The organism is Pseudoalteromonas sp. TB41 (genome assembly GCF_000497975.1).
Classification (GTDB): domain Bacteria; phylum Pseudomonadota; class Gammaproteobacteria; order Enterobacterales; family Alteromonadaceae; genus Pseudoalteromonas; species Pseudoalteromonas tetraodonis.
In genome coordinates, this window is record NZ_AUTH01000014.1 from 1 (window position 1) to 57,671 (window position 57,671).

General features: G+C 39.4%; 52 protein-coding genes, 1 tRNA gene and 1 pseudogene (1 of these 54 running past the window's edge). 17 read left to right on the top strand and 37 right to left on the bottom strand.

Features of this window, described 5'->3' with window-relative positions; genetic code table 11:
- Window positions 1-77 precede the first annotated feature (77 nt).
- From L641_RS0102475 to yfaE, 3 genes and pseudogenes are all read left to right on the top strand, one after another.
- Window positions 78-1,258, top strand: a protein-coding gene (locus tag L641_RS0102475; protein WP_086007400.1) for an IS3 family transposase whose coding sequence is annotated in 2 segments (ribosomal slippage) — window positions 78-336 and window positions 336-1,258 — 1,182 coding nt in all. Because the reading frame shifts where the segments join, the coding sequence is not laid out codon by codon here.
- Between the two features lie 327 nt (window positions 1,259-1,585).
- Window positions 1,586-2,020: pseudogene (locus L641_RS0102480) on the top strand (ribonucleotide-diphosphate reductase subunit beta); the annotation flags it as partial.
- Window positions 2,020-2,292 (top strand): class I ribonucleotide reductase maintenance protein YfaE, encoded by a 273-nt coding sequence (gene yfaE, locus L641_RS0102485; RefSeq protein WP_008112475.1) that lies wholly within the window; start codon window positions 2,020-2,022, stop codon window positions 2,290-2,292. The pseudogene L641_RS0102480 and the gene yfaE, both read left to right, overlap by 1 nt.
- A 97-nt stretch (window positions 2,293-2,389) precedes the next feature.
- Here yfaE and L641_RS0102490 read toward each other — a convergent pair whose 3' ends face one another.
- From L641_RS0102490 to L641_RS0102500, 3 genes are all read right to left on the bottom strand, one after another.
- Window positions 2,390-2,986: a DUF1287 domain-containing protein gene (locus L641_RS0102490; RefSeq protein ID WP_016899923.1), complete on the bottom strand. Its 597-nt coding sequence runs from the start codon at window positions 2,984-2,986 to the stop codon at window positions 2,390-2,392.
- 27 nt (window positions 2,987-3,013) lie between these two features.
- Window positions 3,014-3,487, bottom strand: a complete 474-nt coding sequence (locus L641_RS0102495; RefSeq protein ID WP_016899922.1) for a hypothetical protein — start codon at window positions 3,485-3,487, stop codon at window positions 3,014-3,016.
- Window positions 3,488-3,622: 135 nt separating this feature from the next.
- Window positions 3,623-4,048, bottom strand: coding sequence for a tetratricopeptide repeat protein (locus L641_RS0102500; protein WP_008112472.1), 426 nt, complete (start codon window positions 4,046-4,048; stop codon window positions 3,623-3,625).
- 208 nt (window positions 4,049-4,256) lie between these two features.
- Here L641_RS0102500 and L641_RS0102505 point away from each other — a divergent pair, with 208 nt between their 5' ends.
- Together L641_RS0102505 and L641_RS0102510 are read left to right on the top strand one after the other, a co-directional pair.
- Window positions 4,257-4,646 (top strand): YkgJ family cysteine cluster protein, encoded by a 390-nt coding sequence (locus tag L641_RS0102505; RefSeq protein ID WP_008465669.1) that lies wholly within the window; start codon window positions 4,257-4,259, stop codon window positions 4,644-4,646.
- A 173-nt stretch (window positions 4,647-4,819) separates the two neighbouring features.
- Window positions 4,820-7,210 carry a TonB-dependent receptor gene (locus L641_RS0102510; RefSeq protein WP_016899921.1) on the top strand — a complete coding sequence of 797 codons (2,391 nt, stop codon included), beginning with the start codon at window positions 4,820-4,822 and terminating at the stop codon, window positions 7,208-7,210.
- A 78-nt stretch (window positions 7,211-7,288) separates the two neighbouring features.
- Here L641_RS0102510 and L641_RS0102515 read toward each other — a convergent pair whose 3' ends face one another.
- From L641_RS0102515 to L641_RS0102540, 6 genes are all read right to left on the bottom strand, one after another.
- A complete protein-coding gene (locus L641_RS0102515; RefSeq protein WP_008112467.1) occupies window positions 7,289-7,906 on the bottom strand; it encodes an FKBP-type peptidyl-prolyl cis-trans isomerase in 618 nt (205 codons plus the stop codon).
- A gap of 69 nt (window positions 7,907-7,975) precedes the next feature.
- On the bottom strand, window positions 7,976-8,299 hold the full coding sequence (locus L641_RS0102520) for a hypothetical protein (RefSeq protein ID WP_013464868.1): 324 nt from the start codon (window positions 8,297-8,299) through the stop codon (window positions 7,976-7,978).
- 114 nt (window positions 8,300-8,413) lie between these two features.
- Window positions 8,414-8,504 (bottom strand) — tRNA-Ser (locus L641_RS0102525).
- Between the two features lie 98 nt (window positions 8,505-8,602).
- Entirely contained in the window at window positions 8,603-8,980 is a 378-nt protein-coding gene (locus L641_RS0102530; protein WP_024601029.1) for a hypothetical protein, read from the bottom strand.
- Between the two features lie 203 nt (window positions 8,981-9,183).
- Window positions 9,184-9,732 carry an NAD(P)H nitroreductase gene (locus L641_RS0102535; RefSeq protein WP_013464866.1) on the bottom strand — a complete coding sequence of 183 codons (549 nt, stop codon included), beginning with the start codon at window positions 9,730-9,732 and terminating at the stop codon, window positions 9,184-9,186.
- A gap of 395 nt (window positions 9,733-10,127) precedes the next feature.
- Complete coding sequence (locus L641_RS0102540) at window positions 10,128-12,089, bottom strand: NADPH-dependent 2,4-dienoyl-CoA reductase (protein WP_024601030.1); 1,962 nt, start codon at window positions 12,087-12,089, stop codon at window positions 10,128-10,130.
- Window positions 12,090-12,411: 322 nt separating this feature from the next.
- Between L641_RS0102540 and sppA the strand changes: the two genes are divergently transcribed.
- Together sppA and ansA are read left to right on the top strand one after the other, a co-directional pair.
- On the top strand, window positions 12,412-14,277 hold the full coding sequence (sppA, locus tag L641_RS0102545; RefSeq protein ID WP_008112457.1) for a signal peptide peptidase SppA: 1,866 nt from the start codon (window positions 12,412-12,414) through the stop codon (window positions 14,275-14,277).
- 70 nt (window positions 14,278-14,347) lie between these two features.
- A complete protein-coding gene (gene ansA, locus L641_RS0102550) occupies window positions 14,348-15,358 on the top strand; it encodes an asparaginase (protein WP_024601031.1) in 1,011 nt (336 codons plus the stop codon).
- Window positions 15,359-15,424: 66 nt separating this feature from the next.
- Here the strand turns inward: ansA and gndA are convergent, their stop codons facing one another.
- A complete protein-coding gene (gene gndA, locus L641_RS0102555) occupies window positions 15,425-16,798 on the bottom strand; it encodes an NADP-dependent phosphogluconate dehydrogenase (RefSeq protein ID WP_013464864.1) in 1,374 nt (457 codons plus the stop codon).
- A gap of 350 nt (window positions 16,799-17,148) precedes the next feature.
- Here gndA and pyk point away from each other — a divergent pair, with 350 nt between their 5' ends.
- Entirely contained in the window at window positions 17,149-18,585 is a 1,437-nt protein-coding gene (pyk, locus tag L641_RS0102560; RefSeq protein ID WP_024601032.1) for a pyruvate kinase, read from the top strand.
- 61 nt (window positions 18,586-18,646) lie between these two features.
- On the opposite strand, the gene L641_RS0102565 is transcribed toward pyk, so the two are convergent.
- From L641_RS0102565 to thrS, 10 genes are all read right to left on the bottom strand, one after another.
- Window positions 18,647-19,471, bottom strand: coding sequence for a LytTR family DNA-binding domain-containing protein (locus L641_RS0102565; RefSeq protein WP_024601033.1), 825 nt, complete (start codon window positions 19,469-19,471; stop codon window positions 18,647-18,649).
- Complete coding sequence (locus L641_RS0102570; protein WP_008110465.1) at window positions 19,468-20,541, bottom strand: histidine kinase; 1,074 nt, start codon at window positions 20,539-20,541, stop codon at window positions 19,468-19,470. The genes L641_RS0102565 and L641_RS0102570 overlap by 4 nt, the downstream gene beginning before the upstream one ends.
- Before the next feature lie 258 nt (window positions 20,542-20,799).
- The gene (locus L641_RS0102580; protein ID WP_008110467.1) at window positions 20,800-22,356 is read right to left on the bottom strand and encodes a SulP family inorganic anion transporter; all 1,557 of its coding nucleotides are present in this window, start codon (window positions 22,354-22,356) and stop codon (window positions 20,800-20,802) included.
- A gap of 114 nt (window positions 22,357-22,470) precedes the next feature.
- Window positions 22,471-22,929, bottom strand: coding sequence for an Lrp/AsnC family transcriptional regulator (locus L641_RS0102585; RefSeq protein WP_008110469.1), 459 nt, complete (start codon window positions 22,927-22,929; stop codon window positions 22,471-22,473).
- An 84-nt stretch (window positions 22,930-23,013) separates the two neighbouring features.
- Complete coding sequence (locus L641_RS0102590) at window positions 23,014-23,655, bottom strand: MBL fold metallo-hydrolase (protein WP_024601034.1); 642 nt, start codon at window positions 23,653-23,655, stop codon at window positions 23,014-23,016.
- Between the two features lies 1 nt (window position 23,656).
- On the bottom strand, window positions 23,657-25,474 hold the full coding sequence (locus L641_RS0102595; RefSeq protein ID WP_024601035.1) for a M14 family metallopeptidase: 1,818 nt from the start codon (window positions 25,472-25,474) through the stop codon (window positions 23,657-23,659).
- A gap of 286 nt (window positions 25,475-25,760) precedes the next feature.
- Window positions 25,761-26,123, bottom strand: coding sequence for a 50S ribosomal protein L20 (gene rplT / locus L641_RS0102600; protein WP_008110477.1), 363 nt, complete (start codon window positions 26,121-26,123; stop codon window positions 25,761-25,763).
- 15 nt (window positions 26,124-26,138) lie between these two features.
- Window positions 26,139-26,339, bottom strand: a complete 201-nt coding sequence (rpmI, locus tag L641_RS0102605) for a 50S ribosomal protein L35 (protein WP_004587840.1) — start codon at window positions 26,337-26,339, stop codon at window positions 26,139-26,141.
- Between the two features lie 212 nt (window positions 26,340-26,551).
- Window positions 26,552-27,112 carry a translation initiation factor IF-3 gene (gene infC, locus L641_RS0102610; protein ID WP_008110479.1) on the bottom strand — a complete coding sequence of 187 codons (561 nt, stop codon included), beginning with the start codon at window positions 27,110-27,112 and terminating at the stop codon, window positions 26,552-26,554.
- A gap of 59 nt (window positions 27,113-27,171) precedes the next feature.
- Window positions 27,172-29,082 (bottom strand): threonine--tRNA ligase, encoded by a 1,911-nt coding sequence (gene thrS, locus L641_RS0102615; RefSeq protein WP_024601037.1) that lies wholly within the window; start codon window positions 29,080-29,082, stop codon window positions 27,172-27,174.
- Between the two features lie 565 nt (window positions 29,083-29,647).
- Between thrS and L641_RS0102620 the strand changes: the two genes are divergently transcribed.
- Together L641_RS0102620 and L641_RS0102625 are read left to right on the top strand one after the other, a co-directional pair.
- Window positions 29,648-30,094: a DUF3010 family protein gene (locus L641_RS0102620; protein WP_008110482.1), complete on the top strand. Its 447-nt coding sequence runs from the start codon at window positions 29,648-29,650 to the stop codon at window positions 30,092-30,094.
- 331 nt (window positions 30,095-30,425) lie between these two features.
- Complete coding sequence (locus tag L641_RS0102625; protein ID WP_024601038.1) at window positions 30,426-32,159, top strand: AMP-binding protein; 1,734 nt, start codon at window positions 30,426-30,428, stop codon at window positions 32,157-32,159.
- A 45-nt stretch (window positions 32,160-32,204) separates the two neighbouring features.
- Here the strand turns inward: L641_RS0102625 and L641_RS0102630 are convergent, their stop codons facing one another.
- From L641_RS0102630 to L641_RS0102660, 7 genes are all read right to left on the bottom strand, one after another.
- Window positions 32,205-33,311, bottom strand: coding sequence for a diguanylate cyclase (locus L641_RS0102630; protein ID WP_024601039.1), 1,107 nt, complete (start codon window positions 33,309-33,311; stop codon window positions 32,205-32,207).
- 180 nt (window positions 33,312-33,491) lie between these two features.
- Entirely contained in the window at window positions 33,492-34,844 is a 1,353-nt protein-coding gene (gdhA, locus tag L641_RS0102635; RefSeq protein WP_024601040.1) for an NADP-specific glutamate dehydrogenase, read from the bottom strand.
- Between the two features lie 387 nt (window positions 34,845-35,231).
- Window positions 35,232-35,705, bottom strand: a complete 474-nt coding sequence (locus tag L641_RS0102640) for a DUF1456 family protein (RefSeq protein ID WP_024601041.1) — start codon at window positions 35,703-35,705, stop codon at window positions 35,232-35,234.
- Between the two features lie 98 nt (window positions 35,706-35,803).
- Window positions 35,804-37,048 (bottom strand): lipoprotein-releasing ABC transporter permease subunit, encoded by a 1,245-nt coding sequence (locus tag L641_RS0102645; RefSeq protein ID WP_024601042.1) that lies wholly within the window; start codon window positions 37,046-37,048, stop codon window positions 35,804-35,806.
- A complete protein-coding gene (gene lolD, locus L641_RS0102650; protein WP_013464853.1) occupies window positions 37,038-37,736 on the bottom strand; it encodes a lipoprotein-releasing ABC transporter ATP-binding protein LolD in 699 nt (232 codons plus the stop codon). Before lolD ends, L641_RS0102645 begins: the two co-directional genes overlap by 11 nt.
- Window positions 37,729-38,946, bottom strand: a complete 1,218-nt coding sequence (locus L641_RS0102655; protein WP_024601043.1) for a lipoprotein-releasing ABC transporter permease subunit — start codon at window positions 38,944-38,946, stop codon at window positions 37,729-37,731. The genes lolD and L641_RS0102655 overlap by 8 nt, the downstream gene beginning before the upstream one ends.
- Before the next feature lie 136 nt (window positions 38,947-39,082).
- The gene (locus tag L641_RS0102660) at window positions 39,083-39,955 is read right to left on the bottom strand and encodes a LysR family transcriptional regulator (RefSeq protein WP_024601044.1); all 873 of its coding nucleotides are present in this window, start codon (window positions 39,953-39,955) and stop codon (window positions 39,083-39,085) included.
- Window positions 39,956-40,085: 130 nt separating this feature from the next.
- Between L641_RS0102660 and L641_RS0102665 the strand changes: the two genes are divergently transcribed.
- Both L641_RS0102665 and fghA read left to right on the top strand, forming a co-directional pair.
- Window positions 40,086-41,207 carry an S-(hydroxymethyl)glutathione dehydrogenase/class III alcohol dehydrogenase gene (locus L641_RS0102665; RefSeq protein WP_008110499.1) on the top strand — a complete coding sequence of 374 codons (1,122 nt, stop codon included), beginning with the start codon at window positions 40,086-40,088 and terminating at the stop codon, window positions 41,205-41,207.
- 66 nt (window positions 41,208-41,273) lie between these two features.
- A complete protein-coding gene (gene fghA / locus L641_RS0102670; RefSeq protein WP_024601045.1) occupies window positions 41,274-42,116 on the top strand; it encodes an S-formylglutathione hydrolase in 843 nt (280 codons plus the stop codon).
- A gap of 309 nt (window positions 42,117-42,425) precedes the next feature.
- Here the strand turns inward: fghA and L641_RS0102675 are convergent, their stop codons facing one another.
- Window positions 42,426-42,668 carry a hypothetical protein gene (locus L641_RS0102675; RefSeq protein ID WP_249362436.1) on the bottom strand — a complete coding sequence of 81 codons (243 nt, stop codon included), beginning with the start codon at window positions 42,666-42,668 and terminating at the stop codon, window positions 42,426-42,428.
- 271 nt (window positions 42,669-42,939) lie between these two features.
- Between L641_RS0102675 and L641_RS0102680 the strand changes: the two genes are divergently transcribed.
- Together L641_RS0102680 and L641_RS0102685 are read left to right on the top strand one after the other, a co-directional pair.
- On the top strand, window positions 42,940-43,356 hold the full coding sequence (locus L641_RS0102680) for an MgtC/SapB family protein (protein ID WP_013464847.1): 417 nt from the start codon (window positions 42,940-42,942) through the stop codon (window positions 43,354-43,356).
- A 126-nt stretch (window positions 43,357-43,482) separates the two neighbouring features.
- Window positions 43,483-44,667, top strand: coding sequence for an acyltransferase family protein (locus tag L641_RS0102685; protein WP_024601047.1), 1,185 nt, complete (start codon window positions 43,483-43,485; stop codon window positions 44,665-44,667).
- Window positions 44,668-44,815: 148 nt separating this feature from the next.
- Here L641_RS0102685 and L641_RS0102690 read toward each other — a convergent pair whose 3' ends face one another.
- Window positions 44,816-46,630, bottom strand: coding sequence for a DNRLRE domain-containing protein (locus tag L641_RS0102690; protein WP_024601048.1), 1,815 nt, complete (start codon window positions 46,628-46,630; stop codon window positions 44,816-44,818).
- Window positions 46,631-46,984: 354 nt separating this feature from the next.
- Complete coding sequence (locus L641_RS0102695) at window positions 46,985-48,892, bottom strand: beta-ketoacyl synthase (protein WP_024601049.1); 1,908 nt, start codon at window positions 48,890-48,892, stop codon at window positions 46,985-46,987.
- Window positions 48,893-49,020: 128 nt separating this feature from the next.
- Between L641_RS0102695 and L641_RS0102700 the strand changes: the two genes are divergently transcribed.
- Window positions 49,021-50,031: a helix-turn-helix domain-containing protein gene (locus L641_RS0102700; protein ID WP_008110511.1), complete on the top strand. Its 1,011-nt coding sequence runs from the start codon at window positions 49,021-49,023 to the stop codon at window positions 50,029-50,031.
- Here the strand turns inward: L641_RS0102700 and L641_RS23530 are convergent.
- The gene (locus L641_RS23530) at window positions 50,020-51,066 is read right to left on the bottom strand and encodes a GGDEF domain-containing protein (protein ID WP_024601050.1); all 1,047 of its coding nucleotides are present in this window, start codon (window positions 51,064-51,066) and stop codon (window positions 50,020-50,022) included. The two genes, L641_RS0102700 and L641_RS23530, sit on opposite strands and share 12 nt — an antisense overlap.
- Window positions 51,067-51,298: 232 nt before the next feature.
- On the opposite strand from L641_RS23530, the gene L641_RS0102710 reads away from it, so the two are divergent.
- Window positions 51,299-52,528, top strand: a complete 1,230-nt coding sequence (locus L641_RS0102710; RefSeq protein ID WP_024601051.1) for an EAL domain-containing protein — start codon at window positions 51,299-51,301, stop codon at window positions 52,526-52,528.
- Between the two features lie 12 nt (window positions 52,529-52,540).
- On the opposite strand, the gene L641_RS0102715 is transcribed toward L641_RS0102710, so the two are convergent.
- Genes L641_RS0102715 through L641_RS0102725 form a run of 3 tightly spaced genes read right to left on the bottom strand, consistent with a single transcriptional unit; the run spans window position 52,541 to window position 55,609 of the window.
- Window positions 52,541-53,053: an MgtC/SapB family protein gene (locus L641_RS0102715; RefSeq protein WP_013464839.1), complete on the bottom strand. Its 513-nt coding sequence runs from the start codon at window positions 53,051-53,053 to the stop codon at window positions 52,541-52,543.
- 16 nt (window positions 53,054-53,069) lie between these two features.
- The gene (locus L641_RS0102720) at window positions 53,070-54,215 is read right to left on the bottom strand and encodes a GNAT family N-acetyltransferase/peptidase C39 family protein (protein WP_024601052.1); all 1,146 of its coding nucleotides are present in this window, start codon (window positions 54,213-54,215) and stop codon (window positions 53,070-53,072) included.
- On the bottom strand, window positions 54,215-55,609 hold the full coding sequence (locus tag L641_RS0102725; RefSeq protein WP_024601053.1) for a RimK family protein: 1,395 nt from the start codon (window positions 55,607-55,609) through the stop codon (window positions 54,215-54,217). The genes L641_RS0102720 and L641_RS0102725 overlap by 1 nt, the downstream gene beginning before the upstream one ends.
- Before the next feature lie 315 nt (window positions 55,610-55,924).
- Here L641_RS0102725 and L641_RS0102730 point away from each other — a divergent pair, with 315 nt between their 5' ends.
- Entirely contained in the window at window positions 55,925-56,260 is a 336-nt protein-coding gene (locus L641_RS0102730; protein WP_013464836.1) for a zinc ribbon domain-containing protein YjdM, read from the top strand.
- A 148-nt stretch (window positions 56,261-56,408) separates the two neighbouring features.
- On the opposite strand, the gene L641_RS23535 is transcribed toward L641_RS0102730, so the two are convergent.
- The 3 genes from L641_RS23535 to L641_RS0102745 form a co-directional block, all read right to left on the bottom strand.
- Complete coding sequence (locus tag L641_RS23535; protein ID WP_231485830.1) at window positions 56,409-56,750, bottom strand: hypothetical protein; 342 nt, start codon at window positions 56,748-56,750, stop codon at window positions 56,409-56,411.
- A gap of 154 nt (window positions 56,751-56,904) precedes the next feature.
- Window positions 56,905-57,453 (bottom strand): hypothetical protein, encoded by a 549-nt coding sequence (locus L641_RS0102740; RefSeq protein WP_024601054.1) that lies wholly within the window; start codon window positions 57,451-57,453, stop codon window positions 56,905-56,907.
- 104 nt (window positions 57,454-57,557) lie between these two features.
- A protein-coding gene (locus tag L641_RS0102745; protein ID WP_024601055.1) for a hypothetical protein crosses the window boundary here: on the bottom strand, window positions 57,558-57,671 show its end. It continues 363 nt past the right edge of the window; only the last 114 of its 477 coding nucleotides appear in the window; its start codon lies beyond the right edge, outside the window; the stop codon is at window positions 57,558-57,560.

Sequence of the window (57,671 nt, forward strand, 5' to 3'; positions counted from 1 at the left end):
TGTAGTGGTACAGTGATTTTGGCCACCCATTAAGAAAGAAATGTTATGCTAATAAGCATACAAATTTGGGTGAAAAAATGACGAAATTAAAACGCGCAACGTATTCTGCGGCAATCAAATTAGAAACAGCTCAGCTTGTAGTTGACCAAAGTTATACTCAAGAAGAAGCAGCCAAAGCGATGGGGGTGGGTAAATCAACCGTCAGTAAGTGGGTTACTCAATTAAAGCAAGAGCGGAGTGGCCAGACACCATCTGCTTCACCAATGACGCCCGAACAAATTGAAATCCGCGAACTTAAAAAGCAAATCCAACGCATTAAATTAGAAAAGGATATATTAAAAAAGGCTACCGCTCTCTTGATGTCCGACTCCCTGAACAATTCTCGTTAATTGAGAAACTAAATCAACGAGAGCGTTACCCAATTAGCGTGCTGTGTAACGTATTCAATGTGCATCGTAGCAGCTATAAATATTGGGCTATACGGGATACAACGCCGACGCCAGAGCAAATAAGGCTAGAAGCTGAAGTTAAAGCCATACATGCAATGAGCGGCGGCTCAGCTGGGGCGCGGACAATCGCGGCAATAGCAACGAACAATGATTTTGAATTGAGTCGTTATCGTGCTGCTAAGCTAATGGTTAAATTAAAGCTTGAAAGCTGCCAAGTACCTCAACATTCATATAAACGCGGTGGTAATGAGCACCTTGAAATTCCAAATCTGCTTGATAGACAATTTGATGTTGTTGAGCCAGATACCGTGTGGTGCGGTGATGTGACGTATATTTGGACAGGCAATCGCTGGGCCTATTTAGCGGTCGTTGTTGATTTGTTTGCACGTAAAGTCGTTGGTTGGGCAATGTCGTTGTCGCCAGATACTAACTTAACGCTAAAAGCGCTTGAACTCGCGTATGAAAGCAGAGGTAAGCCAAGTGGACTGATGTTTCATTCAGACCAAGGTAGTCATTATACAAGTTTAAAATATCGTCAACGTTTATGGCGCTATAAAATTACACAAAGTATGAGCAGGCGCGGAAATTGTTGGGATAATGCGCCAATGGAGCGATTTTTTAGAAGCTTTAAAACGGAGTGGATGCCAAAGGTTGGATACGAAAACTTTAAAGATGCTAAATATAGTGTGAGTGATTATATCAACGGGTATTACAACAACGTTAGGCCACATCATTATAATGCCGGTTTAGCGCCAAATGAATCTGAGGTTAGATACCAAGATTCTAAAGCTGTGGCCAAATTTTATTGACCACTACACTCTTCCAATATCCATCTGCTCTTTAGTAAATGACAATAAAGAGAAAGAAACCTTGCCGTCTACCAGATAAACAAGAGGAAAATCTCTTTCAAATTCCTTTGTTCTGACATAACGTATATAATGACTACGTGAACCTAAGTTGTTTTTCATTTTTATTCTTCTAAGATTATTTGTGTTGTTATGTGTGTTGACGGAATTTACCGAAACACACTAACATTATTTATTAGTATTCACATTAAATTTTACATTAAACTTGATTATATTTTTAATCTAAGCCTTATTTGTATATTTTTATGTGGGTTTATCTTGACGGAATAAAAGCTTATTGCCCGTGATGAAGCGCTTCACCTTTCAGGCACTCAGCATATTTTAAATATTATGCAAGATGGCAAAGACGACCCTGAAATGGCAATTGTTGCTGCACAGTGCCGTGAAGAAGCAATCAAGATGTTTGTTGACGCTGCAGAGCAAGAAAAAGAATGGGCCGAGTACCTGTTTAAAGATGGTTCAATGATTGGCTTAAATAAACATATTTTATGTCAGTATGTTGAATACATTACCAATGCACGCATGACTGCTATTGGTTTACCAGCACAGTTTGATAATAACAGTAACCCTATTCCATGGATCAACTCATGGCTTGTTTCTGATAACGTGCAAGTTGCTCCACAAGAAGCGGAAATTAGCTCATACCTTGTAGGTCAAATTGATTCACAGGTTGATGCAGCTGAATTTGGTGACTTTGATTTATAATGACTGATAGAACCACTGCAAGTGTCACGCTTGCAGATAACAGCCAGTGCTTAGATTTTACCGCTGGCTGCCCTTCTCTTTTACACTGCTTAGAATCGAATAAAATTGATGTTGCTTACCAGTGCCGTGAGGGATATTGTGGTGCGTGTCGTGCTACGCTTGTCTCTGGTGAAGTCAATTACAATGAAGAACCGTTAGCCTTTGTGCGTGATGGTGAAATACTATTGTGTTGCTGCAAGCCCAATGGTGATATCAGTATTAATTTAAAGTAACTAGCAAACCACACAGTATAATGCCTAACAGCTCGCTTTATTCACTTACCTGTTTCTGCAATTATTACTCGAGTAATCGCGATTATAGCCGTGTTATTTACTCTGAATAAGTAGCAGGTACAAATCGGTAATGACCCGTAATTGTATAAGCAAAAAGCATATCGCTCATTTCAGGTCCGCGACCAATATTGTGCACAATAAGCGGTTGACCACTGTCCTGCGCTATTTCATTAACGACCATACCTATGTGCGGTAAATTGCCTGGCAGCATCCAAGTGACTATGTCACCGGTTTTATAATCAGCTGCATTATGCGATTTAGATAACACTTGAGCATGGCGCTCAAAGTAAACCTGTAAGTTAGGTACACGTCGATGATCAATGTTTTTATCTGGCTTGGTTAATCCCCAAATACGCTTAGAAGGATATGCGCGAAAATTGGCCTGCATGTCTTCATGTACTAACTTTTGTAAATCAATACCAAGCTGTCGATACGACCTAATTATAACATCAGTACATACACCAATATTAGCGGGTACATCGCCACCAGGGTATTCAAGCCTATGATAGGCGCTATCGTAAGTTACTTGTTGCGTTGTTCTGTGGATCAATGCGTTGACAATATCATGATTAAAATCGGCTGCCTTTACATCAAGGGCAGATAAAGCTAGTAAATAGAGCACAAAGCGCAACATATAAATTCCTTTTATAATATTTATTAACTAAAGCTGTTGAGTAATATAGTCAGGAATATTAAATTTATTTCCATTGCTGGTAAAGTGCGCATCAAGTGCATAGGCCATTTTTTCAAGCGGAGCATCATCATAACCACAGGTTTGGATTTCATTGATGTAGCGCATAATAAAAGCGTGAGCACCGAGCTCGTGCCATTGAACGACATGAGCCAGCTCATGAAAATGCACTCTTAAATTACGCGCAACATGAGGTAATATGTAATAAGTGTTTTTGTAGGTGATCCCTGCTACATCCATGTCAATAAAATCGCTTAAACCAATTTCACGTAAACCAGTAAAGTCAGGCTTGGGAATGTGTTCAACAACCACATAAAATGCAGTTTTCAAAAAATCATGTGGGTAAAAGCCATCAAATTCGCTAACAAATGTATCACAGCATATTCTTTGATGAACATACTCACTATTCGTTTTATCAATCCATTGTTCTATTTGCGCTAGCATGTTTTCTCCAAAAAATTTGCTTAGTGACTTAATTTAAGCATAAACATTTAATGACGCAGAATTTGCTATTATCAATAAAAAAGCGCCAATGGTATTATTACTGACGCTGATTATTAATAATGGCTATAAAATTGCCTAGCCTTCTTCTTCAACCAATGATTCTAATAACTCATGGATCTCTGATTTTAATTCTTTGTCTTCAATTTTATTCGCACTGATTTTAGCATCTTGCAGATTTTTAATTGCCGCTTCTTTATCACCCAGCTCAAGCTGTAAAGTAGCCATAGAAAAGGCAACAGACGACATATGATCTTTGTTATTAATTTCTATCGACTTCTGTAACGCTTTTTCGTAAGTCTCGATAGCTTCTTCTAGCTCTTCGGTGAAATCAGCCAATGTTTCCCACTGTACAGGGTGATCCTTCGCTGTATTTTCGTTTTCAATACAAATAGCTTTTAGCTCAGCATATAAAGATTCAAACTGTTTAGTATCATTTTTATTAGCCGCTGCCATCAGCTTTTCCGCCAAATCGTGAACCGCTTTGTATACTTTAGTATTCATAATTACTCGCTACCTTATTAACGCGCCTTTTTTGACTTATTAAAGGCATCGTATTCGAAATATATTCCCTAATAGTACATTATTATTAAGCGCTGCGTTGTTACAAAAGTATTATAAGCGATAAAAACAGAGGTTTAATTTAAAAACCTGGATATTACAGTGCTACACTTAACGCTTAATTTAAGTCGCAATAGTAAATACCTACCCTATGCAAAATTGCAATCAATGCGGTAAATGCTGCACTAAATATGGTGCGGCAGATTTAGATACAAATCAGGATGAAATTGAAATGTGGGCGTTATTCAACCCAGAAATATTTCAATATGTTAAAAACGATCAGTTATGGTTTGATCCCAAAACAGGCGAGCAATTAACGCAATGCCCATTTTTAGTACTTAGCAGTAAAAAATATCCACAAGAAAAAGATAAATATACATGCAGTATTTACCATGACCGTCCTCAAGATTGCCGACACTACCCAAGTTTAATTTCAGAAATGATAAACGATGACTGTGAAATGCTTGAACCAATCGATAAACAAAATCCTTTCAAAGCACAAAAAAAATTAGACATACTAATGATAGACAGCCGCTCTTAAGCGAATAAATATAACAAATGCACTGATCTGTAATAATGAGCTGGTAATGTAAATTTAACGCGATTATTTTGCCATTCAACGCAAAATTAAAAGTTATAGTATAACATTGTTGATGATGCCATTTTGTAGTGTTATATTATATCACAACATAACAACCACGATTCGAAGTAATTATGACAAAGTTAACACTCATATCCTCAGCGCTACTGTCTGTTTTGTGTTCTCACTCTGCCCTAGCAGCAACGATTAACGGCACAGTAACAGATTCAAAAAAACAACCTATTGCTAATGCAACTATCCATGTTCATGGAAAGTCACAAAGCGTGAAAAGCAATGAACAAGGTCAGTTTAGCATCGACATAGATGCTAAAAGCCAATTACATATTAGTAAAGATAACTACATCGATTCACGTATATCGCTTGAGAATGTAGACGATACAATTACTGTTACATTAAAGCCGTCTTCGGTTGAAACTGTGGTTGTGTATGCCTCGGCACTGCATAAAAATAGCTTAGAAATGATTTCACCTGTAAGCGTACTATCAGGGGATGAACTAAAAAATAAAGCGAAACCGACCCTAGGTGAAACACTTAAAGGAATACCAGGAGTAAACGCTAGCTACTTCGGCCCTGTCTCTTCAAGTCCGATTATTCGTGGCCTAGGTGGTCCTCGTGTTAAAATTACTCAAAACGGTTTAGATAGCAGTGATGCATCACGTATCGGTCCAGATCACGCGACATCAAGTGATAGCTTAGCCGCTGAACAAATTGAAGTACTACGAGGCCCAAGCACCCTACTATATGGCTCTGGTGCTATTGGCGGTGTAGTAAATGTGGTTGATAACCGTATTCCAACCAATAATATTGACGCACTCTCGGGAGCGGCACAATACACACACGATACCGTTTCAAATGCGAACACCTATGCGGCAAAATTAGAAACAGGCAGCAATAACTTTAATTTTCATTTTGATGGCACCAAACGCAGTGGTGATGACTATCAAACGCCTCGCTTTAACCTACCAGATGAACATGAAGAAGGTGAAGTACACATTGAGGGCGATGAAGAAACAGCCACTTCAGTTGAAAATACTTTTATCGACAGTGAAACAGTGAACTTTGGTACCAGCTATGTCGGTGAGCATTTAACCGTTGGCTTTTCATACGGCAATATTGAAACAGACTATGGCATTCCAGGGCATTCACATGATCACGGTCATGCCCATGAAGAAGAAGGCGATCATGAAGATCATGCGGATGAAGAACATATAGAAACTCCCGTTTATGCTCATTTAGAGCAAGATCGTTGGCAAGGACTGGTAAGCTATGCATTTCATGATAACTGGATTGAATCGATTAATCTTCGTCTTGGCTACACCGACTACACTCACAGTGAAATTGAAGATGGCGCGATTGGCACCACGTTTAGTAACGAAACCACTGAAGCACGTTTAAATGTAGAGCATCAGTTAGGCCAATGGCATGGCATGATTGGCTATCACTATAGTGAATCTGATTACGATGCAATTGGCGAAGAAGCGTTTACGCCTGCAAGTGTCACTACCACTCATGCGTTATATTTACTTGAAGAACGCACATTTGGCGATGTCACCGTAGAGCTTGGCGCCCGCCTAGAAGATTATGATATCAAAAGTGATGTAGATACACATCAGCACAGCCATGATGAACAACCTGTATCGGCAGATGAGACTATTAACTACACCCAAAGCTTTACTAATGTAAGTGCCTCAGCCGGTGCAATTTGGGAGTATATGCCAAGTCACAACCTAGCCGTTAGCTTATCACATTCAGAGCGTGCGCCACTTTCAGCTGAGTTACTCTCTAATGGTGTGCATGTTGCTACAGGTACTTATGAGCTTGGTTTGGGCTATCATATTGAAGGGGCAGAAGCGCATTTTGAACCTGAAGAAATTAAACAAGAGACCTCAACCAATCTTGATATTAGTTTACGTCGTTTTAGCGGTGACTTTGGCTACACCGTCAACTTTTTCTATAACGATATTAAAAACTTTTATTATCAACAAAACACCGGATTAGTGTTTGATGAGATGGATGGCTTTGAGTCTGCTGCCAATGGACACAGCGATGCAATTGATGTTTATCAATTTACCAGTAAAGATGCGCAGCTTTATGGTTTTGAATTTGATGTACATTATCAAATAAACCCCAGCGCCATGGTAAAAGTATTTGGTGACTCTACTCGCGCCAAACTAAAAGATAATGAAGGTAATTTACCACGTATCCCTGCCAATAAATTGGGCTCAGAACTACAATATACCCTAGGTAATGCGCAATTTACCTTAACAGGAACCCATTACTTTGAGCAAAATGATATTAGTGCTTACGAAACGGCAACGGATGGCTATACATTAATTGATTTACAAGCCAATTATCAACTTGATTTAGGCGCAGTTGACACGCAGCTATACCTAAGTGTTGATAACATTACTGATGAACTTGGTTTTGTACATAGTTCATTTATTAAAGATACGGCACCTCTTCCTGGACGTAACTTCCAATTTGGCGTTAGAGGCTACTTTTAAAACGCGCTCATTTTTAATCAGACAATAAAAAACCGCATTCGTAATAATGAATGCGGTTTTTTTACAACTAAATTCTAATTAAAGAATTGCGTGTAACTCAACGTCAAATACTAGAGTTGAGTAAGGTGCGATTGCAGCACCGGCACCACGTTCACCATAAGCAAGCTCATGAGGAACGTATAAACGCCATTTAGTACCTACTGGCATCATTTGTAATGCTTCAGTCCAACCTTTGATCACGCCACCTACTGGGAATTCAGCAGGTTGACCGCGCTCGTATGAGCTATCAAAAACAGTACCGTTTACTAAAGTACCGTGGTAATCAACACGTACTGTAGACTCTGCAGTTGGCTTTTCGCCTTCACCTGTTGCAAGTACTTCGTACTGAAGACCTGACTCAGTAACTGTAATTTCAGGACGTTTTGCGTTTTCTTCTAAAAATGCAATACCTTCAGCAGCCAATACTTTAGCTTCTTCTTCACGACGAGCTTGGATCTCTTCGTTGATTTTCTCAAATGCAGCTTGGATCTCAGGGATCTCTACTTGAAAAGCACTGCCTGCATACGCATCTTTCATGCCTTCAAATACTGAATTTAAGTTTAAACCTTCAAAAGGGTTAGCCTTAAGTTGCTCACCCATTTGTAAGCCAATACCGTAACTTGCTTTTTCAGCATCTGTAGTAAAATTATCTGACATAATGTGTTATTCACGTTTTGTTAGTTAAAAGACCCGTATATGCTATCACAAAATAAAAGCCGTTTGGGGCTAGTTTTTATTGAGTTTTTCTTTAATTAAACCAATAGCAAAGGTACACACAGGTAAACTGAGCAAAATTCCAACAAGTAAGCTCATCGGCAACAATCCGACCACGCCGATCAACAAAAGAGGCACAGCCACCAAACCGATAATGCCAATGTAAAACGCGCCCCACACTGGCCAAAAATGATCGTATTTTGTGATTAAATGCCCGGATAAAAGATTAAACCCGATGCCATATAAGAAAGTCATCATCAGCGCATTATCTGGGTATGCATCAATGGCCATTTTTTGTAATAACGATATGGCACTTTGGTAACAATAACCAAACACAGTCCATAGCAGGATGTGCTTAAGTAAACGTTTAGAGAAGGATAACTCCGGGGACTGTGACATAATAAAGCTCCAGATAGCAAAAAACCGCCAATAAGGCGGTTTTTTAAATAATGGTGGAGAGATAGGGATTTGAACCCTAGAGGGGCTATAAACCCCTGCCGGTTTTCAAGACCGGTGCATTCGACCACTCTGCCATCTCTCCGTACGGCGCGCATAATAAGATCATACGCTTAGCTTGTAAAGCCCTATTTTACTAAAACTGATTAAATAGTTAAATATTAACCAAGATAGTCATAAACCCTAGTAATATTGTTTAGGTCTGCGGGCAATCCAAGAACATACTAAACACACCAATAAGCTGGCAGTTAAAAATGCAATACTTTGAAATATTAAATCGAAGCGGTTTAAATCATCACTTGGGATCACAACTAACACAAACGAAGGTAGGACGGTGAATAATAGAACATAGCAGCATATTTTAAAGGCTCTGCCAAAATCAAATCGTCGAGACTGTTGCATCCACCATGTTAGTAGTACTAGGACGCCCATCGCAGTTGCAGCAATAAAGTGAGCTGCTTGTGTATTCATTGCAACATAAAATGTCGCAAGCGCGCCAACAACACCCCAGATTGACCAAGCAAACCAGTTTTCTTTTTCACGTAAAAATAAATTTCCCATCATTTTCGTCTTCTTTATCGTTATTATTGGTAAGACTTTCCATACATTACCAAAAAACAACCGATTAAAAAACAAACTGAAGAAGATTTATTGCGTATGGTGCTTCCGTGCGCTTCTCGCAGCTACAATATTAACCGCGGTAGTGTAACACGATTAACTTAATGAATTATGACTATATTGAATATAAAAAGTTCATCCTATTGCTACAAAAAACTAAAATAGTTTTCTGGCTTATGGCGCGGTGACTTTTTACACTCAACTGCTGGCGTCCCTAAATACAAATAACCCACTATTTCATCATCATTATTTAAGTTAAGCGCGTGTTTAACACTGGGGCTTTGTGCAAAGTAACCTGTGCGCCAAATACCGCCAAGCCCTTGTGCAAATGCGGCTTGTTGCATAGCCAGCACGCCACAGCCTGCACTTTGAACTTGTTCTATTCTTGGTACTTTTGGATGTTGTTGATATTTTGCAATGGCAATAATGATCATGGGTGCTCTAAGGGGTAACTCTTTAGCACGATTAATTACTTTTTCAGCTTGCTGCTCGGCCAAAGCGCTTTGATAATAAATTTCACCCAACTTATGACGTGCATCCCCTTGAACAATGATATATTGCCAAGGCGCAATACAGCCATGATCGGGAACTCTGAGCCCAGCCTGCTGAATAATGTTTAGTTGTTCTTCATTAGGGCCTGGCTCTGTCAGTTTTGCATCTGACTGGCGGGTTAATAAAAGCTCAATAGCATCCATTATAATTACTCAAAAGACAAAACAATAGCATACCATTGAAACCCTTAGGTTAAAATATAATGGGCACCCCGCTGTTATTATTTGCTTATCAAGAAAGTACCTAGGTTAAAAAAGCACACAAATAATATCGCAACCCAAATAGCCGTGTATTTGTGCCATTACAAAATGGCGCTAGCCTTTTGCGTGTAAATAATTAGGTCGAACTAATGAGGGGCTTTATAGATTTAATTTTGCCAGTTAAGCGTTGTAGCCGAGGCACCATTGAAAGTCGCAATAGCGTATTTATTAGCTATACAAGGAATGGGATAAGGTAAAAATCAACAATATAAGGGTCTGATTATAAGTTAACTATCTTTAAAAAATAATCAGACCCGTGTACTTACTTAAATTGCATATTAGATACTGCGTGCAACTTGTAAAGCTTCAAATATAGCGCGCTTGGCATCAATAGCCGCTGCCAGTTTAGCGCCACCAATAACATGAACCTTGGCATTCTCTGCTTGCGCCTTAAATAGTTCGTCATTAGACACTTGGCCAATACAAGCAATCACAGTATCAACTGGCAATACTTGCGTTTCGCCAGAAACACTTATAGTTAGGCCGTTTTTATCAAAACGATGGTACTGGCAATTGGCAATTTGCTTAACGCCATGTTGTTTAGCAACTTGACGATGTATCCAACCGGTTGTTTTACCTAAATCACCACCAAAGCGCCCTTCACTGCGTTTAAGCATATAAAGTTGACGCTCATCTTTATGAGGCTGAGCATCGCACTCTATTCCCCACTGGGTTTTAAAGTCGCTGATACTTTGTGATTTATGTTCACTTAAAAATGCCACCATATCAAAACCGATACCGCCTGCGCCTAAAATCGCAATCGAGTTACCAAGTTCAACCTCACCGCGAATGACTTCATCGTAGGCAAAAACACGTTTGTCATCACTACATTCTATAGAGGCTTCACGTGGCCTTACACCCGTGGCAAAAACCACATCGTCAAACTGACTTAGCATACTATCATCAAATGCTTTTCCTAATTCAATGGTGACGTTTAAACGCTTAAGTTCATTGGTAAAGTAAGCCAATGTATGGTTAAAGTCTTCTTTACCAGGTATTTGCATGGCTAAATTAAACTGCCCACCCATATGCTGCTTTTGGTCAATAAGCGTTACATTGTGACCTTTTTGCGCTAAGTAGCAACTTGAAGAAAGCCCAGCAGGACCCGCTCCAACCACTAATACATTTTTAGCTGTTGCGGCTTTTTCTAGAGGGTAATCAAGTTCAAAACCCGCTTGTGGGTTAACTAAGCAAGTGGCACGTTTACCTTTAAATACATGGTCTAAACAGCCCTGATTACACCCTATACAAATATTAATATGTTCAGAGCGCTTGGCTTGATATTTATTAAAGAACTCAGGATCGGCAAGTAAAGGGCGCGCCATAGAGATTAAATCAGCTTCACCCGCCGTTAAAATATCGTTGGCAATCTCTGGTGTATTAATGCGGTTTACGGCAATAACAGGCACGCTAATAACATCTTTCAACCGCTTTGACGCTTCTTTAAATGCGCCTGGGGGTACCATGCTTGCAATTGTCGGTACCCGTGCTTCATGCCAACCAATGCCAGTATTAAAAATATCAACACCTGCTTTTTCAAGTGCAATAGCTTGTTGTGTTACTTCCTCAGGAGTTGAGCCATTCGGAATTAAATCGATAACAGACAGTCTAAAAATAATTAGAAATTTATCTGAAACTTTAGCTCTTACTGCTTTTACAATCTCAACAGCTAAACGCATTCTGTTTTCAAGACTGCCACCAAACTCATCGTCTCGTTTGTTTGTATGCGGTGCCATAAATTCATTAATTAAGTAACCTTCAGAGCCCATCACCTCTACGCCGTCGTAACCTGCTTTTTCTGCTAAATATGCAGAGTGAGCAAAATCTTTAATGGTTTTTTTAATTGAACTTAAAGACATAGCCTTAGGTTTATAAGGATTGATCGGTGCTTTTATCGCACTTGGGGCTTGATTGAATGGATGATAAGCATAGCGCCCAGCATGCAATAACTGCAGGCAAATTTTACCACCATGTTGATGAACAGCTTGTGTATAAGCGCGGTGTTTAAAAACATCATAATAACTATTAAATGATGATGAAATAGGCGTTAACTTGCCGCGAAGATTAGGGCTATATCCCCCCGTAATGAGCATTGCTGTGCCACCTTTAGCACGTGCTTCATAAAAAGCACGAAGGCGTTTACGATTATGCCATCCCTCTTCGAGGCCGGTATGCATTGATCCCATTACTAAACGGTTACGTAATTGTGTGTGTTTTAGTTCTAATTTTTGTTCTAACATCCTGTGCCCCAATAACTGGTCTAACCTGTGTGCATTTAGTCAATTCTGCTTTAATGACCAACAATAAGCAATATATGAGCAGATTAAACTTAATAATTTTTTAACTTAAAACCTGTTGACTGCGTTTATATTGACCAATAGCGTGAGTTAAAAGTAGTGACTACAGCCATAATTTCAGTAATTATTTATTAAATAAACACGTGTTTAATCTCAAGTGTAATTGAATTTATAAATGTTTCGTTACGATTTAGCAGTTAAATTTATTTATATTCTACGCTAAGATGGCAATAACTTTTTAGCTGTACCAATTTAAGGAGCTATTTTGATAGCAAAGGTATTTAAAGGTATATGGACGGGGATCAACTTCTCACGTCGTTTAATACTCAACGTATTGTTTTTATTTTTGGTCGTCATTTTTATCGTATCGGTATCAAGTGACGGTGATAAAATTATTGTCGAAGAGGGCTCTGTTCTTAGACTTAACCTTAATGGCCCTATTGTCGAAGAAAAAACCTATATAGACCCTGTTGAAGCCGCTATCAATGATGCAACGGCCAGTGCTGACTCACCCAGTGAAATATTGCTCGACGATGTAGTTGAAGTAATTAATGAAGCAGCACAAGACTCGCGTATAAGCGCTATTTTGCTTGATTTACAAGAAATGCCAAAAGCACATTTAAATAAGCTCAAACAAATTACGCAGGCACTTGAAACATTTAAAGCAACTGGTAAAAAAGTGATTGCCTCAGGGTATTACTACACCCAAGCACAATATTACATTGCCGCGCATGCAGACGAAATTGCGATGCATCCTTATGGTAGTGTGCTTATTGAAGGCTACGGTATGTACCCGCTTTACTTCAAAGACGCATTAGAAAAATTAGAAGTCACTCAGCATATATTCCGTGTAGGTACCTTTAAATCGGCCGTTGAACCGTTTATCAGAAATGATATGTCAGAGGCAGCTAAAGAAGCAAACCGCGTATGGCTTGGTGCTTTATGGAATGAATATAAGCAAGACGTTAGTGCTGTACGTCCTTTTGATGAGTCAAACTTTGATGAAACAATGGATGTTTATTTAGCTAAAATGCAAGCCGCTAATGGTGATGCCGGTAAATATGCACTGGATAACCAATGGGTTGACTCATTAAAAACCAATCAGCAAATTCGCCAACAATTAATTGAATTGGTTGGAGAAAATGAAGATGGAAAAACATTTAAACAAGTCTCTTTTGGTGAATACTTAAGTTTAGTAAAACCGCCTATTGAGTTTGATAACCCTATGACTGAAAAAGTCGCTGTTGTGGTTGCTAAAGGCACTATTGTTGATGGTGAACGCCGTGCTGGTGAAATTGGTGGTGATTCAACTGCAGCCCTCCTTCGCAAAGCCCGACTTGATGACAAGGTTAAAGCGGTGGTTTTACGAATAGATTCAGGCGGTGGCAGCATGTTTGCCTCAGAAGTAATTCGTGCTGAAGTACTTGCACTTAAAGCTGCTGGTAAACCCGTTATTGCATCAATGAGCTCAGTAGCTGCATCAGGCGGTTATTGGATTGCATCGGCGGCCAATGAAATTTGGGCAGCGCCGAGTACAATTACCGGTTCAATTGGCGTATTTGGTACCTTTATGACATTTGAAGATACCCTCGCTAAAATAGGCGTGTATTCAGATGGCGTAGCGACCACCGAATTGGCAGGTTTTTCAATCACTCGCCCACTTAACGAGAAAATGGCTAAAGTTATTCAAATGAGTGTTGAAGAAGCATATGGACGCTTTTTAGATGTGGTTGCTGAGGCACGTAATATGACCCCAGAGCAAGTTGATAAAATTGCCCAAGGTCGGGTATGGATTGCCTCTCAAGCTCAAGAGCTTGGTTTAGTTGATAAACTTGGTAATAAACAAGATGCGATTAAAGCAGCTGCAGAGCTTGCAAAGCTTAACTACTATGACGTTAAAACAATTAAGCAATCGCTTAGCCCACAAGAAAAAATGCTTCAAGATATTTTCGGCAGTGCCGCCGTTAAATCAGTACTTGGGCTTGAAACACAAAAAACAGCAGTATTAGCCAGCCAAGCTAATCTGCAAAGTGTTATTAAACAATTAAGCAGTGAAGTAGAAAACCTAAAAGATTATAACGATCCACAAGGTGTTTATGCCCGCTGTTTAGAGTGTACAGTTGCACAATAGTGCCTTAACAGGCTGTATTGATTAGCAGTTAGCGTTATACTAAGCCCAGTTTTTTTACTGGGCTTTTTTTATGAAACGTAAACGCATTTATATCGCTTACACTGGCGGTACCATAGGAATGAAAAAATCAATCCGCGGCTATATTCCTGCTGAAGGGTTTTTAACCGAAACCGTGGTTAATAACGCAGAGTTTAATCGTGAAGAAATGCCACTATTTGATATTCATGAATACTGCCCGCTTATAGATTCTTCAGATATGTCACCGGCTCATTGGCAACTCATCGCCGATGACATAAAAAGTAAATACCAAGATTACGATGGCTTTGTGGTACTGCATGGCACCGATACTATGGCCTATACTGCATCAGCTCTTTCGTTTATGTTTGAAAACTTAACTAAACCTATTATTGTGACCGGCTCACAAATTCCGCTGTCTCAATTACGCTCAGATGGCCAAGTTAACCTACTTAATGCAATGTATTTAGCGGCTAACTATCCCATTGCAGAAGTCAGCTTATTTTTTAATAATCAGTTGTTCAGAGGTAATCGTGCCACTAAAGCCCATGCAGATGGGTTTGATGCATTCGCCTCACCTAACTTAGAGCCGCTTGCACTTTCAGGTATTAATATTCAGCTGATCAAAGGGCAATTAAGCCCGTATGTAGAAAATGAACTCCAAGTTACCCCTATTACACCGCAAGCTATTGGCGTGCTGTATTTATACCCAGGGATCAGCAAAGAAGTAGTAAAAAGCTTAGTTAATGGCAATATTAAAGCCCTTGTACTGCTAAGCTTTGGTGTAGGCAATGCGCCACAAGACCCTGAGTTTTTAGCGATTCTGGATGAAGCAAGTAAACGGGGTGTTATTATTACTAATTTAACCCAATGTTTAAAAGGCCAAGTGAACATGGGCGGTTATGCCACGGGTAATGCGCTGTTAAACATAGGCGTGATCAGCGGTTACGATATGACCTTAGAAGCATGCTTAACTAAGCTGCATTACTTGTTTAGTCAAAACCTAGAAATTGAAACAATTCGCCATTTAATGCAAGATAACCTGCGTGGTGAGCTGACCCGTTAAGTAATCAGTTAAGCGAATAACAAAAAAGGACGCTACTTAGCGTCCTTTTTAATTACTTAGATTTTATTAACGAACTTTTGCGTCAATATCAACTAAGTCAGTTAAATGACACGTTTCACCACTGTGGGTTTTAATGCCATGCTCACCAAAGTAATCACGCTGGGCTTGAACTAAGTGCCCATTACTTGGTGTTGTTAGCGTTGCTAAGTAGGTTTGTGTTGCACTAAGCACAGGAAACGCCAGACCCGTCATAACGGCTTGGCCAGTCACTTTACGCATCGCTAATGACTCTTTTTCAAGGGTATCAATAAACTCAACGCCTTGCGCTACACTATCAAGGTAATCAGCACGGATAATACACCCTGCACGCCATGTTTGTAGCGTTTTCGCTAAATCAACTTTCCATTGATGAGTTCGTGAAGCGCCTTTAATTAATGCAAGTCCTTGACGATAGGCCAACAGGCTCGCAAGGGTAAACGCATCTTTTAATTCATCTAAATCAATATCAACTTGCGTGGTATTTTGTGCGCTGTATGTCATTTCTTGTGCGGCAGTGGTATTACACGCATTGGTTAAATGACGAGCTTGTACAGCAGCCACTAACGACGGTACCGCAATACCTAATTCAAGGGCGTTTTGTGCTGTCCATAAACCGGTGCCTTTTGCGCCTACTTTATTGTCAATTAAATCTACAAGCGGCACATTATGCGAATTTTCAAGTGATAAAATATGGCTTGAGATTGACAGTAAATAGCTATTTAGTTGCCCTTGAGACCATTCGTTAAATATCTCTGCAATTTCTTTAGGTGAGCGATTAGTGCCGTGACGCAATAGCTGATACATTTCTGCAATCAGTTGCATGAGTGCGTATTCAATTCCATTGTGAACCATTTTTACAAAATGGCCGCTAGCTGACTGCCCTACACGCGCAAAACACGACTCGCCTTTATAGCTTGCAGCAACCTTTGTAAACCATGGCTCGACACGCTCCCAACCACCTTCAGAACCACTGGCCATCATAGCTGGACCGTGACGTGCACCCTCGGCACCGCCTGAAATACCCATAGTGGCAAATTCAAACTTATCTTGGTATTTGAGCTTACGGTTAATACCGTCTTTATAATTACTGTTACCACAATCAACAATAATATCACTACACTGAACACCCGCTTCAATAAGCTCGTTGCAAACCGCATCAACTAACTCACCAGCAGGCACAAGTAATAAAATAGAACGCGGTGCTTCTAAACGCCTAACCATATCCCCTAAATCAGAGACAATGTGAAGTTTATCAGCCATGCCTTGTGATTTAGCACAACTTAGTAATTCTTCACCCGCATTTGGGTTTTTGTCATAAGCGACAAGCGTTATCCCTTTTTCAATCAAGTTCAGGGCAAGATTTTTCCCCATAACGCCTAACCCTACTAATGCAACTTGCATTTAGTGCCCTCCTCGGTAACAACTATTTGGTTAGTAAATTAAAATAATACCGCGTGCATTATACTCAGACCGCAGCCATGAGCAAAGCTACATGCATTTATTACAGCTAAAATAAACGCCGCAATTATATCAAACAACCGCCCTCTCAGGGGAAGAAATAGCAGTGCTATTTAAATTTTTAGATCATTGACGCCCTGTGACACCGGTGTCATAATGATGACATATTCATTTTGTATATAATAGTCGCAATGTTATAAAAATTGCATAAAACTAAAGATTGCTCTTTATTAGTAATCGCTAAAAACAAAATAACCGTCAACTTGCTTAAAAAAAGCACACAGGAGAATTTAATGTTAAGACGTACAAAAATAGTCGCGACACTTGGACCTGCAACAGATAGAGATAATAACTTAGAAAAAATTATTCGTGCAGGCGCAAATGTCGTTCGATTAAATTTCTCACACGGTGTTGCACAAGATCATAAAGACCGTGCACAAGCTGTTCGAGATATTGCAACTAAACTTGGTAAGCACATCGCGATTCTCGCTGACTTACAAGGCCCAAAAATTCGCGTTTCAACCTTCAAAGAAGGCAAAGTGACCTTATCTGTTGGTGCAAAATTTATTCTTGATGCCAAAATGGAAAAACGCCAAGGCGATATTAACGCCGTCGGTATTGACTATAAAGAGCTACCACAAGATGTTGCCCCTGGTGATTTATTGCTATTAAACGATGGCTTAATTCAACTCACCGTAGAAAGTGTTGAAGGTCACTTAGTTCATACCATTGTGACTGTTGGCGGCGTACTTTCTAATAATAAAGGGATTAACCGTCTAGGTGGAGGCTTAACGGCACCTGCATTTACGGAAAAAGATAAAGAAGATTTAATCACCGCTGCTGAAATTGGCGTTGATTACATTGCAGTTTCTTTTCCTCGCAGTGGCGATGATATGCGTTATGTGCGTTCATTAGCGGAGGCTGCAGGCTCTAATGCACAGCTTTTAGCTAAAATTGAGCGTGCTGAAGCAGTAGAAACACAAGAAGCAGTTGATGACATTATTTTAGCGTCTGACGCTGTTATGGTTGCCCGTGGCGACTTAGGTGTAGAAATTGGTGATGCTGCACTAATGGGTAAACAAAAACTCATTATTCGTCGTGCTCGTTCATTGAACCGTACCGTTGTAACCGCTACGCAAATGATGGAATCGATGATCGATAACCCTATGCCAACACGTGCAGAAGTTATGGATGTTGCCAATGCAGTACTTGATGGCACAGATGCAGTGATGCTTTCTGCTGAAACAGCCGCTGGTGATTACCCGGAAGAAACCGTTGCTACTATGGCGCGTGTTTGTTTAGGTGCTGAGTCGCAAAAAGAAACACACGTTTCTAAACATCGTTTAGACAGCCGTTTTTCTTCTAATGCCGAATCAATTGCCTTATCAGCTATGTATGCAGCTAACCACTTAGACTCTGTTAAAGCGATTATCACCCTTACTGAGTCAGGTAGCACGGCAAAATTGATGTCGCGTATTAGCTCTGGACTGCCTATTTATTCACTTTCACGTCATGCAAGTACATTAGGTCAAACAGCGCTGTATCGTGGTGTTTACCCTGTATTTTTTGACTCTACAAAATGTGAAAAAGATAGCATGGTTAAAGATGCATTAAGCACACTCGTAGCCGCAGGCTCTTTACAAGCAGGCGATACCGTGATTATTACCCACGGCGATGCGATGGAAACGATTGGTGCAACCAACACGATGAAAATAGTCACTGTTTCGTAACTGTAACGCGCATAAAAAAACGCGAGCTATATGCTCGCGTTTTTTATGCTATTTATTAAAATTAGCTTGCTAATGCTGCTTTTACTTTATCACGGTAACTTCTACTTACTTTGAGCTCTTGTCCGTTATCTAACACTAATAAATATTCACCACTAACCTGAGTTACCAGCTTGCTAATTTGTTTGGTGTTAACAATCGCGCTGCGATGAACACGTACAAATAAGCTTGGATCTAATTCTTGTTCAAGCTCTTTCATGGTTTTACGTAATATATGCGTTTGCCCATCTTGGCAATGCAGACACATGTAATCACCTGCCGCATCTACCCACTGTATAGTAGCAACGGGTACTCTGACAATTTCGCCCTGCTCTTTTACGGCCAATGATTCAGGATAACGACGATCTGTAAGGGTATCGCCAGTGGCTAATTTCTTTAAAATTTCTTCGCAGTTATTGCCTGTTATCCCTGCTACGAAACTCGCTAGTTTTTTCTTATGGGCGTTATCCTGCTGAGTTTTTAAATAGGTATGCACTTTTTCTACCGCCTGTTTTAATCTGTTATCATCAACGGGTTTTAAAATGTAATCTAAAGCATGAATTTCAAATGCTTTAACAGCAAAGTGATCAAACGCCGTAACAAACACAATGGCAGGTAAATCTTTACTGCTTTCACTTAAAACACGTGCGACTTCAAAACCGTTCATACCAGGCATTTGAATATCAAGAAAGACAAGATCAATTTTTTCGTTTTTACAACTTTCAATCGCATCAAAACCTGAGCTACACAGTTTGATCACTTCAATATCAGAAAACTCTTCAAGCCTGACGGCTAAACCTTTACGTGCTAATGGTTCATCATCAACAATAAGCGTTTTTATTCTTGTCATTTCTTCACAGCCTTCTCAAACGGGACTCGCAGATTAACTTTTAATCCACTTGGCGTATTATGTGATAATACAAACGAGTAATTATTTTCGTAGAGCGTTTTTAATCTGTCTCGGGTGTTTGCCACCCCTACGCCTTGTGCATTAACTAACTGACCATTTTCAATATCAGTGCCAGGCCCATTATCGCCCACTTCAAGTAATAATTCATTAGCAAAAACTTGCGCTTTTATATCAATAACACCACCTTCTGACATATGGGCAATGGCGTACTTAATGGCATTTTCGATGATCGGTTGTAATATTAAGCTTGGCACTAATGCTTGTTTGGCCTGCTCACTCACGTCCACATTAACTTGTAAGCGCTCATCAAAACGTACACGTTCAATTTCTAAATAGAGCATTAATGCATGTAACTCTTGCTCCAGCGGCACTTTTTTAATTGGATCAGTATTAAGTGTATAGCGTAAAAAGTCACTCAATTTAGATACCATCAAGTTAGCATCTTTATTTTCTTTTACCAAAACTAAGGTTGATATTGCATTGAGCGTATTAAACAAAAAATGAGGATTTAGCTGGTATCTAAGCATTTTTAACTGCGCTTCGTGCGCCATCGTGGTTGCTTTTAAGGCTTTTTGACGTTCACTTTGTAATAACTGGTAATACTTAACCCCAAAGTACAAACCACTCCAACACAAAATAATATAAACAGAATCGAGTCCTTGTTGTAAATAATAAAACCATTCTTCAGGACGATATCCGTGGCGATAAATTTCCCACAGGTTAAACTTTTGCACCACGGCCCATAATGTACCGGTTATATAAGAGGCGCCAAATACAACAATAATTAATACCCAAGGTGAGGCATTCCAAATTTTGCGATAAATATAACGCAGAGGCACAGTCATTAAACAGCCCGCATAGGCGTTTAGTAAAATAACGAATACGTAAATATCACGCATTTCGAATACTTTAGAACCAATATAGTTAACTAACGCATAACCTATCCAGCCTGCAATTTGCAAAAGCCAGAAAAAACGTTGTCTGTTATCAATTAAAGACTGCCAATTCAAAATTAATTATTACCTTGTAAATTTGTCACTATTATATCGATTTATCGTCAGGTATAGCACTACCAACTGTCTTACTTTTTAATAGCCCTATCGCAAACAATAAATTAAATAAATACAGGATGGATGCTCAGTTCTGGTTTAGTGGTTACGTCAAACAAACTAAAACTCGTGTTGCAATTACCCCTTGCGGATGATTTAAAACGCATAAAAAAAGCGAAAGGCATCCACCTTTCGCTTATCAATGTTTACTTTTATTTTTTAAGCAAGCTTATCTGAAGCAACTTTATAAGTCGGATCTTCAATTACGTTCACTTCAACTAAGTCACGTGCTTTATGCAGTAGTTCTGTACAGTCTTTACTTAAGTGACGCAAGTGCAGCTTTTTACCCGCTTTATTGTATTTGTCAGCTAAGCTGTCGATGGCCTCAATCGCACTATGATCCGCAACGCGACTGTATTTAAACTCAACAATCACATCTTTGGGGTCGTTCTTAACATCAAATAAATCAGCAAAGTTTTTAACCGAACCAAAAAATAAAGGCCCATGTAGCTCGTACACTTTTGAACCTTCTTTATCAATATAGTTAGTTGTGTAAATATGTTTTGCATGCTGCCATGCAAACACTAACGCAGAGACAATAACACCTACACACACCGCAATCGCAAGGTCGGTAATAACCGTTACACCCGAAACTAATACAATTACAAAAGCATCAGATAAAGGCACGCGTTTCATCATTTTGAAACTCGCCCATTCAAACGTACCCAGCACCACCATAAACATAACCCCAACTAATGCGGCCAGTGGGATCATTTCGATTAAGCTTGAAGCGAAGATAATAAATGCAAGTAACATCAATGCGGCACTAATACCTGATAAACGCGAACGCCCACCTGAATTAATATTGATCATAGATTGGCCAATCATGGCACAGCCACCCATTGCACCAAAGAAACCACATGTGACGTTGGCCGCACCTTGGCCAATACATTCTTTATTAGAATGGCCACGGGTTTCTGTAATTTCGTCAATCAAGCTTAGCGTTAACAGCGATTCAATTAAGCCAATAGCTGCAAGAATAAGCGCATATGGAAAGATAATTTGTAGTGTTTCTAGGTTAAAAGGGACCATAGGAATATGAAACTGTGGTAAGCCACCGGCAATGGTTGCAGCTTCATTTCCTGTCATGCCTTTTAAGAAATCAAGTACCGTACGTGCTTCTAAATCAAGACCAATCACTAAACCCGTTACAGTAACAATAGCAACCAGTGATGAAGGCACCGCGGTAGTTAATTTTGGTAAAAAGTGAATAATTGCCATCGTTAGCGCCACTAAACCTAACATGATGTAAAGCGCACTGCCCGTCATCCACATTTGGCCGCCAGCACCATCAGGCACTTTAAACTGTCCAAGCTGGGCTAAAAATATAACAATCGCTAAACCGTTAACGAAACCGAGCATAACAGGATGCGGAACCATACGAATAAACTTACCGAGCTTAAATACCCCAGCCAATATTTGTAGTAGTCCCATCAGCAACACAGTAGCAAATAGGTATTCCACTCCGTGATCAAGTACTAAACTTACCATCACAACCGCTAATGCACCGGTTGCACCCGAAATCATACCCGGACGACCACCAAAAATAGCCGTAATTAAGCCCACAATAAATGCGGCGTATAAACCAACAAGAGGTTCTACATTTGCAACAAAGGCAAATGCAACAGCTTCTGGGATCAAGGCAAGTGCCACTGTCAATCCAGAGAGAATATCGTTTTTAGCAGAGCTTGGCGCTCTGCTGAGTAAGTTAAACATTGAGTTCCTCAGTTTTATTTCGCTAACAAAAAAAGCGCTAGATTTTATCAAATTAGCGCTCATTTCACAATTATAGTTAATTCAGCCTGTGTGTTTTTAGCTGCTTAGTAAAGTTTAAAGTGGCAGTGCCGTGCTTCGTTTAACACACGTCATGGTCACATTAGAATGAACCTCTTGTACATATTCTAAGCTAAGCAAGTTATCGCGTACAAAGTGCTCATAACCTTCTATGCCTTGAGAAATAATACGCAACATAAAGTCCATAGTCCCAGCCATGGTGTAACATTCAGTCACTTCATCATAGCTAAGTATTAATTTTTCAAACTCAGCTAAATTCTTTTTACCATGGTTTGATAAACGTACATGGGCGTAAACCAACATATCAAAGCCCAGCTTTTTTTCATCAAGCAATGCGACTTTACTTTTGATGTAGCCATCTTGTTCTAATTTAGCAATACGACGCCAACAAGGAGACTGAGAAAGTCCGACTTTGTCTGCAATCTCAGCAGTTGATAAACTTGCATCTTGTTGTAAAAGTGCCAATATTTGGCGATCTACGTGATTTAGAGACATTTTATTTCTTATTTATCTAATAAATTGGTTAAATTATACAGCCTTTTTAAAAAGCAGTCTGCTTATTTTTAACAAATATGCACATCAACCAAACTGGCCACTTACAAATGGGTTAGTAGCCTGTTCATGAGCAACATGGGTGTTGTCACCATGGCCACTTAAAATTGCAGTGTTCGGTGGTAATGTCATGATATGTTGCATTATAGAGTCGATTAGCTGCTTGCTGTCGCCTTTAGGAAAGTCGGTACGCCCTATTGAACCTTTGAAAATAACATCCCCGACGATAACCGTATTGTGTGCTTGTTGATAAAACACAACATGCCCTGGCGTATGCCCTGGGCAATGAAGTACTTTAAATTCAAGCTGCCCAACCTTGATACTATCACCATGGGCTAACCATTCATCAGGATAGAAGGAGTTGATCGGTTTAAAGCCAAACATAGTGGCTTGCATCGGTAAATTGTCGAACCAAAAACGTTCATCCTCATGAGGCCCAATCATCTTTACCTTGTGTTGCTCGCGTAAATTATGCGCAGCGCCTACATGATCTAAATGCCCATGGGTTAACCAAATCGCTGCTAATGATAAATTATGCTGCTTAAGTGATGCATTAATTTTTTCAGCATCACCGCCAGGGTCGACCACGACAGCTTGCTGGGTTTGTTCACATACTATAATGCGGCAATTTTGCATAAACGGGGTTACGGGAATAGTGATTATTTTCATCTTATATTTCTTTATCTTTTTGTGCTGGAATAACTATATTCTCTTCGTATGACATTAAAACTGGGTATTTCAAATAAGCTTGATCATAAAATGGGCTATGCTCATATAACCAATTTAAACGTGCTTCAGCGTTCTTAGCAAAGTCTTTATCCTGGTTTACTTTTTTATCAAATTCTTGGGCTAATTTGGGGTCATCAGCAAGCATTTTTTCAGCAAACGGTATCAAAGCATAATTTTCCATATATTCAGTGCGCTGAAAAATAGTATTAAACTCTCCCCAAGCAAAAAATGAATCTGGTGCTTCAGGATGTAGCAAGTGGACAGCTAACTCTCCTGCCTTTTGCTGCGTACTCACTTCAAACCAACCATCTAAATCCACATTTGTAGCTGGTACATAATCAAAACTAGCCGACACTCTAAAACGCCCTTCAAATGGCGCTTTATCAAAACTATATTGCGCTACTTTTGCCATTTTTAATGGCTGAGTGTTGGCACCACTGAGCTTATTAACTGACACCCCATGCAGGGCTAATTTCTCAATAATATCGGTGTAAACAGGTGGAATAAAAAATGATTTTGGTACTTCAACCGTGTGCTGCACCTCTTTTTGCCAAAAAATAGGCAGCTTGTCATAATCCTGTTTTTTACCCAAATAGCTTACTTCTTGTTGATTTGACAATGGGCTCAAGCTTTTAGAATAAGCAATACCTTTAAACGCGATATGATCAGGCTGCTCAGAATAACCACGCTTAACAATTAATTGCTTAGGAACAAATTCTTGTTCTTTTTTTACTGCATTAGCGAGTTTATCTTTATGCGCTGATAATGCTTCAATAGCACCATCTATAAACACATAAGTCCCTAACACGCGTTGTTTGTATGGCTTTAAAGAATGGTTTTCAACTAAAATGGTAGGCAATGACTTTAAATCACCCCACCCGTTTGAAAACCGCGGTGTGGCAACCCAACCTGCTAAACCTGATTTAAATTCTTGCTTATCCATAACAAACACTAAAGGGCCCGGAACATGGCCTTGCTCAGTGAGGGTTTGATCAATCATTGGTTTAAAATAACGGTTAAGCGCATCTGAAATGGCAGGCGACTCGCTAGCAAATACTGGGTTATAGCCATAGGTTACATCGTATTGGTAATCAGCCCCATCAGTCACGTGTACGTCAATATACAAATTCGGATTATAATCATTAATTACTTGAAGGACGCTTTTAACCTCTGGTGTATCAAGCTTAGTGTAATCACGATTTAAATTAAGATTATTTGCGTTTGTTCTAAAACCCATTTTGACAGGGCCACGCTGATTAATACGATTAAACGCACTACTACGCTCGTGACCATCAACGTTTAATATTGGGATAAATAAAATGTTTACCTTTTTTAATATATCGCGTCGTTTACCCGTAGCAATGTCTCTAAGCAGCATAAACATCGCATCTTTACCATCAATCTCACCAGCGTGAATACCAGCCTGAATAAGCACGGTTGGTTTGGTGCTATTGGCCATTTGCCCCGCATCAAAAAAACCTTGCTCACTAGCAATCAACATTTTTATTGCTCGTTTACTATTACTATAGCCAATCGTTTTTGATTTAAATTGAGTGGGATTCGCAGCCACTAATCTATCAACAAATGCCATGGTATTAGCATAATTGGGAGACGAGACTCCTGCAGAAATTTCAAAGTCTGTGGTTAAGGGTCCCTGTTGTTGCAATAGTGAGGTACTACTACCTTCCCATGGTAATAATGGCGGTAAATGATCGCTATTTACCATACTTGCAGATAAAACCAATAAACTTATAAACATATACTTCTCTAACAAACCCATTAATTAAGAAAAATTATAGCAATTAAACTTTTCTAGTTGCCAAAACTGCGGTGGTTCAACAAAAAAATACAGCCAACGGCATTTTTAGTTGCAGCCCAGCCACGCTATCAACATCTACTGAATAAAAAGGGCTAATTAGTACCTAAAAAACGAACACACAACGGCAATAAATAAAGGAAAAAGCCTACAAGCGCATAAAAAAGATAATAAATTACAGGCACAAAAAAAGGAGCCATGGGCTCCTTTTCATTACTTATACAAAAACTTAAGCTGCCGCTAGGCCTTCTTTTGCTTTTGCTACAAGCGCTGCGAATGCAACTTGGTCGTAAACAGCGATATCTGCAAGGATCTTACGATCGATTTCTACAGATGTCTTTTTAAGACCATTGATAAAACGGCTGTAAGACAGACCATTTTGACGTGAAGCAGCATTGATACGTGCAATCCATAGTTGACGGAAAGTACGTTTCTTAGCACGGCGGTCACGGTAAGCGTATTGACCCGCTTTAGTAACAGCCTGGAAAGCTACGCGGTAAACACGTGAACGTGCTCCGTAGTAACCTTTCGCTTGTTTTAAAACTTTTTTGTGACGTGCACGTGCGACAACGCCGCGTTTAACTCTTGCCATTTCTAAAAACCCCTATTAAGCGAATGGTAACATACGTGAAACTAGACCATGGTCATTTTTATGAACCATCATCTTAGGACGTAGGTGTAACTTACGCTTAGAAGTTTTCTTAGTCAGAATGTGACGAAGATGCGCTTGTTTACGCTTGAAACCGCCAGAAGCAGTCTTTTTGAAACGCTTAGCTGCGCCTCTGTGACTTTTTAGCTTGTAAGCCATTGCAATAACTCCAATTGTATTGCTTTAAATTTAGTAAGAAGGCGTGAGATATATTGCTATAGCTCCACTTTAAAGGCCTAACTTACTGCTATGTTCCGGTGAAAACCCGATATAAATACCGCAGTTTTACTTTAAAACCGGTTAACTCAGGTGGACATTTTCAAATCACTTGCAAACCTGAGCTAAATTCGGTGCGTATTATCGCCTAATTATTACTTTTTAGCAACCGGTGCCATCATCATAACCATTTGACGACCTTCAACACGATTTGGGAAAGACTCAACAACTGCTAACTCTTCTAAATCGGTTTTAATACGGTTTAATAATTCGATACCAATTTCTTGGTGAGCCATTTCACGACCACGGAAGCGGATAGTTATCTTAGCTTTATCGCCAGCTTCTAAGAACTTACGTAAGTTGCGCAGCTTAACCTGATAATCGCCTTCATCCGTTCCCGGACGGAATTTGATTTCTTTAATCTGGATTTGCTTTTGCTTCTTCTTCTGCTCTTTTAGTTCTTTGCTTTTTTCAAAGATGAACTTACCGTAGTCCATAACCTTACAAACAGGCGGCTCAGCGTTTGGACTGATCTCTACAAGATCAACACCCGCTGCATCAGCCATAGCTTGCGCGTCTTTTAATGACTGAATTCCAGCTTGTTCGCCGTCGATGTCGATTAAACGAACTTCTAGCGCTGTAATTTCTTCGTTAATACGATTTTTTTGAGCTGTTTGTTGCCCTTTCTTGCCGCCTCTAATGGTACGTTCCTCCAAGAATATCAATAATATAAGCGTGTAGTTGGCCGTTTGTGATTGCCCTACACGCTCGATTTTTACTGTCGATTTTTGATTTCTTCACTGATTTTAGCGATAAAATCATCGACATTAAATTTGCCTAGGTCTTCACCTGTGCGAGTTCGTACTGCTACTTCTTGTTGTTCAACTTCTTTATCGCCAACAACCAGTAAGTAAGGAATACGCTTAAGTGTATGTTCTCGGATTTTAAAGCCAATCTTCTCATTTCTCAAGTCAGCAGCGGCTCTAATTCCAAGTTTATTTAATTTTTGTACAATTTCCTGCACATAAGGTGCTTGTTTATCGGTGATATTCATAATCACCACTTGCTTAGGCGCAAGCCACGTTGGGAATAAACCAGCGTACTCTTCTGTTAAGATACCGATAAAGCGCTCAATAGACCCTAAAATAGCGCGGTGTATCATAACAGGTGTGCGACGTTCGTTATTTTCAGCTACATAAGTAGCGCCCAAACGACCCGGTAATGCAAAATCTAGTTGCACTGTACCACACTGCCACGCTCTGTCTAAGCAATCGTACAAAGTAAATTCAATTTTAGGGCCATAAAACGCCCCTTCACCTGGTAAATAATCAAATTCAATGTCATTTGCTTTAAGTGCGTCAGCAAGTGCAAGCTCTGCTTTGTCCCACATTTCATCTTCGCCAATACGTTGCTCTGGGCGAGTTGAAAGTTTAACAACAATTTTTTCGAAACCAAATGTTTCATAGGTATCGTAAACCATTTTAATACAGGCCGATACTTCATCCATGATTTGCTCTTCTGTACAAAATACATGCGCATCATCTTGGGTAAAGCCGCGTACACGCATTAAGCCATGAAGCGCGCCTGATGGTTCATTACGGTGACAACAACCAAACTCTGCCATACGCAGTGGTAAGTCACGGTACGATTTTAAACCTTGGTTGAAAATTTGTACGTGGCCTGGGCAATTCATTGGCTTGATTGCGTATTCACGCTTTTCAGATTCCGTGGTAAACATGGCTTCTGAATACTTTTCCCAATGCCCTGATTTTTCCCACAGAGAGCGATCCATCATCATTGGACCTTTCACTTCTTCGTATTGGTACTCACGTAATTTTTCACGCACAAAGTCTTCTAGCTCGCGGTAAATGCTCCAACCATCGTTGTGCCAAAATACCATACCTGGCGCTTCTTCTTGCCAGTGCCATAAATCGAGTGCTTTACCGATACGACGGTGATCGCGCTTCTCAGCCTCTTCTAAACGCTTTAAATACGCTTTAAGTTGCTTTTTATCGCCCCATGCTGTGCCGTAAATACGCTGTAGCATTTTGTTTTCAGAATCACCGCGCCAGTATGCGCCGGCCACTTTCATAATTTTGAAGTTTTGACAAAACTTCATGTTTGGCACATGAGGACCACGACACATATCGATGTATTCTTCGTGATGATATAAACCTGGACGGTCATCTTGTGCGATATTTTCGTCTAGTATTTCAATTTTGTATGTTTCGCCCCGCGCTGCAAAAGTGTCGCGCGCTTCTTGCCAGCTAACGGTTTTTTTCACTACGTCGTAGTTTGTTTTTGCAAGCTGTAGCATACGTTTTTCAATGGCATCAAGATCATCTTGAGATAACGAATGTTCCATATCAATATCGTAGTAAAAACCGTTATCAATTGTTGGACCAATCGCCATTTTTGCATCAGGAAAAAGTTGTTTAACAGCATGACCAATTAAGTGCGCACACGAGTGGCGAATAATCTCTAGGCCATCGTCGTCTTTTGCGGTAATGATCTCAAGACGAGAATCGTCACTAATTAAATCACACGCATCTACGCGTTCGCCATTAACACGACCCGCAATGGTGGCTTTAGCAAGACCAGGGCCTATATCGTTTGCTACATCAAGAGTGCTTACAGGGTTTTCAAAACTACGCTGACTACCGTCAGGAAGAGTAATAACTGGCATTATAAATCCTTACATACAGTGGTGACACCTACAATGTATCACGTGTATTTTTAATTAATTAAATGAGAATGACTCGACAACGCTTTTACGAATAAGCATTGACTATTTTTCGCCAAAAATGGCTAATGTAGATGCTGAGTCTGCTCAACTACAAGAGAGTTATTGTCGCGTGCTGCAGCATTAATTACAAGTTTTAAGCTATTAAAAACCACCCTATTTTACCATAAAAGTGCAATTAATAACGTTTAATAAGAGTCTGTTGGCTTTCTGTATTAGGATTTGTTCAATCTAGGGGCGATTTAGTTAAAGCCCGGGAGCTATCACCTGGCGCTAAGTAAAAAATTGAGCAACGCTCAAACCTATTTAAAGTAAACAAACCATAGCGCTGTCTTAGCTAAAAAAAGGAGGGCTGCACATTTAGCCGCAAAGATAAACAGACCTTGTTACATCAAAATGATGAATGGACGTTAAGCGCTAACAAAAACACCACTGTAAGTGCTTAAACTCGCATTTTAATGCGTGTTGCGTATAATAACGGGTAATTAAGTTATAGTAGAGATTAGCAATGAGAACATGTGGTGTAGAAATTACCGGTAGTGATGTACTACTTTGTATTTTAAGTAAAGATAATGACGTTTTTGATATTCGTGATGTGCGCCAAACACGCTTTACCTTAGGTAACGGTAACGACACTGAAGTAATGCGTAAGTTTCAGTTTGATTTTGCCAAGTTAATGCAAGATTACCAAATTGATTCGGTTGCCATTCGCGAACGCCAACCTAAAGGTAAGTTTGCTGGCAGCGCTAAAGGATTCAAAATGGAAACCGCTATTCAGTTAATCGATAATCTCGATGTACGCGTGTTTTCAACCACCGAAATAAAAGAACAAGTAAAACGTAATCCGATACCTATCGCGTTTGAAGACACCGGTCTTAAAAAGTATCAAGAAAATGCATTTGTTAATGCTTACGTTTACATTATGAAAAAAACGTATCGCAGCGACGAAATGTAAATTAATTACATCCTTATCAAAACGCGTATTCGCTAGAGAGTACGCGTTTTTTTGTCTTTAAATTCTACATAGAAACAGTAATACCAATTCGCTTAACTAAGTGATCTAATTTGAGGGAGGAAAATCGTGTCGATATCAAAGCAAAAATTTCGTTAGTTAGTTGTTCTCAATGAGAAATTTTTAACACAGCTAGCGTCTGATTTGCCCCCTCAAAATGATTTAGTATTATTGCCGATTGGTATAATACATTAGTCTAACCCTCTTCCTTTTGTCGACAATTCGTGTTTATTTAAACAGCAGGCCTCTCAAAAATAAAAACATGGAGTATGTCATGAAAGCGACACAAAAAGTGATAAAAGAAGTAGAGCAAATAAACACTATACCGCTATCAAGCAGCTATTTTAAAGGAATTCAGAGCACACCATTAGTAGAACAAACCATAGGCGATTACTTTGACGCCATTGTCGACAATAACCCAGACGCTCTGGCCGTAGTCGTTGCCCATCAAAATATACGTTTAAGCTATAAGCAATTTCAACAGCAGATTAATCAACTTGCTATGGGGTTCCTGGCTTTAGGGGTAAAACCTGGTGAACGGGTCGGTATTTGGTCACCGAACAATATACAGTGGTGCTTAACACAATTTGCCACCGCTAAAATAGGTGCCATTATGGTATGCATTAACCCAGCTTACCGCCCTAGTGAACTGCAATATGCACTAAACAGTGTGGAATGCTCTACGCTTATAACCGCCACTGAATTTAAAGGCAGCCACTATATTAATATGCTGAAAAGTTTAGCTCCTGAGCTTAGCGGTTGTAACAAAGGTGAGTTAACCGCAGTCAAATTACCCACTTTAAAAAATGTAATTTGTATTGGTGATGAACCCGTCGATGGGATGTTTTCCTTTAATGAGGTTATGAGCATGCCCACCGATGCACATAAATTAGAACTGCAAGTGGTGGCCAAAACCCTCGATTGCAATCAAGATATCAATATTCAATTTACCTCTGGCACCACCGGAAACCCTAAAGGGGCTACGTTGACGCATAAAAATATATTGAATAATGCGCTTTTAGTCGCACAAGCTATGCACTTTACTGAGCGCGATAAGCTCTGTATTCCTGTTCCGCTATATCACTGCTTTGGCATGGTATTAGGCAGTTTATTGTGTGTCAGTAAAGGGGCCGCTGCAATTTATCCAAGTGATTCTTTTGATCCAAAAACTACATTAGAGGTGGTACAACAAGAAAAATGCACCGGCCTTCATGGTGTACCCACTATGTTTATAAGCGAGTTAGAGCTTAATAACTTTAACGAGTATGACTTAAGTACACTGCGAACAGGTGTTATGGCAGGCTCAACTTGTCCTGAACAGGTGATGCGTAAAGTACAAACACTCATGAATATGAATCAGGTGGTAATTGCCTATGGGCAAACAGAATGCAGCCCAATTAATAACATTACCGAAACCGACTCTTCTATTGAGCGTCAAGTCACTACGGTTGGCCGAGCACTTGCACACACCGAAGTAAAAATTATTGATGAGGTTGGTGACATTCAAAAAATCGGGCAGCCTGGTGAAGTATGTAGCCGTGGTGCGGGCATTATGCGTTGCTACTGGAATGATGAAGAGAAAACCAAAGCAACCATTGACAGTGAAGGCTGGCTGCACTCGGGCGATTTAGGGGTAATGGACAGTGAGGGCTTTGTCAGCATTGTTGGCAGAATTAAAGACATGATTATTCGTGGTGGTGAAAACATTTATCCGCGTGAAATTGAAGAAGTGCTTTACACCTATCCGGGTATACAAGACGCCGCTATTTTTGGCATTAGTGATGAAAAATTTGGCGAAGAAGTCTGTGCTTGGATCCAACCTAAAGAAGGTGAAGTACTAGATGAGCATGCAATTCGATTATTTTTAAAGGACAAACTCGCCTACTTTAAACAACCTAAATACATTCGCTTTGTTGAGAATTACCCGATGACGGTAACCGGCAAATTGCAAAAATTTAAAATGCGTGAACAAATGCAAGAAGAGCTCGCCGAATCTGCATTTTCGTAAACCGATTCAATGCGAAGCACTATCAGCTTAGTGCTTTGCATTGTCTTACTCAATTTCAGGTTGTTTAGGGTCAACAAAATCGGTAATACTGATATTTCGTCCTGCATTTTTAGCTTTATAAACCCCTACATCAGCTGTTGCTAACAATGATTTTATTGAAGGCCTATATGTCGTGTATTGATCAATTGCAATACCGGCAGAGACAGTAATACGGTTAAAAGGTGAATATTGGTGTGCAATGGGGTCGTCTGCGAAGCACTTAGGTAAGTCACTTAACCAATCTAGCTCATTCGCTTGCAATGTTTTTACCAATATGAATTCTTCACCACCAAAACGCACCACAATATCAGCGTCACAATGCTTTAATCGGTTTGCTACTGCTATTAGTACGTTATCTCCCTCTAAGTGGCCGTAGTTATCGTTATATTTTTTAAAATAGTCGATATCAATCATGGCTAACCCTAAATATTGTGATGGCGCTAACTTGTTAATTAATGCTTTACAGCGCCGATCAAAACTATGCCGATTATGCATACCTGTTAACTGATCGGTGTTAGCTTTTTCCGTTTCAAATAACTCCGCTTTATATTGCTTTCTTAATAAGGTATCTAGTTGATATTGCACAATAGCCAATACAATCACCATGCTAAAATAAAAATAAAGTGTCCATACAATCGAAGTAGAAGAAAAAAGCTCAATAAATATCAAGGCAATGCCGATTATTGACCATAAAACCAGTTTATGTCCTAAGTGCAGCATCGGTATGGCTATAAATGCAGCCGCTACAAGCATAGGCCCTCCCTCTTTCAACTCACCGTAACGCTGAACATATACCCAGAAGAAATAACTAAATAAAAAACAAAATAAAACCGCATAAATAAAAAAGCGCGAATGTAAGTACTCTGAACTTAGTGTTTTATTTATAATAATCAGAACTATCGATAGCAATACCATAACTACACGTAAAATTGTTATGGTTGAATTAGCAGGCTCTTGTTGATTAAACCAAGCCATAAAAATAAAAGACAATAAAAAAAGTGTTACAAGGTAGAGTGATGCATCAGCAAGGCGCATTGAGCTTTTATTAAGTTGATTTTGGAAGTCGTGCTCTGTCGCACTTGAAAAATAAAAAATTGCGGGAATAAGTCGCACCTGCACTCTCCTTAATAAGCTCACTGATCCTTATCCACACTATAGTTTATTGTTATTAATTAGCGAGTTAAATTTACCTTATTAAATAATATTATATATTATTTTTGCTATATCCTGAACAATTCTTATTCAGGATATAACGAATAAAAGTAGAGAGTTAATTAAATAGCAGAGGCGCTACTATACAACGCCTTGTTCAATCATTGCATCGGCTACACGTCTAAAACCGGCGATGTTAGCGCCTAATAATAGATTACCGGGCTGATCAAATTCTTTTGCGGTATCGCTTGCTGTTGTGAAAATATCTTTCATTATTTGCTTGAGCTTTTCATCAACTTCTTCAAACGTCCAGCTTTGCATACTGGCATTTTGCGCCATTTCTAGTTGGCTGGTTGCCACGCCACCGGCATTAGCCGCTTTACCCGGGCCATAAGCTATTTTTGCTTCAATGAAGCAATCAATCGCTTCTTTGGTTGAGGGCATATTGGCACCTTCACATACTAATTTACAGCCATTATCAAGTAGCGCTTTTGCATCAGCTTGAGTTAACTCGTTTTGCGTGGCACAAGGAAACGCAGCATCCGCACTGTAGCGCCATACCGTATGACCATCTTGAGGATATTCGTCACGCGGTGTGTAATTAGCTTGAGGGTGAGTGTCTAAGTAGTCACTTAAACACCCTCTTGATTGCTCTTTGAGCTGTTTTATCAGCTTTAAATCAATACCATTCTCATCGTATAAAGTGCCTTTAGAGTCACTACAGGTAATTGGCGTTGCATTAAGTTGATATAACTTTTCCATGGCATAGATAGCCACATTACCAGAGCCTGAAATTAAACAGCGCTTACCCGATAAGCTATCGTTACGGTCTTCAAGCATATTATTAGCAAAATAGGCAGCGCCATAGCCAGTGGCCTCTTTACGGGCAAGCGATCCACCCCAAAGTAAACTCTTACCCGTTAGCACCCCTTCATAACGCCCTGTTAAGCGTTTGTATTGACCAAACATATAGCCAATCTCTCTGGCACCTACGCCAATATCGCCGGCAGGTACATCGGTAGTCGGGCCAATATGGCGGTATAGCTCGTTCATAAAGGATTGGCAAAAACGCATAATTTCGCCATCAGAGCGTCCTTTAGGATCAAAGTTCGCACCGCCTTTTCCCCCACCAATAGGCAAACCTGTTAGTGCATTTTTAAAAATTTGTTCAAAGCCTAAAAACTTTATAATGCTGGCATTTACACTCGGGTGAAAACGTAAGCCGCCTTTGTAAGGCCCTAACGCCGAATTAAATTCAATACGGTAGCCTTTATTCACTTGAATATTGCCCTCATCGTCAACCCAAGGCACACGAAACATTAGTTGGCGCTCTGGCTCTACCATTCTTTGAATAATTGCTTGTTGTTGGTAATGACTTGTTTGCGCAAATACAGGTTCAAGTGAGTCAAGCACTTCTTCCACTGCTTGATAAAACTCACATTGCGCAGGGCTCGTTTGTTTTAACTGCGCAATGGTTGTGTGTATATAATTCATATTTATTCTTCCATGTAGGTATTTTTTAATTCGAAATAGGAGAAATGATCAATGCTATTGTTAGTGAAGAAATTAATTATCCGATCATTATTTTCACACTTTAACATCATAGATAAACTGGATGCACGTGTTTGATGTTGAATTAAATTGTTGTTTCTTTTATATAAAAACTCATTAAAAAAGAATTTATATGCTAAAAACACCCATTTGAATGAATAACACGTTAAAAGTATTAAAAAAATAGTAAAACAAAATACGACTCTACATTTTTACGAGAGCGACAAAATAAACTGCTTTATGAGACTGAAGTTGTAGAAGGATAGACTGATAATTGAGTAAATGTGGAGAGGTCAAAATGGAGGTTGTATTCAACCTCCATAAAATGCATTAAGCTTTTTCGCCATCTGGGCGAAAAGTACGCTGTACACCAGTTAAAAATAAACGCAATATTTGATCGTTACACACACGGTAATGCTTGTTTTCAACTTTACGTGAAAATGCGCTTAGCTCATGTTTACTTAAATCAAAATCAACCAACGCCAAGGTCGCGATCACGTCTTCTGCTTTCATATTTAAAGCAATACGTAGCTTCATAAAAATAATATTGTTGTTCAATTTACTTTCAGGCTCTGGCTGCTCACCTTCACGCTTGCCGCGCTTGGTATTTATAAAACCATTTAAAAATACCGCAAATTCAGTGTCACTTATTGGGGTATACCCAGGCTCGCCCTCTTTAGTTAACCATGCAATCACCTGCTCAGTGCTTACGCTCTGCGCTGCTGCGGCGAAAACATCAACCATAGCTGAATCAGTTAAATCAAAGGTGTAGCGAATACGGCGTAAAATATCGTTATTTGTCAAAGTAAATCCCAAGGTAAATAAGCGCTCAGCAAACAAAAGCTGTTTAGTAGCGGCGCAGTTTATCAGAGTTACACTAAGCACCCTATTAAATACTGTGTTTAATTACCCAATACCTTTGCCGGATCTACGCGTGTTGCTTGCCATGCTGGATATAGCGTCGCCAATATCGCAAGCACAAAGGTGGCTATAACGGTCAACACAATATCTTGCCAAACTAATTTACTGGGCAAAAATTCGATAAAGTACACACCTTCTAGCGGGTTTTCACCCAGTAATAAGCTCAGCCAGGTAAATAGCTCACTAATATTAATTGCTAAAATCACGCCAACAATTGAGCCTAAAAGTACACCCACAAATGCTTGGGTTAAGCCTTGCATGACAAAAGTAGCCAATATGGTACTGTCTTTGGCACCCATGGTTTTTAAAATAGCAATATTGCCTTCTTTTTCACGCACTTCCATTACCAGTGAAGACACAATATTGAAACTCGCCACCGCGATAATTAAAAACACCACAATATAAACAATCGTGCGCACCATTTGAATATCTTGATACAAGCTACCTTGCGTTCTGAGCCAACTCGAAATATACACATAATCGGTAATGGTCTGGCCAACACGAAGCGCTATTTGATGCGCCGAAAACACATCATCAACACGCAAGCGTAACCCTGTTACTTGGCTTTGATCATAGCCTAAGGTTTGTTGTGCTTTGTTAAGATGAATAAAAGCAGCGCTGCTGTCGATTGGTCCGCCCATTTCTATAATGCCCGCAAGCGTGAGGGTAACGCGTTTTGGGGCGAGTAATGACTGGCCTTTTTCACTAATTTGCGGGATTAACAAGGTCACATTATCACCTAATGCGATATTAAGTTGCTTAACAATTTGCTTGCCTAAAATAACATCATCACCTGTTAACTGGCTGACTAATTTACCTTGTGTAAATTGGTTAATGGCTGACACATCACCTTCCAACGAAGGCTCAACACCTCGGATCTCAACCGCTTTTAATTGGCTTTTAAATTGCGCCATACCATTAACGGCAATAAATGGGGCTGCGCCTGTTACGTGTGGTTGCTGTTTTAACTTTTCGACTTTAGTGGGCCAATCGGCAATTGGCCTACTTGGGGCAACATATTCAACTTGCGGCACTACACTTAATAAACGATGCACTAATTGCTGCTCAAACCCATTAATCACCGATAACGCCACAATTAACACGGCAACACCAAGTAAAATACCAATAGTGGATGCTTTGGCTATAAAACTTACGAAGGCATTTTTTTCATCTTTATGGCCTGAATAGGCTCTAAAGCGTTTACTAATAAAGGCACTAAGCAACATGGCTAGACTCTTTTATTGATAGTTTACCATCATCTAAGTACGCTATTTTACCCAGCTTATCTGCCAGTTCTAAATCATGAGTCACTACCACAAAGCTGGTGTTTAAACTTTTATTTAACTCATTAATTAAATCGTAAATTTTAATCGCATTTTGCTTATCTAAATTACCCGTTGGCTCATCAGCAAGCACCAGCGCAGGCTCTGTCACTAAAGCGCGTGCAATGGCAACACGCTGACGTTCACCACCAGAAAGAGCCGAAGGCTTATGGCTACTTCTATGTGCAAGGCCTACCTTATCTAGCATGTTAAGTGCTTTCTTTTTGGCTTCTTTCGCGCTCAACCCTTTTATGAGTAATGGCATGGCAACGTTTTCAACCGCACTAAATTCCATTAATAAATGGTGGAACTGATAAATAAACCCTAAGTTTTTATTTCTGAAAGCCGCTTGCTGCGAGCGAGATAACTTAGCAACGTCTTGGTTTTTTATTTTTGCACTACCCGCACTGGCCGTGTCTAAGGTGCCTAAAATATGTAACAAGGTGCTTTTACCTGAACCTGAGCTGCCTACAATTGCCAGCATTTCACCTTGCGTTAGGGCTAAATCAACCCCTTTTAATACCTCAACCTGATTTTGCCCGTCTTGGTACACTTTACTTATTTTTTCACAACTAATTACTAAATCATTCATAACGTAATACCTCTGCTGGGTTTACTTTAGCGGCTTGGCGTGCTGGATATAAAGTCGCTAAAAAGCTCATTGCTAAGCTTAAAACGGCAATAACACTTAAACTAACCACATCAAATTTGACGGGGAGTGAAATTCCCGATAGTAAATTTAAACCAACCAAAGCCAGCAGTTCATTTATATATAAGCTTAATAAAAGACCTAAAAAAGCACCCACGGCCGTGCCAATTACTCCGTTATAGAGCCCTTGTACCATAAATACGGTTTGCACTTGGCTTGGTGTGAGTCCTAATGTTTGCAAAATTGCTACTTCGCTTTGTTTTTCACTGACCATCATGGTCAGTGCCGATACAATATTAAATACCGCCACCAGCACAATTAAGCCAAGGAGCATAGACATGATGCGTTTTTCCATCGCAACGGCGGCAAATAAAGTGCCTTGACTGCTTCTCCAGTCGGTGAGTTTAAAGTCATTGAGTATGTGTTGGCTGTCTTGCATAAATTGGTCAAGTGCAAACGGCTCATGCAGTGACACGCTTAAATTAGGTACCGTATTGTTGCTAAGTTTTAAAACCCGTTGTAGTGATACGCCACTGGTAAATGCCAGTCCCATGTCTATTTCGGAGCCAGTTTCATAGATAGCAGCAATTTTAAATAAACGTTGGCTTGGCATGCGCCCAAGTGGGGTGTACGTAGATGCGTTAGGCATAATTACACGTAACTTATCACCTAAGCCAACGCCAAGTTTGCGGCTTAAATAACGACTTATTGCAATATTATAATTATTATTTAGTACGCTTTGCCAATTGCCTTGCACTATTTTGTCGGTGATTTTATACAGCGAGCCGTTATTGTCGTAAAGCCCTTGTAATAACACCCCGTGAAGATCTTTATTGGTTTGCAATATGGCTTCACCGTGGCGGTACAAACTAACATGATCAACATACGGTGATTGCTCAAGCGCAGATTTTAACGAATTCATTTGCGCTTTGGAGTGATCTTTGGCTTGCACTTCAACGTGTGGAATAAGCCCCAACATATTTGATTTTAAACTACTCTCAAAGCCGTTCATTACACTGCTGACCGTAAAAAGCGCCATTAAACCAATCGCTATACCTGCAATAGAAAAAAACGAAATGAACGAAATAAACGCATTGCCTTTAGAGGAGCGGCTATATCTGAGTCCGATAAATAGGCTAACAGGTTGAAACATATTAATTAAAACATTAATGCCAAAAGTGTGGCGTTATAGTAGCACGAACTCAGCGCAATTGAATAACACCATAAATGTAAGAAATAATTTATAAATCTGATACTTGGCTATATTTTAAACAAGCCAGTAAACCCTGCTAAACTTTCAGCCCTGTTACTAAGTAATCAAGTAATACCCGCACATTAGTAGCCACAAATTGCCGTGGCGGATATAGACCCCACACGCCCTCTTGTTGTGGTTGGTATGCAGTTAATATAGGCACTAACTGACCGGATTTAATTTCATTTTCAATATAGTAATCTGGCAACTGAACAATACCCAAACCTTTTTTAGCGCCGTCAACCAGTGCCCAGCCGCTATTACAATGCAATCGCCCTGCTACCTTAATATGTTTATCACGATTATTTTCATTTACTCGCCAATAACTACTATTGCCAATTAAACATTGATGATTATTAAGCTCCCCCAAAGTGTGAGGCTCACCAAAACGCGCTAAATATGCAGGTGAAGCACACATAATAAATCGTCGCGAGCTCAAGCGCCGCGCTTTTAAGCTTGAATCTTTTAAATGGCCTAGTCGAATGGCTAAATCAAAGCCCCCCTCTAATAAGTTTTCTTGCTCGTTAGAGAGCGTTGCGATTACTTCTACCTCTGGGTGATCATGCATAAATGAATGCACAATGGGCATAATAAAACTTTCACCATACATAACCGGTGCTGTTAATTTAATTTTACCTTTAGGTGAGGTTTGTACCGATGCTAAGCCTTGAGTGGCCTCGTCCATTGCGTGCTGTAAATGTTTAACTTGGTGTAAAAACTGCTCGCCCTCTTTGGTTAACACAACCTTTCGAGTGGTACGTGTTAATAATTGCGTATTTAACCGTTGTTCTAGCTTTGTAACATGGCGGCTAATATGAGCAACCGATAAACCTAACGTCTGTGCAGCTTGGGTAAAACTTCCCTCTTCGCCAACAGCAATAAACTCATCAATACCTTCCCAACGCATAATTATTACCATACTGTAAAAGTGTTTTATTAAATTGAAGATTATCATTGTCTGAGAAACAAATACAATAACCTCATCACCCAAACAGTATGGGTCTACAATTCATATTCAAACCACTACAAAGGATATACACATGTCTGAATTTATAAAATCAAAAGCAGCGATTGCCTGGGGCCCTAATCAGCCTTTAAGCGTTGAAGAAGTTGATGTGATGATGCCTAAAAAAGGCGAAGTAATGGTAAAAATCACTGCCACTGGTGTATGCCATACAGACGCTTTTACTTTATCAGGTGAAGATCCTGAAGGTATTTTCCCCGCTATTTTAGGTCATGAAGGCGCTGGGGTGGTTTACGCTGTGGGCGAAGGCGTTACGAGTGTAGAAGTTGGCGATCACGTTATTCCTTTATACACCGCAGAATGTGGTGAATGTAAAATGTGTACTTCAGGTAAAACAAACTTGTGTTCAGCAGTTCGCGAAACGCAAGGTAAAGGCTTAATGCCAGATGGCACCACTCGCTTTTTCAAAGATGGCGAGCCTATTTACCACTATATGGGTACATCTACATTTTCTGAATACACAGTATTGCCAGAAATCTCATTGGCTAAAGTAAACAAAGAAGCGTCGTTAGAAGAAATTTGTTTATTAGGCTGTGGTGTTACTACCGGTATGGGCGCTGTAACAAATACGGCTAAAGTAAAAGCGGGCGATACCGTGGCTATTTTTGGTTTAGGCGGTATTGGTTTATCTGCCATTATTGGCGCTAAAATGGCTGGTGCTAGCCGTATTATTGGTATTGATATTAATACCTCTAAATTTGACTTGGCGACCAAACTAGGTGCTACCGACTTAATTAATCCAAAAGACTTTGACAAGCCAATTCAAGAAGTCATTGTTGAGATGACCGATGGCGGTGTTGATTACTCATTTGAATGTATTGGTAATGTTGATGTGATGCGCTCTGCGCTTGAGTGTTGTCATAAGGGTTGGGGAGAGTCGGTGATTATTGGTGTAGCCGGTGCTGGCCAAGAAATTTCAACTCGTCCGTTCCAACTTGTTACTGGCCGTGTATGGCGTGGTAGCGCATTTGGTGGTGTTAAAGGCCGCTCACAACTTCCTGAAATTGTAGAGCGTTACATGGCGGGTGAATTTGCGCTAAACGACTTTATCACTCATACCATGAGTCTAGAAGAAATTAACGATGCCTTTGATTTAATGCATGAAGGTAAAAGTATTCGTACTGTAATTCATTACTAATACGCTCATTTCACTTAATTACCATCACAAGCCGTTGCTATTAAGTAACGGCTTTTAAGGATTGTTATGTTAGAAAATATTTCAACAGCGAAAGTGGCTGGCGGATGGCATAAGCAATACAGCCATAGCGCTTCAAGCACTCGTTGCACTATGCGTTTTGCAGTTTTTTTACCGCCAGGCGCCAGTGAAACCAATAAGGTGCCGGTACTGTACTGGTTATCAGGTTTAACCTGTACCGATGAAAACTTTATGCAAAAAGCAGGCGCATTTAAAAAAGCAGCGGAGCTGGGTATCGCCATTGTAGCGCCAGATACGAGCCCACGTGGTGATAACGTGCCAAACGAAGACAGCTATGATTTTGCACAAGGTGCTGGGTTTTACCTTAATGCCACAAAAGCGCCCTACAACACCCATTTTAATATGTATGATTACGTTGTTAATGAGTTACCGGCACTAATTGAGCAACACTTTCCTGTTACAGATAAAAAAGCAATTAGTGGTCATTCAATGGGCGGGCACGGCGCATTGATGATTGCACTTAAAAACCCACAATCGTACACCAGCGCTTCGGCATTTAGTCCTATTGTTAATCCTATGGCGTGTCCGTGGGGTGTAAAAGCATTTACAGGCTACTTAGGCGACGACAAAACAACGTGGGCACACTACGATACTTGCGAATTAATGCAACAAGCCGAGCAAGCTAACTATTTACCTATGCTGGTAAGCCAAGGTGATGCTGATAACTTTTTAGAAGAGCAGCTTAAGCCGCAAAATTTGGTCGATATCGCTAATAAAAAAGCGTATCCGCTGCAGCTCGAAATGCACGCTGGCTACGATCATAGTTACTTTTTTATTAGTAGCTTTATAGACCAACACTTATTATTTCATCATCAGTTTTTATCGGCTTAGGTTCATTACTGTGTAGAGTAGATTTATCTACTTCTACACATTCTTTTAAGACTTTAGGGTCTGTTGACCTTTGCGGATTAAAATTTGTTCAAACTAGGGGCGGTTTAATCGCGGCGCGAGGTTTGTAACCTAGTGGGCTAAGTAAAAACCGAGTAACAAAGAGTAAATCGCCCCTAGGCAGAACCCTTCGGGCAGCGCCTGATTAGCATTTATTCTGCGTTATCGCCTATTTATGGGGAATAACCACACCACATAGGCTCTGCCTTGCCTAAATACCAAACAGACTGCTGTAAATTTAACCTTGAAAGGTCAACAGACCCTAGTAACCTGCCTACATTTTTTAATCACACCGTTATCTTCTTTTATAAATTCAATTATGGCTTTATCAGTTTCGTAACCAAGTTTGCTAAAACTAAAACTATCTTTATCCTTTACAAAACTATTAGTGCTATTGATGTTTAACTTGGATCTCGCCGTTTCATCCAAAAATATACCCATTACTGTGCAACCACTTAATACATTTGAAAAGATAATAATTAATAAAATGCGCATGTAAACTCTCGTTGCAAATAAGCCAAATTATATACGACTTAAAAAGGGAGTGTTGTAAAAATATGTAAGCCCCACAATTTTACATAATAGAGTTTGCTTGTGTGGTACGCAGCTGAAATTCATTGCTGGGTAAAAACGCACTTTATTGTGTAAATATTGCTAACGCCACTCATCCCCCTCGATAAAACAAAGGTAACACAATGATTTTATTTAAATTAATACCTTGGTTCAATTTTTGCTGCTTATTTAAAATTTATCCGTGGAAATAGCAATGGAAATTGATCTACAGTGGAGAGACATTATTGATAACTTGATTCATCTTGGCATGGCGTATTTACTTGCCCTGCCAATGGCATATGATAGAGAGCATAGCCATAATGGTGCAGGTCTAAGAACGTTTCCTTTAGTTGCCGTCGCATCATGTGGTTATGCACTGATTGCTATGTCAGTTTTGGAGGGCGCAGAGGCGCAATCTAAAATGTTACAAGGTATTATTACAGGTATTGGTTTTATTGGTGGCGGCGCTATTTTAAAAAATAACCAGTCTACATCTGGAACAGCAACAGCTGCGAGTATTTGGAATATGGGTTTAATTGGTATCGCTATTGCGTACAGCCGCTATGAAATAGCTATTTTGTTGGCAGTAATAAACTTCATAACGCTTAGGTATGTTAAAAAATTTAAATAATGAAAATTATAATTAATTGCTTAGCGCTGATGCGATCACCCTGTTAAATTCAATCTTCAAACTCGCCTTTTGATATAATATAACATATAATCAAGTTCATTTTTTTCATTCTTGTTAATTATATTTATGTCATTATCTTTATCGCAAAGTCGCTTGCATCATATTGATCTATTACGCGGCATTATCATCATATTTATGGTGATAGATCACGGCATGTATTATTGTCTAAATTATTCAGTAACTGATCCCATGACCATACCCGGAACAGATGCGCTTACTTTTTTCACACGCTTTATATCGCATTTCTGTGCGCCATTATTTGTATTTTTAGCAGGCCTCTCTGCCGCTATTACAGAGCATAAATACACGTGTACTCGTCAGTTTGCTAACGCTTTAATAGTTCGAGGCTTAGTGCTTATTTTATTTGAGTTTACAATTGTGTCATGGTCATGGAGTTTTAATCCTCTTTTCCCGATGTTATATGCTCAAGTAATTTGGGCGATTGGCTGGGGCTTTGTGGTGCTTGGCTTGCTTCGCTTAACAGGTATATACCCTGTATTTATAGCTGGCTTATTACTGGTATTTGGTCATAACTTACTTGATGGCATTACCTTTGAAACTAATACAATAGCGCATACACTGTGGTCTATCGTTCATCAAAAAAATGTATTAGCACTGCCGTTTGGTTTTTCTATTAGAACGACCTACCCCGTTGCGCCTATTGTTGGACTCATGTGTTTGGCTTATTGTGCAGGTGTATATTATAAATCTCAGCATTATAGTAAAAAAGTGATGAATTACGCGTTTATTATGGGTATGAGCTGCCTAGCACTATATTCAATACTACGCGGCTTTAATTTATACGGTGATATGTCACAGTTTTCTACACATACAGATCCACTGCTGACTATTATGTCGTTTTTAAATCCGACTAAATATCCGTTGTCGTTACAATTTATGTTACTTACTGTAGGGCTTGGTTTAATTGCGTTAAAACTGTTGAGCCACTTAAAGGCTAGTTTTTCGCAAAATTTTCTGCAAGTACTAGGTAAAACCAGCATGTTTTCCTACCTCACTCACTTGTATTTGCTACATGCTATCAGTTGGCTTTTAATACCTGCTCTTGGTTTTAACTTTAGTGATATGACCTATGGTGAAACCCTTGTTGGCTTACCATCTGGGTATGGTATGAGTTATATTGCGACCATGGCGATGATAGCTGTAGTGGTTGTGCTTACCGCCTTACTCGCTAAGCGCTACTTAAACTGGAAATATCGTAATAAAAACAGCCTGATTGCTAAATATATTTAGTAATCGCCCCCACAATATATTGTGGGGGAAATACTCGATAAAATGTTTCGTCACTTTATCAGATAGATTAATTTAATTTTTTGAGTGCTTTTTTTAATGCATCATAATCGACATTTATAAATGATAACGCTTTGGTTCGCTCTTGTTGTTAATTGAACTCTGAATTACTCCAGACCCTAACGAAATCTACTAGCATGTTAGCCTCAAAATCATCACTGATATTCTTTTCATTACCATCCCAACCACCTACTTGTAACGATAAAATAATATAAGAAGGTAAACTTCCAACTCGGTCGTCATAGTGCTCCCAGACTTTTTCACCATCTATATACATACCGACATAACCAGGCTGCCAATGCATGCCATATATATGGAAACCATCTGAGGAATAATTATGATAAAGCTCGCCGGAATTTACTGACTTATGTTGGCTACCGTAACCATCCCAATGCAGAGCTGAGATACTGATGTCTTCCCCCCAGATACCTAAACTCTCCATAATATCAAACTCCATTCCCTGATCGAATGTAGGTGAGGTATCTCCCCAAGTGTCTTTAATTAAAAGAAATGGTTCTTGACCATAATTAGTATCTGCATAATTACCTCCACGCACAAAAGCATCTTCAGTCGGGAATAAACTTTCTTCATTTACAATTAAAGCGGGCCTATCAGAAATATTATTCGCTTCACTGCTAAAAATTTTTATAAGCTGGCTACGCATATAATTGTCAATCAATGCAAAGCTCGCCTCTTTACCAGAACTTTTTTGCTCTCTTATATAACTGGTAACATCCACTTCAATTATGTTTCCCGTAACCTCTCCATAGCTATGACTAAACCATAAGGGATCGACCTGCGGTTTAGTATTCCAAGTTACAGTATCTTGGGACCAATCTGCGGAAAGTGTTTTATGCACAGCTATGCTGCTTTGAGTGTTTGCTTCAGAGATCTTAAATCTTAATAATGCAGAAGAAATAGTAGTAGATACATCATCAAGATTAAATTTTAATAATGACTGCCTCCTATAAGTATCGTTACCATAAATGCCTTTGTCAGGTAGTAACCAAAATGCAGGCCAAGCACCATGTACTGAGTCATACTTAATTTTGGCTTCAAAGTAACCATATTTTTGTCTAAATTTACGAAAAGTACTTACCTCAGCGGCTTTATAAAAGTAACGTTTAGTTCCTTGATTTAATGTGTTTTTTTCTGCTTCAAACCGTAACATTTCATTTTCAATGCGAATAGTTTCTCGCCCAGCATTACCTGCGATACCACTCATTCCTAGATATTGCTTTCCAACATGCCAATTATTAGGGTTTAATAAAGTTGAATTAAAATTATCTTCAAAAGTCAGCTCCCAATTACCAGCTAATGGCGGAGAAATGTTATTATCTGGCTCTCCCTCAACAAAGGAAACCGAGTCCATGTAAAATCTACCTGTTCCAAGAGGGCCTTGAATACCAATAGCCAGGACTTTCTCATTTTCATCAAGATTAAAGCCATTGAGATTGATTCTAATCGTGTGCCATGTATCGTCTGAAAAATTATTATGGCCAGGCAAACCATCCAATGTCCAAAATTCGTTATTGGTTTCATCAAGATTTATTTTTAATGAATCGTTACCGCGACGAAACATTAAAGTGCCCTTATTTCCTGATTTTCTGTATATTTTTGCCTCAAGTATTGAATTTTTAAAAGGAGGTACTTGAGCAATACGTAATCCTGATTGAGTCCAGTAGTGTGCCTGCATTAATATAGCTCTTTCGCCAGCAGCTACAGGCTCACCAATTTTAGTTAAAGTCGATTCACTAGATGAGGTTGACCACAATGAAGTACCATTACGTGGTTTGTCATCAAATAAAATAATAGACGCAAAACTAAGTTTAGACAGAAAGAGTAAAGTACATAAAGTGAGACTTTTTTGCCCTATAAGCCAGCGTTTTAATGGTATTAATTTCATCACTACTCCTAAAGTAATTAATAAAATTGAGTATTTAACCTATCTGAGCAAAAAATTATAGTAACTATTTATAAAGTTCTTGATGCATAACAAATAATACTTTTTAACTTAATAAAATAAATAACACACTACTAATTAATTATTATATTGTATGCAACAAACCTAATATTTTCAATTTATCAAGGTGCTTTATTTTTAATGCGGAAGAAGAGATTAGTAATTTGAAGTATTTGCAAAGAGGTGAAGTTTTAATATTTTTGTTAAGGAACTAATTAGCGCATTAGTTAAACTACAATATGGGTTCATACATTAAAAAAGGCGCTTAAAAAGCGCCTTGCTAACAAGTATGTGTGCTTAGAACATATCTTGATAGGAATGTGTTGTATTGAATGTAATTGCTTTTTCAAAGCCTGGCAGCTGAATGCTGTGCTCATCAATAACAATGTCATTTTCATCAATCAGCCCATCACCAAAACGATAAACTAGCGCGTATTGACCTAAATCTGCTTGTTGTTGATAGTGCTGTTGTGCTTCATTTACCGCTGCATGCTTGCTGGTATAAAGCCCCATCATTTCATCGCCATGACGCTTAGCAAGCATCTGCATCGTTACTTTTGCTGAAAGCACTGTGGCTGTTGCATTATTACCACCAAACCCTTTAGAGTTTATAAATGCAATATCCATATCACCACAATCATAGTGACTGTTACGAATATCTAAATGATCTGCATAAACATCATCAGCCACTTTATCTATAGTGGTAATACCCGGCATAATATTATGACTAAATACACCTAAGGCAATGGCAAGCTGATCGCCACTGGCAGGTGCTATAGTATGGCCAACATACGCTTTAGGGGCGGTTACTTTCCAATTATCTATTGCAAATGTTTGCGCTACTTTATGATAAATTAACGACTCAGTTACGCGGTTTTGTGGTGTGCTTGAACCATGGGCTAAAATAAAGCTACGTTGCTGTAATGCCTCTTTACCTAGTAAGCTACTGGCAAGTGCAGCCGATTTTGCCATGGTAATGTAGTTACCAGGCCCAGGTGAAGTAATTGATTTTTTTACTCCATCGGCGTTAACAAATACATCAGGCACACAGCCCATAATGTCTGCACCTAGTTCAAGTGCCAGCGCATCATCCATTAATATAGCCACTTGTGCGCCTTCACCTAAAGTAAAGCCACAGTTTTCGCCAAATGGGCGGCTGCTTCTACGATAATCAGGTTCATCGTCATGACTTAAATCATCTAAGCGGCGCAAACCTTCAATATTAGCCAGCGCACTCATATTGCCAAAGCCTTCAACCACTTCAGGGGTAATCGCACATTCTACACTTGCCACAATTGCAACACGTGTGCGCCCTGCTTGTATATCATTTACTGCTGCGCGCAAGTTATATAAAAAAGTAGCACACGCACCCGATGTAGAAAAAGTAGTCCCTACATTGCCCGTAACATAGGCATTGATAAAATCGGTCGACATTGTATTTAAACCCAGTGCTAGCTGCTTAGTGCTGACGCGATCACCCTGCTGGCGCGCTTTGACTAACCCACCTAAGCCTTTATCGTCCATTTGGCCAATAACCGATGCTGAATAGGTACCAATTTTATCAGGCTCAACACTATTCATAATGTATTGCCAATCAAGTCCGGTTGATTTTATTGCATCGGTGGCAGCAAAAATAGTGGCTTGTAAACCACGAGGTTGGTAGCGGCTATTGTACATAATTGACGGATCAAACCCTGTGGGTAGTTGCCCAGCCGATTTAATTGGGTTATCACGAGTAGAATCATGCTTAATATCAAATTGAGCAGCAATAGTTACTTTCACTTTTTTATTTTCAAGCTCTTCTACGTGCCAACTTTCAGGTACTGGCGAAGGTAAATCACGACGGCGTGTTTCAAACACAATCGCGTTTTCATCCGATGCGGTTAACGTCATTTTTTGCTGCCACGGCGTGGCATCCACATCAAAATGTTGTTTTTCAATTTTGCGAATTAATGTACCTGCAATAATTTGCTCACCAAAACGTGCTTCTATGTCGCTTTGCTCAACATTATTGCCTTGCATGTCTTGTAGTTGTCCATTCACAACACTCACTAAATTCATTAATGTGGCGAGGCCTAAAAATGTTTCTTGGCGAGCTTGAGACTCTAAGCTATCTAACACGATACGACGATAACCTTGATGAAAAGAAGTACGGCCAGCGGCATTAATGCCTCCCATGCCGACAATGACGGGTAATGCGGTCATAATTTACCTTTAAAAAAACGTGTTATAAGAATATGGAGTTAGTTTAAATGGATTACGCACACACCTTTGTGCTTTAATAGCCAAATATTAAGCACAAAAGGCCAAAAACAACTGGTCGGAGCATTTAAATGAGCAATAATCCAACAAATCCACCATTAAATATAGCCATTGCTGTTTACTCGCACCTACTGGTAACTAGTTTAACCCTGCCAATTGAAATGCTCCGAGCAGGTGAAGCGTTCGCCAAAGGGCACACTAGTAAGCAACACTTTAGAGCGCTGAATATTCATTTAATTGCTAAAAATATGGCTCCTATTGCAACCAGAACAGGTTTAGCCATCGTGCCTGATTGCAGCAGTGATAACGCCCCCTATTGCGATTTAATCATTGTTCCGGGTATTTGGCGTAATCCACGGCCGGTTGTTAAAACGAATCAACCAATAGTTAATTGGCTCAATGAGAGTTTTACGATGGGAAGCCATATTATTGGTGTTGGTACCGGCAATTGTTTGCTCGCAGAAGCCGGTTTACTTGATGGTCACCCTGCAACCACTCACTGGCATTATGCCAAGCAATTTTCTCAAGATTATCCAAACGTTAGCTTAAAACCTGATTTTTTTATTACCCAATCAGAGCGCATGTATACGGTAGCCAGTTTAAATGCCTTAGCTGACGTTATTGTTCATATTATTAGCCAATACTATGGTAAAGAAGCGGCGCAGCATGTTGAGCGGAACTTTTCACATGAAATACGTAAACCCTACGAAGATCAACGCTATTTAGAAGGCGCCGTTAACCGACATGCTGATGAACTTATTGCACAAATACAATTTTGGTTAAAAACTAATTTATCTAGTGAGTTAGATTTACAAGAAGTCGCGGCACAATTTAGCTTAAGCTACCGCACGTTTACACGCAGGTTTCGACTTGCTACAAATCAAAGCCCTATAGAGTACTGGCAGCAGCTACGTGTTGAAGGTGCAAAAGAATTACTGGCCTCATCGAACTTATCAATTCAGGAAGTCGCGTTAGAAGTTGGCTATAACGATCAAGGGCATTTAACCCGTGTGTTTAAAAAGGTATTGAGCCAAACCCCGAGCGAATACAGAAAAGTAGTCAGACGAAAGTTATTTGGTTAATGTTTCTTTGCCCTTGTTTGATATTTTAGTCAGGCCGTTGACAACGCAGTTTCGACCGTTGTTTTTAGCTAAATATAAATAATTATCGGCTAATCTTAAAATTTCACTCAGGTGAGTATGCTCATGTGCATCAATACCGACCAAGCCAATACTGATAGTGATGTTTAACGTGCTCTGCATATAAGTAAATTGATGATTTTGTATGTCAGTTCTTAGCTTATCCATTGTGATTATAGCGACCTCTATGTCGTCATTTACCACCAATGTAAATTCTTCACCGCCAAAACGATAAACATGTTCATCGCCTAAATGTTTTTTAAATAACTGTGTTAATTGTACCAGCACTGAATCACCGGCATCGTGCCCATATTTATCGTTTACTTTTTTAAAAAAATCCAGATCAGCTAAGGCAAAAAAATAGGGGTTAGAAAAGTCGATATGGTTATGAAAATGGCTTTTAAAAGCACGCCGGTTATAAGCCTGCGTTAAGCTGTCGCGTAATGCTAAATTAATAATTTCCTCTTGATTAGAGGCTCTCATCGATTCAAAAACATGTGAAACACCCCACACAATAATATACGTCAGAGAAAGATTAATGATGAGCTTAAAATTTATTTCAACTAACCGTTTGTCGATAACATAAAACAGCAATAACAACGTAATCAAAAAGCCAAAGCTGCTTATAAAACCATGCTTTTTTCCAAACAATAAGTAAACCAATACAGGAAGAGTACACACCCAATGCGATATGCCAGTCTCTAGATTAATTGCGGTGATAGCAAGCAACACAACCGCAAAGTAAATATAAATAACAGCATAGCTATGCCATAATTTAGAGCGGTTTGTTCTCGTTTGGTGATAGGTATAAATACAAAAAAAAGCTAATGCAAGTTCAATAAAGCCCAAAACATAATTTTTACTCATAAACACATTAACGTAAGCCACAACTAAAGCAACTAATGTAATTATTAAGCTTATATTTTTGAATACGGTTAATCTGACTGATTCTGTTTTATCAAATGAATGCTGATGCATTAATATCCCTCTAAATTATTACCTCCCATAAACTTCAAGCATATCAGCCTAGCATTAAAAAATAGATAATAACTACAACTTATATGTAAGCCTACTTACTATAACAGCTAATATTAGCCTAAATTTAAATATGCGTGAACAAAGATTGATAGGCCTTGATTAGATCTTTTTATATATATAAATTATAGTATTACTCATTAGGTGTAGTGGTATTAACATAAGGAGATAGCCGATGGATGAATTAACCAATTTGCTTGTCGAACAACACAACAATGCATCCATTAAGGCTAAACTAGCTAACTTACTCACTTTGGTCCGTAAACATTTAGATATGGATGTTGCTTTTATATCTGAATTTATTAACGATGAGCGTGTTTTTAAAGTGGTCGATAACCCCTCTGAAAACCAAGTTGTTAAAGTGGGTAATGCCGATCCGATTAATGAAACGTATTGCCAACAAATCACCGACAACAAGCTTAGCCCTATTATTACTAATACCAAAGCAAACCCAATAACCAAAGCGATGCCGGTTACAAAAAAATTAGGTATAGGGGCATATATAGGTGTACCTATCAACCTGTCAAACGGTAAATTATATGGTACGTTTTGTTGTTATAAATCACACCATGATGAGAGCTTAAATGAGCGCGATTTATCTTTTTTAAATATTATTTCAGAAATAGCGACCGGATTAATTGAAAAGAGTTTAGATAAAAGCGTATCGTACAACCACACAAAATCAACTATTGAGCAAATTATTGGCGATAATGATATTAGTATCTATTTCCAGCCTATTTATAGTCAACTAAATAATAAAGTTGTAGGTTTTGAGTCGCTTGCACGTTTTTTAACCACCCCTTATAAAACCCCTGATATCTGGTTTGAAGAAGCGAGTAAGGTGGGTTTAAGTGAATCATTAGAAATGCTGGCCATTAAAAATGCAGTAGCCAGTATGGCAAAGTTTAATAATACAACTTACATTGCCATTAATTGCTCGCCTTCGCACATTCTTAGCAGTGCACTTGAACGAACATTACAACAGATTGACTGCACTAGGCTGGTATTAGAAATTACTGAACATTCGCCAATTTCTAATTACGAAAAAATGCGAGCTGCACTTAGGCCTCTCAGAAACAAAGGTCTGCGCTTGGCCATTGACGATGTTGGCGCTGGCTTTTCCTCATTTCAGCACATACTAGAGCTTGAGGCCGATATTATAAAATTAGATATTAGCCTGACTCAAAATATAAACACAGACGATCGTAAATTTTTACTGGCAAAAGCACTGTGTGGATTTGCAAAAGCAATCGACTGCACCATTGTTGCCGAAGGGATCGAAACCGCAGAAGAACTAAACTCGTTAAGAATACTCAATGTAGACAGTGTACAAGGTTATTTTATTGGCCGCCCTGCACCAATTGAAGATGCGCTTAGCTTCCAAAACAAAGCACTACCCGCATAAAAACGCCACTAATTAGTGGCGCTCGGTATCAATACTGTCTTTTCGATAATAGCGTTTATGATAACTTTTCACTTTAGCATGCACGCCTTTACTTAAGCTTTTAAACTTAGCTTCTAGCACGTCAACGCCATATAAAATACCCACCACAAGCACCGAGAGCTTAATAGCAGCCCCGAGGTTTTCAGTTGCTATCATCACGCCAATGGAGGCCAGTACCCAAATGGTGGCAGCAGAGGTAACCCCGACTACCGCACCGTCTTTTGCGAGCATTACGCCTGCGCCTAAAAAGCCGATGCCGGTAATTATTTGCCCGACTACGCGAGAATGATCAATCACATCCCCTTGTAAATTAAACGCAGTCGATAAAAACAAGTAAGTACCTAAGGTGATCAGTGCAGAAGTACGGATCCCTACAGGTTTGCCACGCAATTGCCGTTCTATACCAATAATAGCCCCACAAAAAGCCGCCGTACCAATAGCTGCCCACGAGTATGGGGCTACATCGATAAAATCTAAAAATGTCACTTAAAATCCTAATCTATTATTTTTTACCAATAGCAACTGCCGTTCTAAGCCTTTGACTACCAAAAGCCGACATTTTACTAAAATCGCTGCGTGCAATTGGCACATATTGACAGTCAATCGCTAATTGATTGTCGTTACCTGGTTCGCAAAACGGGTCATGTACGTACACACAGTGCGCATCTAAATGAGTAACACATACCCAATGCGGTGATTTTTTTCCATCAAACCGATAAGTGCTTATTAACAGTAACACACTAAAACCTTGGTTTAACCACGTCTCTATATCGGTTAGTTCAACATCTTTATAGGTAACAGGAATATTAGCCGAGGCTATGCCTTCAACAAATTGCTGATGTACTGTCGCCAGCACCGTTTTTTTATTATCACTGCGTACCCCATCTAAAAATAATGGCTCTGAGGTATTAACAATAACCTCACTTTTAAATCCCCGTTTATTTGCAGCCAATGCCAAGCCAAACGGATGACAACCGCCATGTCCCGAGGTCATAAAAATGGTGGTGCCTTCACGCCATAAAGCTAATTCATGTGACTGACTCAGCTCTGTGCTGTTATCAAGCGAGCCCATTGCCATTAATAATGCCGCAGGCCCACAGGTAAACTCGGTAGTTTGCTGATACCATGGCGTTAAACGCTCAACTTGCAACTCGCTGGTTTGACGGATGTTTTTTTGCATGCGCAAGGCATCACTGTGATCATCGTAATAATCACTGTACTGACCAAAAACACGATACCCTACACTTTTATAAAGCCCTATGGCGCTGTCGTTATTTACTGCCACTTCTAAACGCAAATAAATACGCCCACGCTCACTAGTGGCTTTTTCAAGGGCTTTAAGCAGCGTTTTAGCGATTCCTTTGCCCTGCATCGTCGGTAATACGGCTAACGAATACAAACGCGCTAACCGCGTGCCTTTATGGCACCACACCAAACCGTAACCACATAATTGCGCATTGTGCTCGGCAACTAATAAAATCCCATGTTTAGCACTAAGCCAGCGCTTTAAACTTCGCGCACTAAGCTTATCGTTACTAAAGCAGGCATTTTCAAGCGCCACTAAGGCGTTTAAATCACTCGCGCTTGCAGGGCGAATACTAATATCCGCCCCTGCAAAAATCGTTATATCAGACAATGCGTTAAGCATTAGCCGCGACCTCGTGCTTCAAGGCGCTGTTTAAACTCATCCATAATGATCATGTATAACTCATCACCTAAGTAACCATCTTCTACTTTGTGATCAATACTTGGGTTATCGTTTACTTCCAACACATACGCACGGCCTTGATGCTCTTTTACATCCACACCGTATAAACCCTTACCCACGGTTTTACATGCTTTTAAAGCAGCATCCAGTACAGCTTTAGGTAATTCAAACGTAGGTAATGTTTCAAAGCCACCCGAGAAAAAGCGTTTTGCGTCATGGTTATATATTTGCCAATGGTTACGCGCCATTAAATAACGACACGCATAAATAGCACGACCATTAAGTACCCCTACACGCCAATCATATTCTGTGTACATGTACTCTTGCGCCAGAACTAACGCACTTAAAGCAAATAATTCACTAAGCTTAGCTTCTAATTCATCACGATTAGCAACTTTATACACGCCTTTTGAAAACGACCCTTCTGGCATTTTTAATACCAGCGGATAATTAAACGACGCTTCTAGTTGCTCAATTGTGTCTTTTGATTGATCTGCGACCACCACGGTTTTTAAGCTCGGTACTTTCTGATAATTGAATGCATCATGTAAGTACACTTTATTACAGCATCGTAAAATAGACTCCGCATCATCAATCACCACTAAACCTAGGCTTTGCGCTTTACTTGCAAGGCGGTACGTTGGGTGATCAATCGCTGTTGTTTGTCGAATAAACAACGCATCAAATTGGGCAATATTGTCTATTTCCTCAAAGCTAAGTGCTTTTGCGTTAATACCATGTTTCGCTGCTGCTTTTATAAAACGGGCTATTGCATCTTTATCACTTGGCGGTACTTTTTCGTTATGATCAACCAATATCGCCATATCCCAACGGAAACGGCGCTCTACTTTACCAATACGCCATTGCGTTTGGGTAAACTCATTTAGCTTTTCAATAAACGCAGCATATTGTTGCTCGCTTAGGGACGCTAATGATCCTTGTTGTAATAGGCCTTGCTCATCAACAAATAAAATAGGCGCTGGGTATTGTTTAAATACCGATTTAGCGGCTTTAGCTTGTTGATCATTTCCCGCATGACCAAAATAAACAGCACCATCAATATGGCCAATATTTTGTAATGACGCTTGATTGCTTCGAAGCGCGTTAATTGTTTTTACACTCGGTAATACTTGGTGCTTGCGCGCCTCAGCAAGTAACGAACAGTAATAGCCTTTACTTAAATACTGGCTAGCATCACATAGATTTATTATGCGGGTTTTTGGTTCGTTGCGTTTTGGGTAGTCACGCAAATAGGTGTTAAAGGTAATGACATTTTCAAATGAAAGAGCAAGCGTTTGCTCATTGTTATCAACCACAATTAAGGTTTTAAACACGACTTTTCCTAGTTAAGTCAAAATATACAAAGCAGCCTTGCTAATCAGTTAGCTCAGCGAATAAAACAGCAAATAGAAACACCCATCGCACTAAGTGCAGCATTTAGCAAATCACTTAATACGATAGGTGCTTTAACGAATATCTACTATAAACGTTAGCGCTTAAATTGCTTAAGCGACAGGTGATTTATATGCCCTTTTTTAGATGCGCACAAACGAGATATTTTTAGCGTAAAGATAAAAATTTTTGATGAACTTTTTTATTGCTAATTTGTGTTTTAAAATAGCCAAAATTTAATACTAAAAGTGATCATCATGTCTCTTCCCGCTTGTCCTAAATGCCAATGTGAATACGTTTACGAAGACCAACAGCTGCTTATTTGTCCAGAATGTGCCTATGAGTGGAACCCGAATGTTACTAATGACGAAGACGCTATTTTAGTGAAAGACGCAAACGGCACTTTACTTGCTGATGGCGACAAAGTAACCGTAGCTAAAGATTTAAAAATTAAAGGTAGCTCACAAGTTATTAAAATTGGCACCAAGGCCTTAGTAAGACGTGTACTTGATAAAAAAGATCATGAGCTTGACTGTAAAGTAGATGGCATAGGTGAAATGATGGTGACGGCTAAATTTGTTAAAAAAGCCTAAACCCATTGAAATAAACAATTAAATACAGCAAGAACCTGTGTAATCTTGGCGCTTTATTGCATTAACAAACTGACATCCACTTTAACTAATTGATTTTCAGCGCCTTTTAAAAAATTGAAAATCTAAATTCAGTTCTCAAAGTGGTGTGTTAGTTGTCTAGTATTACTACTTCTGCTTTGTGAAAGTGTGTTTTTGCGCTTTGCAAAACATCGGCAGTAAACTTTGAGTTTGGCACTGGTATATCAATAACATTGCCACTTTTACAAAATAAAGTAACGGTATTTGACGCTAGCTGTATTTTAATTATCGCCCCTTTGGGAATAAGCTGCATTCTACTTTTATTATTATTGAACCAGTGAGGTTTTTTGCAAAGTAGAACGTTTTCTCCAATATCAGAAAAAACACGCTCAGGCCTAAAGGTTAAGTACTTTATAATTAAAGCCGTGAGTAAAACACCCGTAATTGTGACGGTAAAAATCCCTATCTCCATAATATTCCCTTAAATTTATGTCCTTTATTTAACTGCTTATCCGTTAATGATTATCAGACTCAAGCAAATCTTATAAGTTCACGCTATAAATGCCTTAGTTGTGATTGAGTGAAACCAGCTAACATCGAGTTATAAACACCCCTTAACTAGTTTATTATATTAGCTTATTAGATAACACAGTTAATGTTTCATCGTAAGCGCGTTGATTAAAGTTACTTGAGTGTGGGTTCATAAAACCATGTAAATAATTAACATGCTTTACATTAACATTAGCCTTTGTTGCCAGCTCAACGTGCAGTGATTTAACATCAAAGTGCGGTTCATAATGCGGAAGTATAAGTTCAATCTCAAACTGTGGTTGTAAGTCTGTATGGTGCCTAATTTGCGAGCTGTAAAAACAAATGCCCTTAGTTATCGTTTTAATCGCCGGATGTGAAGACATTGACCAAATTGCCGATGCGCCAACACTAAAACCAATCAATATGATGTTACCAGCGAGTGGTTTAATCGCTTTTTGTAAAATAGCGACATACTCATCAAGGCCAATATGCTGACTAAAATACTCATAGGCCTGCTGTTCACTGTTAAATGCCATATCCACCCCGCCATAGGGATCGACAATAGACTGAGCGTTTAGTTCTTCAGCTAATGCTTTTAAAGCCGCTGTTTTACCAAATATATCACTAACCAAAACTAAGTTCATAAACGGCTCATCTTTAATTTTATTCTTTAAGTTTCAGGCAATTATTTAACAAAGAAGCCTACGAGATGCTGCGTCTCAAAGTAAGAGACAAATAAATACTACATTCAAAGCACTTTAACCACATCGTAACTATGTTTTACATCACCGAGTGTTAAACTAACTTCATCATCGACTTGTTTACCTAATAACTGTTGGCCTAATAGTGCACCAGAGGTAAG

What these genes read in the sequence shown, in the direction of transcription:
- yfaE (WP_008112475.1), top strand. Translation starts at nt 2,020, where the DNA reads ATGACTGATAGAACCACTGCAAGTGTCACGCTTGCAGATAACAGCCAG.
- L641_RS0102490 (WP_016899923.1), bottom strand. Translation starts at nt 2,986, where the DNA reads ATGTTGCGCTTTGTGCTCTATTTACTAGCTTTATCTGCCCTTGATGTA.
- L641_RS0102495 (WP_016899922.1), bottom strand. Translation starts at nt 3,487, where the DNA reads ATGCTAGCGCAAATAGAACAATGGATTGATAAAACGAATAGTGAGTAT.
- L641_RS0102500 (WP_008112472.1), bottom strand. Translation starts at nt 4,048, where the DNA reads ATGAATACTAAAGTATACAAAGCGGTTCACGATTTGGCGGAAAAGCTG.
- L641_RS0102505 (WP_008465669.1), top strand. Translation starts at nt 4,257, where the DNA reads ATGCAAAATTGCAATCAATGCGGTAAATGCTGCACTAAATATGGTGCG.
- L641_RS0102510 (WP_016899921.1), top strand. Translation starts at nt 4,820, where the DNA reads ATGACAAAGTTAACACTCATATCCTCAGCGCTACTGTCTGTTTTGTGT.
- L641_RS0102515 (WP_008112467.1), bottom strand. Translation starts at nt 7,906, where the DNA reads ATGTCAGATAATTTTACTACAGATGCTGAAAAAGCAAGTTACGGTATT.
- L641_RS0102530 (WP_024601029.1), bottom strand. Translation starts at nt 8,980, where the DNA reads ATGGGAAATTTATTTTTACGTGAAAAAGAAAACTGGTTTGCTTGGTCA.
- L641_RS0102535 (WP_013464866.1), bottom strand. Translation starts at nt 9,732, where the DNA reads ATGGATGCTATTGAGCTTTTATTAACCCGCCAGTCAGATGCAAAACTG.
- L641_RS0102540 (WP_024601030.1), bottom strand. Translation starts at nt 12,089, where the DNA reads ATGTTAGAACAAAAATTAGAACTAAAACACACACAATTACGTAACCGT.
- ansA (WP_024601031.1), top strand. Translation starts at nt 14,348, where the DNA reads ATGAAACGTAAACGCATTTATATCGCTTACACTGGCGGTACCATAGGA.
- gndA (WP_013464864.1), bottom strand. Translation starts at nt 16,798, where the DNA reads ATGCAAGTTGCATTAGTAGGGTTAGGCGTTATGGGGAAAAATCTTGCC.
- pyk (WP_024601032.1), top strand. Translation starts at nt 17,149, where the DNA reads ATGTTAAGACGTACAAAAATAGTCGCGACACTTGGACCTGCAACAGAT.
- L641_RS0102565 (WP_024601033.1), bottom strand. Translation starts at nt 19,471, where the DNA reads ATGACAAGAATAAAAACGCTTATTGTTGATGATGAACCATTAGCACGT.
- L641_RS0102580 (WP_008110467.1), bottom strand. Translation starts at nt 22,356, where the DNA reads ATGTTTAACTTACTCAGCAGAGCGCCAAGCTCTGCTAAAAACGATATT.
- L641_RS0102585 (WP_008110469.1), bottom strand. Translation starts at nt 22,929, where the DNA reads ATGTCTCTAAATCACGTAGATCGCCAAATATTGGCACTTTTACAACAA.
- L641_RS0102590 (WP_024601034.1), bottom strand. Translation starts at nt 23,655, where the DNA reads ATGAAAATAATCACTATTCCCGTAACCCCGTTTATGCAAAATTGCCGC.
- L641_RS0102595 (WP_024601035.1), bottom strand. Translation starts at nt 25,474, where the DNA reads ATGTTTATAAGTTTATTGGTTTTATCTGCAAGTATGGTAAATAGCGAT.
- rplT (WP_008110477.1), bottom strand. Translation starts at nt 26,123, where the DNA reads ATGGCAAGAGTTAAACGCGGCGTTGTCGCACGTGCACGTCACAAAAAA.
- rpmI (WP_004587840.1), bottom strand. Translation starts at nt 26,339, where the DNA reads ATGGCTTACAAGCTAAAAAGTCACAGAGGCGCAGCTAAGCGTTTCAAA.
- thrS (WP_024601037.1), bottom strand. Translation starts at nt 29,082, where the DNA reads ATGCCAGTTATTACTCTTCCTGACGGTAGTCAGCGTAGTTTTGAAAAC.
- L641_RS0102620 (WP_008110482.1), top strand. Translation starts at nt 29,648, where the DNA reads ATGAGAACATGTGGTGTAGAAATTACCGGTAGTGATGTACTACTTTGT.
- L641_RS0102625 (WP_024601038.1), top strand. Translation starts at nt 30,426, where the DNA reads ATGAAAGCGACACAAAAAGTGATAAAAGAAGTAGAGCAAATAAACACT.
- gdhA (WP_024601040.1), bottom strand. Translation starts at nt 34,844, where the DNA reads ATGAATTATATACACACAACCATTGCGCAGTTAAAACAAACGAGCCCT.
- L641_RS0102645 (WP_024601042.1), bottom strand. Translation starts at nt 37,048, where the DNA reads ATGTTGCTTAGTGCCTTTATTAGTAAACGCTTTAGAGCCTATTCAGGC.
- lolD (WP_013464853.1), bottom strand. Translation starts at nt 37,736, where the DNA reads ATGAATGATTTAGTAATTAGTTGTGAAAAAATAAGTAAAGTGTACCAA.
- L641_RS0102655 (WP_024601043.1), bottom strand. Translation starts at nt 38,946, where the DNA reads ATGTTTCAACCTGTTAGCCTATTTATCGGACTCAGATATAGCCGCTCC.
- L641_RS0102665 (WP_008110499.1), top strand. Translation starts at nt 40,086, where the DNA reads ATGTCTGAATTTATAAAATCAAAAGCAGCGATTGCCTGGGGCCCTAAT.
- fghA (WP_024601045.1), top strand. Translation starts at nt 41,274, where the DNA reads ATGTTAGAAAATATTTCAACAGCGAAAGTGGCTGGCGGATGGCATAAG.
- L641_RS0102675 (WP_249362436.1), bottom strand. Translation starts at nt 42,668, where the DNA reads ATGCGCATTTTATTAATTATTATCTTTTCAAATGTATTAAGTGGTTGC.
- L641_RS0102680 (WP_013464847.1), top strand. Translation starts at nt 42,940, where the DNA reads ATGGAAATTGATCTACAGTGGAGAGACATTATTGATAACTTGATTCAT.
- L641_RS0102685 (WP_024601047.1), top strand. Translation starts at nt 43,483, where the DNA reads ATGTCATTATCTTTATCGCAAAGTCGCTTGCATCATATTGATCTATTA.
- L641_RS0102690 (WP_024601048.1), bottom strand. Translation starts at nt 46,630, where the DNA reads ATGAAATTAATACCATTAAAACGCTGGCTTATAGGGCAAAAAAGTCTC.
- L641_RS0102695 (WP_024601049.1), bottom strand. Translation starts at nt 48,892, where the DNA reads ATGACCGCATTACCCGTCATTGTCGGCATGGGAGGCATTAATGCCGCT.
- L641_RS0102700 (WP_008110511.1), top strand. Translation starts at nt 49,021, where the DNA reads ATGAGCAATAATCCAACAAATCCACCATTAAATATAGCCATTGCTGTT.
- L641_RS23530 (WP_024601050.1), bottom strand. Translation starts at nt 51,066, where the DNA reads ATGCATCAGCATTCATTTGATAAAACAGAATCAGTCAGATTAACCGTA.
- L641_RS0102710 (WP_024601051.1), top strand. Translation starts at nt 51,299, where the DNA reads ATGGATGAATTAACCAATTTGCTTGTCGAACAACACAACAATGCATCC.
- L641_RS0102720 (WP_024601052.1), bottom strand. Translation starts at nt 54,215, where the DNA reads ATGCTTAACGCATTGTCTGATATAACGATTTTTGCAGGGGCGGATATT.
- L641_RS0102730 (WP_013464836.1), top strand. Translation starts at nt 55,925, where the DNA reads ATGTCTCTTCCCGCTTGTCCTAAATGCCAATGTGAATACGTTTACGAA.
- L641_RS23535 (WP_231485830.1), bottom strand. Translation starts at nt 56,750, where the DNA reads ATGGAGATAGGGATTTTTACCGTCACAATTACGGGTGTTTTACTCACG.
- L641_RS0102740 (WP_024601054.1), bottom strand. Translation starts at nt 57,453, where the DNA reads ATGAACTTAGTTTTGGTTAGTGATATATTTGGTAAAACAGCGGCTTTA.